This window comes from Proteus columbae (genome assembly GCF_002777965.1).
GTDB classification, from domain to species: Bacteria; Pseudomonadota; Gammaproteobacteria; order Enterobacterales; family Enterobacteriaceae; genus Proteus; species Proteus columbae.
On record NZ_NGVR01000009.1, the window covers coordinates 57,672 to 115,342 of the forward strand.

Here is a 57,671-nt window from a genome sequence, read left to right on the forward strand (position 1 = left end):
TGATGCATTAGGTAAATTAAGCTTAAACGATGCTTCATTATTCTATGAGCCAGAAAGCTCATCTGCATTAGGTTTCGGTTTCCGTTGTGGTTTCTTGGGTCTTCTTCATATGGAGATTATTCAAGAACGTTTAGAACGTGAATATGACCTCGATCTGATTACAACGGCCCCAACCGTTGTTTATGAAGTCGAAATGACGAATGGTGATATTGTATTAGTGGATAGCCCGTCTAAATTACCACCACTAAATAATATTGAGGAAATCAGAGAGCCTATCGCTGAATGCCATATGTTATTACCGCAAGAATATTTAGGTAACGTAATTACTTTATGTATCGAAAAACGCGGTGTTCAAACCAATATGGTCTATCATGGTAATCAGGTTTCATTGACTTATGAAATTCCGATGGCTGAAGTGGTATTAGATTTCTTTGATCGCTTAAAATCAACATCACGCGGTTATGCTTCTTTAGACTATAACTTTATTCGCTTCCAAGGCTCTAACATGGTACGTGTAGATGTCTTGATTAACGGTGATCGTGTTGATGCTTTAGCATTGATTACACATAATGATAATGCACCTTATCGTGGCCGTGAGTTGGTGGAAAAAATGAAAGAATTTATTCCACGCCAACAGTTTGATATCGCTATCCAAGCGGCAATTGGTAACCATATTATTGCTCGTTCAACTGTTAAGCAGTTACGTAAAAACGTATTAGCCAAATGTTATGGTGGTGACGTTAGCCGTAAGAAGAAACTGTTACAGAAACAGAAAGATGGTAAAAAACGTATGAAGCAAATTGGTAACGTAGAGCTACCACAAGAAGCGTTTTTAGCCATTCTTCATGTTGGTAAAGATAAATAATTTAAGGAGAAAACATGGCTAACACGTTTGCCTTGATCCTAACGCTGGCAACGCTAATAACGGGAGTTTTTTGGGGAATTGAACGCTTTAAGCTCAAGCCAGCTCGAAAAGCAAAACTAAAGCGTCTTCAAGAGATGACGCAAGGGACCGAGGATCAGCAAGAGTTAGCAAAATCAATTAATAAACCAAGCTGGGCAGAGACATTAGGCTCTTTATTCCCAGTTTTGATTATTGTTTTGGTTCTGCGTTCATTTGTGTATGAGCCGTTTCAAATACCTTCTCGCTCCATGATGCCAACCTTGTTGGTTGGCGATTTTATCTTGGTTGAAAAGTTTGCTTATGGATTAAAAGATCCAATTACACAAACCACGTTAATTAATACAGGGAAGCCCAAACGAGGTGATATCGCCGTATTTAAGTATCCTCGTGATCCTTCTACTGACTTTATTAAACGTGTTATTGGATTACCGGGCGATAAAATTGTTTATGATATGATGTCGAAAAAACTTCATATCTATCCAAATTGTGATAAAGCCATTTGTAATGAAGAAATATCAGTAAATTATGGTACTGCTTACCCAAGTGAATGGACGTTGTTATTACAAAATGTACCGGGTGGTCAGCGTATTAATGGTATGAAATCTATTCCAATTGAGGAGCCTATTTCAACAGCAACTCAATTACGTGAAGAAGAAAGAGTAGAAACTATTGATAAAGTCTCTCACCGTATTATGACAATACCTGGTGATATGACGATGCCAGAGTTTATTCAACCCGGATTACCTGTCGGTACGTGGATTGTTCCTGAAGGTCATTACTTTATGATGGGTGATAATCGAGACGGTAGTTCTGATAGTCGCTTCTGGGGCTTTGTTCCAGAGAAAAACTTAGTAGGTAAAGCGACAACAATCTGGATGAGCTTTGAAAAAGTAGAGAATGAATGGCCAACAGGCGTTCGTTTTAGCCGTATCGGTGGCATTAAATAATTTTTAACAAAATAGCGACAGCATTCCTTCTTATCTAAGTGTAGAATATGTCGCTTCTTTAAATATGATTGGCTCCTGTTATTGGCAGGAGCCAGTGCAAACGCAACAGTTCTGTTATCCAACCCGATAATTTCTCGTTGTCTTAAACAGATTTGTTGCGTGTGCTTCAAATTAAGTTATGGAAATTGATCGCACATGAATACTTTATTAGTAAACCAGTTACAAAAAAAACTGGGCTATACTTTTACGCAAAATGAATTATTACTACAGGCTTTAACGCATCGTAGTGCCAGCAGTAAACATAATGAACGTTTAGAATTTTTAGGTGATTCAATTCTAAGCTATGTAATTGCTAACGCACTTTATCATCGCTTTCCTCGTGTTGATGAAGGTGATATGAGCCGAATGAGAGCAACACTTGTTCGTGGAAATACACTCGCTGAATTAGCGCGTGAATTTGAACTAGGCGAATGTTTACGTTTAGGTCCTGGGGAATTAAAAAGCGGCGGCTTTCGTCGCGAATCAATTTTAGCAGATACGGTGGAAGCTTTAATTGGTGCGATTTTCCTCGATAGTGATATTCAAAATATCGAAAAAATTATTTTAAACTGGTATGAGAATCGTTTGGCTGAAATCAGTCCGGGCGATAAGCAAAAAGATCCTAAAACTCGTTTGCAAGAGTATCTGCAAGGCCGTCATTTACCATTACCTTCTTATATTGTGGTACAGGTTCGTGGCGAAGCCCATGATCAAGAGTTTACGATCCATTGTCAGATAAGCGGTATCGAACAACCTGTCAAAGGGATGGGTACAAGCCGTCGTAAAGCTGAACAGGCCGCTGCTGAACAGGCATTAATACAACTGGAGCTTGAATGAGCGAAGAACAAACCTATTGCGGATTTATTGCGATAGTCGGTCGCCCAAATGTGGGAAAATCAACACTACTGAACCAATTACTGGGGCAGAAAGTTTCTATTACATCACGTAAACCGCAAACTACGCGTCACCGTATCATGGGTATTGATACAGATGGTGCTTACCAAGCGATTTATGTGGATACACCGGGCTTGCATATCGAAGAAAAGCGAGCCATCAACAGACTGATGAACCGTGCAGCAAGCAGTTCAATTGGTGATGTTGAATTGGTTATTTTCGTTGTGGAAGGTACCAACTGGACGCCTGACGACGAAATGGTGTTAAATAAATTAAAATCATTACGTTGCCCTGTTTTATTAGCAATTAATAAAGTAGATAACGTGACTGATAAAACCAAGCTACTTCCACACATTGGCTTTTTAAGCCAACAAATGGATTTTCTTGATGTTGTACCAATCAGTGCTGAAAAAGACATGAATATCGATACGATAGCAAAAATCGTACGTAAATGTTTACCTGAAGCGACTCATCATTTCCCAGAAGATTATATTACTGATCGCTCTCAGCGTTTTATGGCATCAGAAATTATTCGTGAAAAATTGATGCGCTTTTTAGGTGAAGAATTACCTTATTCTGTCACTGTTGAAATTGAACAATTCGTTACCAATGAGCGTGGAGGTTATGACATCCACGGATTAATTCTGGTTGAGCGTGAAGGCCAGAAGAAAATGGTTATTGGTAATAAAGGTGCGAAAATCAAGAAAATTGGTACTGAAGCCCGTATGGATATGGAAGACTTATTTGAAAACAAAGTTCACTTAGAACTTTGGGTGAAAGTCAAAGCGGGCTGGGCTGATGATGAACGTGCTTTACGTAGCCTTGGCTATGTGGACGATTTAAAGTAGGTAGCTGAAGTGGATGGCTGGCAACGTGCATTCGTTATCCATGCTCGACCTTACAGTGAAACGAGTTTATTACTCGATTTTTTCACTGAAAATGAAGGGCGAGTACGCATATTGTCAAAAGGTGCGCGAGGCCGTCGTTCACCCTTAAAAGGGGCACTTCAACCTTTTACTCCTTTGCTCATTCGTTGGAGTGGGCGAGGAGAAGTTAAAACACTTCGTGATGCTGAACCCATTTCTTTAGCACTACCACTGACAGGCTCTGTACTATACAGTGGCTTGTATCTTAATGAGTTATTATCTCGCGTTTTAGAAAATGGTACGTCTTATAGTGTACTTTTTTTTGAATACCTCTCCTGTTTGCAAATTCTTGCTGCCAGCGATACCACACCTGAAGCCGCACTAAGACGCTTTGAACTCGCGTTATTAACACAACTTGGGTACGGTTTAGATTTTCTGCATTGTGCAGGAAGTGGAGAGCCTGTTTCAGATTCGATGACTTATCGTTATCGAGAAGAAAAAGGTTTTATTGCGAGTTTAGTGGTTGATCATAATAGTTTTACGGGATTTGAATTAAAATCCTTAGCCAGTCGCGAATTTCCTACTATTGAAACATTAAAAGCGGCGAAAAGGTTTACTCGAATGGCATTGAAACCCTATTTAGGTGGAAAACCATTAAAAAGTAGAGAACTTTTTAGACAATTTGCCATTAAAAAATCTCCAAAGAAAAGAGCATTGATGGCAGAACAGTAATATTGTCTTTTTCTTCTCTATGGAATGTGTAAACTAAGGTAATGCAACGTTATTTTTCAGGAGAAGAGCATGTCTGATATTCTACTTGGCGTTAATATTGACCATATCGCCACCCTTCGTAATGCCCGTGGCACAACGTATCCCGATCCTGTCCAAGCGGCTTTTATTGCAGAACAAGCTGGTGCTGATGGCATTACTATCCATTTACGTGAAGATAGACGTCATATCACTGATCGCGATTTAATGCTGATAAGTCAAACGGTTCAGACAAGATTAAATCTGGAAATGGCAGTCACTGAAGAGATGATTGAGATAGCTTGTCAAACTCAGCCTGATTTTTGCTGTTTAGTACCTGAAAAACGCCAAGAAGTGACAACAGAAGGTGGTTTAGACGTTGTTGGCAATGAAGCAAAAGTTGCTGATGCAATAAAACGATTATCTTTAGCGGGTATCAAAGTTTCTTTGTTTATTGACCCTGACCATGAGCAAATAAACGCAGCTGACCGTGTTGGTGCGCCTTTTATTGAGATCCACACAGGTGCTTATGCTGATGCTGAAGATGTAATGGCTCAAGAAAAAGAGTTCGTACGTATTCGTGATGCAGTGACTTATGCCGCATCTAAAGGCTTAAAAGTGAATGCGGGACATGGCTTGCATTACCATAACGTGCAACGTATTGCCGCATTACCTGAACTTTATGAACTGAATATTGGTCATGCGATTATTGGTAGAGCAGTATTTAGTGGCTTAGCACCAGCAGTTGAAGAAATGAAACGCTTAATGCGAGAAGCGCGTCGCTAATGGCTATTGTTGGCTTAGGTATGGATATCGTCGAGATATCACGTATCGAAGATATTATAGGGCGTTCTGGTGAACGCCTTGCTCGTCGCATTCTTACCGATACAGAATGGGAAATCTATCAATCCCATAAACAGCCAATACGTTTTTTAGCTAAGCGGTTTGCAGTAAAAGAGGCTGCGGCAAAAGCATTAGGAACAGGCATTCGTTTAGGATTGGCTTTTAATCATTTTGAAGTGCGTAATGATGAATTAGGCAAACCTACGCTGCACTTTTTAGCGGTTGCCAAAGAGATGGCAGAGAAAGCGGGGATAAACTCTATTCACGTAACACTTGCTGATGAGCAGCGTTATGCTTGTGCGACAGTTATTTTAGAAAAATAACTCTCTTAGATTTATCACCCACAAAATCATTGATTAAGGTTTAGATTTTATCTGCATGGTGGATCAACACAAATTTTTCCCATAATTCATCTTGAGATTCAGTATGAGTAGGATCAGTGATGATCGTGTTAGTAATCGGACAAACCGATTGGCAAGTTGGTTTATCGTAATGTCCTACACATTCAGTGCAAAGATCAGGATTAATTTCATAAATTTCATCCCCCATTGAAATAGCATCATTTGGACACTCTGGTTCACACATATCGCAGTTGATGCATTTCTTCGTAATTAGTAAAGCCATATCAGTCACTTAATATATAAATTATTAAATTTCAGTAACTTATATCTTGCACTTATATGTTACATGTATAATTATTACTAATACAATTTAGTCATTGTATTTATTCTTATCTTAAATTTCTGCATTGTTAATGATTTTATTTTACCTATTTAATAGGTGTATATTTTGCAGAGTAAAAAACCTCGCAAGAGTAACATTTATCTTATGAGTCGTAAAATATCAGATAGACTATAAAAAAATATTTTTTATTATGGGCATATTTTGTGGTATCCCGCACACCTAACACTCTGTTATTGATGTTAAATAATGCAATAACATAAAGGGGTATTCTATGCCAACACTGTTTAATATGTGGACGTTTGCACTTCTATCCTTGGGTTTAGTGCTAACTCCGGGCCCTAATATGATTTACCTGATTTCACGCTCAATCTCTCAAGGGAAAAAAGCCGGATTTATTTCACTAATCGGTGTAGCTGTTGGCTATATTTTTTATATGTTATTGGCTGCATTTGGTATTACAGCTATTTTTATGGCGGTGCCTTATGCTTACGATACATTAAAAATTTGTGGAGCTATTTACCTTTTTTATATCGCTTGGCAATCTATTAAACCCGGTGGGCGTTCTATCTTTCATCCTAAAAAATTACTTTCAGGTAATACGACAAAGCTCTTTGTTATGGGGTTTATCACTAATCTGCTTAATCCTAAAATTGCATTAATGTATTTATCACTGTTACCTCAATTTATTAGTATTCAAAATGGCAGCGTTTTAAATCAATCATTAGTGTTAGGTAGTATTCAAATTATTATTAGCATCGCAGTAAATGCATTGATTGTTATTGCCGCTGGCTCTATTGCAGGGTTCTTTATGCAAAGGCCTCGTTGGGCACTCGTTCAACGTTGGTTTATGGCAACAATCTTAGGGGCTTTAGCTATCAAATTAGCTACAGAAGCGCGCGTAAACTAAAGTTTCATCTTGCTATCTTGGTCATAAACAATTCAAGATAATCTCTTTAGTTATCAATATAAAACAGAGTACAATGTCCCGCTATATGATAATGAAGAGATATCCTTGTGAATAAAATTAAAGATGATATTTATTGGATGCATAAAGCGATTGAGCAAGCGCAAAAAGCACAAGAAATCGGTGAAATACCGGTGGGCGCAGTATTAGTCGTTGATAATAAAATCATTGCTAAAGGATGGAATCATTCAATTATCGATAACGACCCTACTGCACATGCAGAGATTATGGCATTACGCAAAGGGGGAAAACATTTACAAAATTATCGTCTACTCGATGCAACTCTTTATATTACCCTAGAGCCTTGTGTGATGTGTGCAGGAGCGATTGTGCATAGTCGAGTAAAACGTGTGGTTTATGGCGCTTCAGATTTAAAAACAGGTGCAGCCGGCTCATTTATTGATATTTTACAGCATCCCGGAATGAATCATAAAGTTGAGATAACATCGGGTGTATTAGGTGAAGAGTGTTCACAGCTGTTAAGCCAATTCTTTAAAATGAGAAGGGCTGAAAAGAAACAACTTAAAAAGCAGAAAACCAGTCCAGTCATAATTAATACTGAACCAGCAATAAAAGAATAATTCCTGCTTACTGATAATTAAGGGTATACGTTGCTTGTGCTTGGAATGGGCCAGTTAGCAATGTTTGATTTTTCAGTGCAGAGGGTGATGCCTCAACATATGTCATAAAATTAAACTGAATACGTTTATTATTAAGAAGTCGAGTTGAGCTCGGCTTTTTTAATTGAATAACATTGCGTTGAACATCTGTAAATACAATTCCAATACTTTTAGGATCTTCAGATCCTGTGCCGACAACAGCTAGGTGATTGGGCATTGTAGGATGCTCTTTCCCATCTAGTGTGATAGTGACGCTTTTATAAATATCCTGACTGCAATTTTCTAAACTAATACTAAAAGTAACTGGTTCACTTTTTTGAAAAGTATAGAGATCTTTTGCTGATATCTGCTTGAAATCGATTACTTTATTTTCATCACCAGCAACAATGGTACAACCATGTGCAACCACAACACCTTTAAATTCCATATCGCCCCCAATAAGCTCTGTCACTGCAAAGGCTGAAGGTGAAAGTAATAATAAAAGAGAAATAGCAGATTTTGTTATTGGGTTTTCCATTACATAAACTCCGCAACTAATGTGGCATGTGCTGAAAATTCACCTTCTGTAATTTTGCTACCTGTTTTTGCAATGGGTGCTGCTGTAACTTCCCAGTTTCCTTTAAAATTATTCAGTTTTCCGACAGAAAAATATTGATTAGGTGGCACAATCGTTCCTGATTTGTCTCTTAAAACAATACCTAGATTTGTTCTATCAACAGATCCTGTTGTGCCAAGATAATTAGGGTTAAAACTAGCGATACCTGAGCTTCCAGTTTGAATTTTAAACATAATTCGACTGTTAGGATTAGTAAAGCTACCACCTTCACACTTGATTGGAATATTGCGCGTGATCTTGTAGTTTTGACCATTTAAATAGTCTGAAGTATTACCGACATTGCCAAAATCAAAGGTAATTGGAGAGCCATTATTAAATGTACATCTATCTTCCGTGGTTAATATTCCGGAACTAATCACTAATTTTGAAATTGGCTCAGGACCATATTCTTGATATAAGCCATTACCTACGCGTGCATACATTTGCGCGACAGAGTACCCAGTTAAGGATACACCATTCACAATCGGTTTTTTGAGTCTAAAAACCAAAACACCACTTCCCCCTGAATACATATTAGGTTTAGGTGATTGAGGTACGCTACATCCTTGTTGCCAATTGACATGGTTAGGTTTTTCTATAAAAGGTACAGCAGGGAGAGAGTCAGGCCCCCAAATAGAGAACTTAATTTGTACATCGACATACTCATTGAGTTCATAAAAATTGCGCCCTACATAACGAAGATCAGAGGTCGCTTTGAAATAGGTTCTTGATTGAGGAACTAAAGGATCTTTAGGACAAAAAACGGTTGCAACATAAAGGCTATTTAAAGCAAAGTTTACGGTAGCTGTTTCACCTGCTCGATTACGAGGAAACATGGTGGTATCTAAATCTACTCTAAAAATATTAGGGCCTCCAACAGTGCGAACTTCACCATGAATATAAGCAGATGCAACAACTGGAGTACATAACATTGCGCCAGTAAAAAGTAATTTTAGCGTATTGAAATAAAAATTTGCTGTTGTTAATTTCATTTTATTCCTACCGGCGTCAAGTTAATTAATATTTGGGTTGTTGTTCTTTTGGTGCAGCTTTACAGCTATTTTGTTGGCAAACAAATTTTAATTCTGGATGCCCACCGTAGTCATTTACATACATCATGTAAAATTGATTGACGTTACTGGTTTTAACTGGAATTTCCAATGATGATTTAGGCGCAACCATTAAACCAGGGAAAGTGGTTAACTTATCGCTATCTTCACCATTCAATTTATTAGAAAGCCCAATAATAGTGATGTAGTAAGGTGTTGGATTTTCGGCAATAAATTGATTACCTTGTTTTGTAAACACTAATTGATCTTGCCAAATAATGCCCGGTTTTTCAGGAATAATAGCTGTTGGGCGGTAGAATAATTTAATACGAGACTGCATTGCCATTTGCAACACGTTAGCTTGTTTGGGTGCTGGTGGAATTTCACGCACATTTAAATAAAACAGTGATTCTCTATCTTGTGGCAAAAGACCAATTTCTGCTGTTTTGGTAATTCTGACAACGCCTTTTTGGTCACCATCAAGACGTTGTAAAGGTGGTAACGCCACTAAAGGAGAAGCGATTTTTTGTCCGTGTTCATTTTCAACCCACGATTGAGCTAAAAAAGGAATATCAGGGCTAGTATTTTTTAGGTTTACACTAGCTGAGTTTTCGTTGCCCATTAGTACAATGCGAGTTCTATCTAATGACACGCCCGCTTGAGTTGTACTCACTATGCTGAGTGCAATTAATGAGCTACAAAAAAGTGTTTTGAGTGTGTTGAATGAGTTCATACAATTATCTCTAGTAATTCATTTTATTCATTAAAATCCCCGACATAATAACAATTCACGTTTTAGTGGATCGTTAATTGCGGCTGGAATTGTAATCGTACATTGGGTTTTACCACCCCAGATCACGTTTAATGATTCATTAAGGCTAACACCGGCGATATAGACTAAACCATCTTCCATCACCATTCCCATATTTTCACCGTTTTTATTGGTGATTTCGGCACCAAATGGCGGGTGTTTTTGATCGACAGTTTGTAAGATAGCCATTAGGCGCTCACCTTGGCGAACAGGGAATTTATAGTAGCCAATAGCACCTTCAGTTAATGTGGCAGAAGTAATGGCTTTGTGTGTTTCAATATCTGAATCCATTTTATCAACATCAATACGTGCATCAACATTGTTATAACTAGATAAGTCAGTTAATACCCCAATACCAAATAAATTTGTCGTTGTGCTTTGATTATTAAATGGCACGCCTGCAACTCCATCAGTATCAACCATCATGCGAGCAGTACTTGATGTCATGCTACTGCTATGTAATGCAGCACCGTGGCGTGTTGCAGTAAATCCACCTTTAACTGTTGCACCTAGTGCAACATAATTATCTTGTTGATAGCTTGCATTAGCGTTAATTTCTGCATATTGCGAACGGTGTTGATAATAACCATCAGTATTGGCTTTATTGTCTGAGCTTAAACCTGCACGGACACGCCATAGATTATTATAATTGCTATTATCAGAATAAGAGGCCATTTGGTTCACTTTTCCGTTACTATTTTGCAAGCTATAACCAATGCTCTTGCCACTTCCTAATGGAACTGAAATATTGAAAGAAATACTGTCATCGGTATTTCCTTTATGCTGAGTACGGAATGCAGATAAGTTAGTATTAATTTGCTCTATACCCATAATAGAAAAATTACGACTTACCGTAACACCATATTGCTCTTGTGTATTTTTATCCCAATAATTTTGGTGTCGATAAGAGAGATAAAGTGTTGTCGATTTTTCAATATCATCAGCCCAAAAAGTTTTGTTACCTGTAATGGTATACATCTCTTTTTCATAACCATTGTTATTAATATCGTTGTAACGCTCATCTATATATTGAGAAAAAGATCGGAATGTTTTCTCTGAAAATCGGTAACCCGCAAAAGTAATCGTACTATGGTACTCATCGAATGTTTTAGCATAGTTCAGTTTGAATGACATGCCGTTGATATTTTCATTATCATAGGTTTTGCTATAAGACTGAGTAATATCACCTGAAAGCGTACCTAAACGCCCCATATCGTGACCTAAACCTAATGACCATGCATTGTAATCTTTAGCCGTCAACAAAACCCCACCATACAGCGACCATGTGTTGTTCATACCCCATGAAAAATCGCCTTGATAAAAAACAGGGCCTTGCATTTTATGGTTGTTGAGCGATGACTGACCCATTGATGTGTTATAACGCACAGAGCCAGGGCGAGTCATATAAGGTAGATTGGCTGTTTGTACTTGGAATTCGTTTACTTTACCGTTTTGCTCTTCGACTCTGACGTTTAATTGACCTTGTACTGTATCTTGTAAATGTTTAATAGCAAAAGGACCAGCAGGTACAGTGGTTTCATAAATTAGGCGACCGTTTTGCGTTACAGTCACTTTGGCGTTAGTGTTTGCGATGCCATGAATTTCAGGTGCATAACCTTGCAAAGAAGGAGGCAACATTCTTTCATCACTTTGTATATTTGCACCTGTAAAACGGAAACTATCAAAAATTTGAGAGTTTAAATAAGTTTCACCAAGCGTTAATTTTGCTGCTTGGTTAGGTAATGGTTTATATGCGTAAATCTGATTCCAATCAAAGCTATTATTTGATGAATATTCAGATGAATAATTTCCTTGATATTCAGCACGTAGTCGCCATTCACCAAGGTTAATTCCAGCTTGCCCATACCCTGTCAATGAGTTGTTGTTATTGCCTTTATTCGGGCGAGTCGATATACCGTTTAAGGTATAGTCAACTAATAACCCAGATACACCTGCATCCCACAATTCAGGTGGTGTCCAATCCGTATCTTCATATTTCATTAATGAACGAGGCATAACAATATCGAGAATACCGCCATCGTTTTTGATAGAGATACCTGGTAGTTGACTAATATCGAAACAATCTGGCGAGATCTCTTCGATAAATTTTTGATTTTCTTCGTTAATTGTTAATTTTTTTAGAAGAGTAGGGTCAATACAAGCGATGGAATAATTAGGCTTCACTTCAACATAATTAATGTTTTGGCGAGGGAAGTCACGACCATTTATACGGATATCTAAGTAGTACATACCCGGAATAATGTAATTAGAGGTTGCAAAACGAGATAAATCGACATTATCTCTGTCTTCGGCATCTAGCATATGAATGTTAAATTCCACAGAATCATCTTGCTCGGCTTGAGCGAAAAACGCTAAGCACAATAGCAAAATGGCACAAATGTTTTTCCATATTGTGCTGTGAAAAAAAGAAATTAACATGAATAAACGCCTAATTATTAATAAAATAAAAAGTAATTAAATAATGAATATTTATTTTATTATTTTTTATTTTATTCTTATTAAGTTGAAGTGTTTTATCAAATTTAACGCAGAGGAAGTCCCCTGCGTTAATGCAGTAATTAATTATTTAATTAATTTAAATAAATAAAACGATTACTGATAATCAACTTGGAAGTTGATAACGGCTTGGAATTCACCAGGAGTTACAGTTGCGTCTGCTGATTCAGCTTGAACGTAAGCAACGAATGGGATCTTAGAAACACCATTAACTAATTGTACTGGTGTTGTTGCTGTGTTCCATTTTACTGATTTGCTGCCAGCATCCATTAAGCCGATACCAGCGCCAGAAGCTGAGCCAGATACGAAAGATGCTAAGTCTTTATTTGTTGCATTAACAACGCTTGGTGTATAGCTAACTGTAGCTGTTTTTGCTACGGTAGTATCACAGTCTTGTAATTCGATATCTTTTTTAACGTTACCTGCTTTCTGCATATTTGCTAATGCAGAAGTTGGGATTTCACTGAAATCAACAATAACAGGACTTGAAGAAGCTGCTAATCCACAAGCTGAATTAACAATTTCACCTTTTAATTGAATTTCGCCTTTAGTTGCACCAACTTTTGGAGCAGGAGTTTCAGCAGTTGCAACAGAATTAATACCAAATACTAAAGCAGCAGCTAAAGCAATTTTACTCAGTTTCATTATAGATAATCCCTTGAAGATCGTGCGTATTATTATTTATAGAAAAATAATATTAATGTCGGAATATAAAAATTGATTTGCATTATATTTCGAGTTGTTTCGAATAATGACTGGTTTATATGATATCAATAAAGGCGCTCTATTTGATATAACGTTTTGTTGATTTCCTCAATTTTCATATTTAATCTTGCCTATTCCATATTAATAGAGTTTTATGTAGGTTTATTCTTTTTATTACTCAATTTATGGGTGAAAAAGTTTATCAGGCAGATAAATTTAATAGACAATATAATTAACATTGTTTTAACTTTACGAAAAGTAATGTTATTAACATTAGGTTAGGAAAATTAATAAAATCAATTATAGATTATCGTAATATATATAATTCAATAAGTTATATGTTAATAATGACGCATTCAGGTTAATTTTCATCACGAAAAAAGTTTCTCAAAAAATAATAATCATAAAATGAATAATAACTGATGAGATAATTCCTACGTATTTAAGTTAATTTTTTCTTATATTTCACTTATTCTGATAGTCTTAAAATGACTAATTGGATTATTTTAAATACAGTTTACTCATTGGCTGAGTGTTTTGGCTAATGAGTGTTACATTTTTTAACACATGAATTTTCCCTATTTTGGGTAAAAAATGACATGATAAAATGTAACAATTTTTAATATTAAGAAAACATTAATTTAGGGATTGCTTTAATGGTTGGAGTGATTTTTGAATAATAGAAATGAAATAAATAAGCCTCTATAAAAGAGGCTATGTTGTTTAATAGGCTGTTTTTAAGTACAAAAATTATTGATAAGCCATATCTTGAGTCAATGGCAATGATGATCTTTCTTGCTCTTCATCGTTATCATTCTCTTTATCTTTAGATAATATTTTATTTTTGCTCTCTTTGGCTTGAAGGTAGCCAACAAGGCTAAGTTGATATCGTCGAATATTTTCAACATAGCGATAGGCCTCATGGCCTCTAGCATAGCCATAAGGGAGGTCTGCATAATATTTCTTTTGGCTAAGTAGAGGTAATCTTGATTTTACATCTAGCCAACTGTCAGGATCGGCATTTTGTTGCTCAGTAAGCCTTCTGGCATCAAGCATATGACCAAATCCCATATTATATGCTGCTAATGCAAACCAAATTCTTTCATCTTCAGGAATAGAATCTGGTAAGCGCGAGAGGAGATGCTTAAGATATTGCGCTCCTCCTCGAACACTCTCTTCGGGATCAAGCCTATCAGTAACACCCATACTCGATGCAGTAGGGCGAGTTAACATCATCAATCCCCTAACTCCAGTCGGTGATGTGGCATGAGGATCCCAATGTGATTCTTGCCATGCCATAGCTGCCAATAATCGCCAATCGAAAGTATCTGCATACTTTTCAAAAAGTGGTTGATAGTTTGGCAAAATAGAATCTATCGCCGTAATAAAAGAGATAGTGTCGAAGTAATCAAATGTACCTACATGACCAAAATACTTTTCTTCAAGTCTTGCTAACACATCTTCTTGAGATAATTGATTAAAGTAATCGAGCATCGCTGCATATAAGCTATTATCTTCACCATCTGGCAGATACCATGTTAGCGGACGGCTTTCAGTGACTTCAAACCCTACGGCAACATTAGGATGAATGCGTTGTTGTACTGCAACACTGATAGAATCGGCTAACACATAGGTTATTTTGCCTTCTGATAATGCTTCTAGCAGTTGTGAGGTTGTCTGATTATCTGATTCTTCCCATTCAAGCTCGGGATATTGCGTCTCTTTTAATGTTCGCAATAAACTTGCATGAGCAGAGCCAGCAGTGACAACAAGACGCCCATCTAACGTATCAAAGCTACGTGGCCTTAATGTCCCTTTACGATAAATAAGCTGTTGAGAAACTGAAAAGTAAGCAGGGCCACTGCGTGTCGTATCTAATCTCTCTTTATTATAAAGTAATCCGGCGGCGATAAAGTCAGCTTTATTATTCTCCAGATCATCAAACATTTGGTTGATATTTGTCCGCATATTAACGACAAGTTTCACGCCTAGGTAATCTGCAAAGCGTTTCACTAATTCATAATCGAAACCTACGGGGTCCTTTTTATCGTTCATCGTTATCAATGGTGAAGGTATCGTACTAATTCTTAACTCACCACGAGATAAAATCTTATTTATCTGCGCTTTTTGCCTATCTGGCCATGTAATATTCAACGCGATAATAGCCGCTGAAAAGAGCGCTATGATAACGATAACGAAATAGTTTATCCTTATATTATTCAATAGGTTGGTTCTCGTTAACGTTGTTTATTGTTGTGTGTAAAATCGTCATTTTAACATGGATAAATTTCCAGTAATCGAGCATTTTGCTTAACATATTGGCAAGACGCAACTTGATTACACCAATTAATCATTAAAACACTCTAAGTTAAATGCCGTTATTTTGTTCACGCAAACGGTTTCGTCTGAGCGGTTATTCTATTATACTAGGCGCGTTTCCCCTGAATGATTGGTCAGGTTGGCTGCTAAAAGAGAGAACTCAATACTATGGAAATCCTGCGTGGCTCCCCCGCTTTATCGGCATTTCGTATTAATAAATTACTCACTCTATGTCAGGAAAATGATCTTCCTGTACAAGGTATATACGCGGAATTTGTCCATTTCGCGAAAGTGGAAGGGCAGTTATCTGAAGATGATCAAATTAAATTACGTCAACTACTGCATTATGGGCCTTCATTAACAGAACATGAGCCTGTTGGGGAAATGCGAGTTGTTACGCCTCGCCCGGGAACAATTTCACCTTGGTCTTCTAAAGCGACAGATATTGCACATAACTGTGGTTTAGCCAAGGTTGTCCGAATTGAACGTGGTATCGCCTACTTTATTGAGTGCGGTACGATGACAGACACTCAGTGGCAACAACTTTATGGTTTTATTCATGATCGAATGATGGAAACCATCTTCCTAAATTATCAAGATGTAAATGCACTTTTTGCTGAGCAAACTCCAGCACCACTGAAAACTATTGATGTTCTTGCAAAAGGCAAAGATGCACTAGTAAAAGCGAATATCGAAATGGGATTAGCGCTGGCAGACGATGAAGTTGACTACTTAGTCGATGCTTTTAAGCGCTTACAACGTAATCCAACAGATGTTGAGCTTTATATGTTTGCACAAGCTAACTCTGAACACTGTCGTCACAAAATATTTAATGCTGATTGGATAATAGATGGTAAAGCTCAAGATAAATCATTATTTAAAATGATTAAAAATACGTTTGAGCAAACGCCTGATTATGTCATGTCAGCTTACAAAGATAATGCGGCAGTAATGGAAGGCTCTGTGGCGGGGCGTTTTTATCCTGATGCAGAAAAAGGGCATTATCACTATCATCAAGAACCTGTACATATCTTGATGAAAGTAGAAACACATAACCACCCAACGGCAATTTCACCTTGGCCGGGTGCCGCAACGGGCTCAGGCGGTGAAATTCGAGATGAAGGCGCAACTGGACGTGGTGCAAAACCTAAAGCGGGTCTAGTTGGATTTTCGGTTTCTAACTTACGTATTCCCGGATTTGAACAGCCTTGGGAAGAAGATTTTGGCAAACCAGAGCGTATTGTTAATGCATTAGACATCATGACTGAAGGTCCACTAGGTGGTGCGGCATTTAATAATGAGTTCGGTCGTCCAGCATTATTAGGTTATTTCAGAACCTATGAAGAACAAGTAAATAGCCACAATGGTGTTGAAATTCGCGGTTACCATAAACCAATCATGTTAGCTGGCGGGATTGGTAATATTCGTGAAGATCACGTACAAAAAGGTGAAATCACAGTGGGTGCCAAGTTGATTGTACTTGGTGGACCATCTATGAACATCGGTCTTGGTGGTGGTGCGGCTTCTTCTATGACATCTGGTCAATCAGATGCAGATTTAGATTTTGCCTCTGTTCAGCGTGATAACCCAGAAATGGAACGCCGTTGCCAAGAGGTTATCGACCGTTGTTGGCAATTAGGTGACGATAACCCGATCTTATTTATTCATGACGTTGGTGCAGGTGGTCTTTCTAATGCAATGCCTGAATTAGTCAATGATGGTGGCCGTGGTGGTCGTTTTGAATTACGTGATGTTCTTAATGATGAACCGGGTATGAGCCCACTTGAGATCTGGTGTAATGAATCTCAAGAGCGTTATGTATTGGCGGTATCACCTGAAAAAATGCCTCTTTTTGATGCGTTATGTCAGCGTGAAAGAGCACCTTATGCTGTGATTGGTGAAGCAACGCAAGAGCGTGAGTTAGTGCTCAATGATACACATTTTGATAATAAGCCGATTGATATGCCATTAGACATATTATTAGGTAAAGCGCCTAAAATGTTGCGTGATGTAAAATCACTTAAAACAGAAGGTGAGTATCTCTCTCGTAAAGATATCGATTTAAAAGATGCGGTTTATCGTGTTCTTCATTTACCTGCCGTTGCTGAAAAAACCTTTTTAATTACCATTGGTGACCGTACGGTAACAGGTATGGTTGCGCGTGATCAAATGGTTGGGCCTTGGCAAATTCCTGTTGCCAATTGCGCCGTTACCACTGCAACATTAGATAGCTATTATGGCGAAGCAATGTCTATTGGTGAACGAGCACCTATCGCACTGTTAGATTTTGCTGCATCTGCACGTATGGCTGTCGGTGAAGCGCTAACAAATATGGCGGGTTGTGATGTAGAAGCGCTTAATCGCATTAAGCTTTCGGCTAACTGGATGTCAGCAGCAGGTCATCCTGGTGAAGATGCGGGTTTATATGATGCAGTGAAAGCCATTGGTGAAGAGTTATGCCCAGAGTTAGGCATTACTATTCCTGTGGGTAAAGATTCGATGTCAATGAAGACACGTTGGCAAGATAAAGAGGGGAAAACCAAAGAGGTGACTTCTCCATTATCTTTAGTTATTACGGCATTCTCTCGTGTTGAAGATGTGCGTAAAACAGTGACTCCTGAATTATCAACACAAGCAGGAAACCGCTTGTATTTGATTGATTTAGGAAATGGTCATAACGCATTGGGCGCGACGGCACTAGCACAAGTTTATCGTCAATTAGGTCAAAAAGCGGCAGATCTTCGTGATGTTGAACAGTTAAAGCTGTTCTTCAATGTGATGCAAAAATTGGTCAGTGATGACAAATTGCTGGCCTATCACGATCGCTCTGATGGTGGATTATTTGTCACGCTTGCAGAAATGGCATTTACAGGTCATTGTGGCTTACACGTTGATATCAGTGCTTATGATGAAGATATTTTAGCCGGACTCTTTAATGAAGAGCTCGGTGGTGTGATCCAAATTCGTGCTGAACATCAAGAGGCTGTCGAAGCATTATTTGCTGAATATGATTTATCAGATTGTTTACACTATTTAGGTCAAGCAACAGAAAATGACGCCATTATTATCCAAAGTCGTGAAACGGAAGTTTACAATGAAAAACGCAGCACATTGCGTCTTTGGTGGGCAGAAACAACATGGCAAATGCAACGCTTACGTGATAATCCAGAGTGTGCGGATGAAGAGCATCAAGCAAAACAAGATCTCAACGATCCGGGATTAAATGTGAAGTTAACCTTTGATCCAAATGAAGATATCGCTGCACCTTATATTGCAACAGGAAGTCGTCCTCGTATTGCGGTATTAAGAGAGCAAGGTGTTAACTCTCATGTTGAAATGGCGGCAGCTTTTGACAGAGCGGGTTTTGATGCTATCGACGTTCATATGAGTGACTTGCATTCATCACGACGTTCACTCAGCGATTTTGATGTGCTGGTGGCTTGTGGTGGATTCTCTTATGGTGACGTATTAGGCGCGGGTGAAGGTTGGGCGAAGTCTATTTTATTTAATTCTCGCTTACGCGATGAATTTGCTCAATTCTTCGAACGTCAAGATACCTTATCCCTTGGGGTCTGTAATGGTTGCCAAATGATGTCAACATTATCAGAACTTATTCCGGGTGCAGATTTGTGGCCTCGTTTTGTTCGCAACCGTTCTGAGCGTTTTGAAGCGCGCTTTAGTTTAGTGAAAGTGACAGAAAGCCCATCGTTATTGCTGCAAGGTATGGTGGGTTCACAAATGCCTATCGCAGTTTCTCATGGTGAAGGTTTTGCTGAATTCCGTAATGCTGAACAATTAGCACAACTAGAAGCTCAAAATTTAGTAGGATTACGTTTTGTGGATCACTACGGTGCTCCTACAGAACAATATCCATTAAATCCTAATGGCTCTGTAAAAGGGATCACTGCTGTCACTACAAAAGATGGTCGCTCAACCATTATGATGCCTCACCCAGAACGAGTGTTTAGAACAGTTAGTAACTCTTGGCATCCAGATAATTGGGGTGAAGACAGCCCTTGGATGCGTTTATTCCGCAATGCAAGAAAACAATTTGATTAATCAAATGTAATATTATCTTAGAGATAAAGACATAAAGCCTCTACATTGTTAGAGGCTTTATTTTATTGATAATAAAGGAATTATTTTTTATTGTGTAAAAACAGCGACATTAACTATTTTGCATGTCTCTTTTTGGCGACACTTAATCTATTGAAATATAAGTAATTATTAAATTTAGGGTAACTCTGTCTGGATATGGAGACAGCTTGGTTGTTTTATAACTAGATAAAAAAGAGTTATAAATAAAATATCAGAGAGGTGTTTTTATTTTTTGTTTATTTTCAGTTTGTTAAGTGATTGTTTTAAAAGTTGGCACGCCTTGTGCATTATATAAATCAGTTGCTCATTCAACTTTTTATGTCGGTCCACAATATGGGTGGGAACATACCACATAAGCCAGGAATGACGCCAGAGTAAGGTGCCTACCGTCCAACATCATGATACTCGTCTTCGGACTTTATCAAACACAGGGCGACACGTGGAGTGAGGCACCACCTTCATTCTCTTTTAGAGAAAAAAGAGATGAAATATTGACGAGCGGAATATCTCAATAAGATATTCCGCTCTCCCACTTCTAGAGCCTGTCGCATTTCCTCGTTTGTATTTGTTCTCTTACCTGATTTTCCCAATGTCGGACTTTTTTCTTGTTATCAAGTCATGTAGCATCGCATTACTCTAATAGGTGTTGAGATGATTTCATTGAAAAAGTGGCGTATTTTCCCTCGTTCTTTAAGACAGCTCGTGATAATGGCATTTTGGATGGTGCTATTACCTTTACTTGTGCTTGCTTATCAGGCTTATCAAAGTCTTGATCAATTAAGTAATCAGGCTGCAATTACTAATAAAAATGCACTTGCAGATACTGAACGCAGTGAAGTGATGCGAAATCTAGCGATTGAAATGGAAGGAAACTATCGTCGATATTGTGTTTTAAGAGATAAAACCGATGATGATATGTATCAGCAGCGCTACCAGCAATACACCAAACTCTTCTCAACATTGCAGCAAACTATCATTCCTCTTTCGGCATCTAAAGAAGCTAATGTACTTAATACTTCTCTTGAAAAACTAAAATTGATCCAATGTGAAAGCAGTGAACCCACAAAAGAGATGCAACAAGCTTTAGAGCAGTTTTCTTATGCCAATAACCGTATTGTTGTATTAACCAAAGAGATTATTTTTAGTCGTGGTGAACAACTCCAAATGGCAATCGCTGAGAAAGGGCGCTATTTCGGTTGGCAAAGTCTTATCGTTTTTGTTTTTAGCTTGATCCTCATTGCATTATTTACTCGAATGATTATTGGTCCTGTTAAAGGGATTGAAAAGATGATCAATCGATTAGGTGAAGGTCGAACACTCAATAATAATTTAGATACTTTCCAAGGACCACGAGAACTACGTTCATTAGCACAACGTATTATTTGGTTAAGTGAGCGTTTAGCATGGCTTGAATCACAACGACATGAATTTTTGCGTCATATCTCTCATGAGTTAAAAACACCATTAGCTAGTATGCGAGAAGGTACGGAATTATTGGCTGATGAAGTTGCGGGTCCTTTAACTCTTGATCAAAAAGAAGTTGTTTCAATTCTCGATAATAGTAGTAAGCAGTTACAGTTGTTAATTGAACAACTGCTTGATTACAATCGTAAACTTTCTGAAGTTCCTCAACAAATTGAAGAAATTAACTTGACTGATTTAGTAAATGATGTGGTATTAGCCCACAGTTTACCCGCGAGAGCAAAAGATATTAAAACGATAATTTCACTTAATCTAACCACATGTCGAGCAGAAGCGACGCTATTATCACGAGTTATCGACAATCTCTACTCGAATGCGGTGCACTATGGTGCTGAATCAGGTAATATCTGGATCTCTAGTTATCAAGTTGAACAGAAAATAGTTATTGATATAGCCAATAAAGGAACACCAATTCCTGAGTCTGAACAAAAAATGATTTTTGAACCCTTTTTTCAAGGATCTTTGCTACGCAAAGGGGCTGTAAAAGGAAGTGGTTTAGGTTTAAGCATTGCTCATGACTGTATCAAAAGAATGGAAGGTGAGTTAAGTGTTGTTCCTTCTGACTATGCTGATGTCTGTTTTCGTATTGAATTACCGCTACTTTCTGAGATTAAATAATGCAAATCAGGTCACAAAAACAAGCATCTCCTCATCATGAGTATAAAAAAATAAATAAGAAGATGCTTGGTATTGAATTGTTATCTATGGCCCCTGCATCAACTAGAAAAATCGCATTAAATTGGAAGCAGTGTTTCTTGTTTATTATGTTTCCTCTGGTTCTTTCAGGGTGTACACCAAAGTCGCTCACTGAGACACAAGAGCCTGAGCCAGAAATCCCCGTTGTTAAACAAAAAACGATTGATTATCGTTGGGCTGAATGTAAAACATTAAGCTCATTTTATGATGAAGGCATCAATAACGCGCTTTATTGGTTACGTGCCATTGAGTGTACAAACCGCATAATGACGACAGAAGCACAACGCCAAGCCAGCCGTGTTGTCGTCACTGGTTGGGATGATGCATTTTATAAAAGTATTTTATTAGAGCGTGCTGGAATGACGATTGCCGATCGTCGAACACAATTAGTGTTATTAGAAAGCTATAAATTACAATTTCCGAGTTCTATGCGAGTTCTATTATCAACATGGATTGAGAACCAAACACTTATTCTCTCTTTAGCAGAAGAAAAGAATCGTTATCGCCGTTTAACCACAGAGACAGATAATAGAATTGATATGCTAAGAAAAGAGAATAATGCATTACAGCATGAACTAAGTGTCACCCTGAAAAAGCTTGAAAGCCTAACCCAGATTGAACGGCAGTTATCGAATAGAAAACAGAGTGGCTCTGTTGATTCGCTATCGCAAAATGAAGATTTAGCCGAAAGCGCAACAGCAACATCTACGGAAACAGAAAAAGTGAATGCAGAGAAACCTGCTGCTGAAAAACCAGCGGTTGAAAAAACGACTGAAAAACCCGTTTCGACGCAATCGATAACAGAAAAGCCAAAGGGTGAGGAAAAACAACCTCCTGCAACAGCGGTTAAACCAGAGCCTTCAAAACCAGAATCTACGAAAGCTGAGGCGGTAAAACAAGACCCTGTCAAAACTGATACTGATACACAAAGCTCAACACCGACTGAAGCAGGTTCTAAATAAGGAGAATGTGCATGGCTGGCCATAAATCAGCAAATCTTTTACTTGTCGATGACGATCCTGGGTTATTAAAGTTACTTGGTATGCGATTAACAAGTGAAGGTTTTCATATCTTCACCGCTGAAAGTGGACAAGAAGCACTAAAACTTCTCTTAAAAGAAAAAATAGACCTTGTTATTAGTGATCTCCGAATGGATGAAATGGATGGTATGGCGCTGTTTGCTGAAATACAACGCCAGCAACCGGGCATGCCGGTTATCATTCTTACGGCTCATGGCTCTATTCCTGATGCAGTGGCCGCAACGCAGCAAGGCGTATTTAGCTTTTTAACCAAACCTGTTGATAGAGACGCACTTTATAAAGCGATTGATGAAGCACTTGAGCTTGTGACTATTGTGTCAGATGAAGAGTGGTCAAAAGATATCGTGACACGTAGCCCGCAAATGCTACGTTTATTAGAGCAAGCAAAGCTAGTCGCCCAATCCGATGTCAGTGTACTTATTAATGGTCAAAGTGGTACGGGTAAAGAAGTCCTTGCTCAAGCAATTCATCGCGCAAGCCCTAGAGCGAAAAAACCTTTTATTGCCATTAACTGTGGTGCTTTACCTGAGCAACTTTTAGAGTCTGAATTATTTGGTCATGCGAAAGGCGCTTTTACAGGAGCGGTGAGTAGCCGTGAAGGTCTATTTCAGGCAGCAGAAGGTGGCACATTATTTTTAGATGAAATTGGCGATATGCCAATGGCATTGCAAGTTAAGTTATTACGTGTTTTACAAGAGCGAAAAGTTCGCCCATTAGGCAGTAATCGCGATATTGATATTGATGTACGAATTCTTTCTGCAACGCATCGTGATTTACCTAAAGCGATGGAACGTAATGAATTTCGTGAAGATCTGTTCTATCGTTTAAATGTGGTTAACTTACGTATTCCGACATTAAGTGAGAGAGCTGAAGACATTCCTATTCTTGCTAATCACTTATTAAGAGAGTCGGCTAAACGCCATAAACCTTTTGTTCGAAGCTTTTCAACTGATGCGATGAAATGCTTAATGACAGCAAGTTGGCCGGGTAATGTTCGTCAATTGGTTAACGTTATTGAGCAATGTGTTGCGTTAACAACCGCACCGGTGATCAGTGAAGCGCTTGTAACACAGGCATTACAAGGTGAAAATACGGCACTGCCCACATTTGCAGAAGCGAGAGGACATTTTGAGATGACCTATTTGAGAAAGCTTTTACAAATGACAAAAGGCAATGTGACTCAAGCTGCACGTATGGCTGGGCGCAATCGAACTGAGTTTTATAAATTGTTATCTCGTCATGAGCTAGATGCGAATGATTTTAAAGAATAACCTTTTCAGATAACGAATATATTTTTAAACTAACTTTCCTTTTATGCGGAAGATAGCGGAGAGACTAATTTTTATGAGTCGTAAACTAAAACTCACCATGGCTCAACTTAATTGGGTTGTTGGCGATATTGAAGGTAACTGCGAACGCATGTTATCTACCGTTAAAGCACAAGAAGATACCGATTTGGTTATGTTCTCTGAGTTGGCTTTATGCGGTTACTCTCCTGAAGATCTGCTATTTCGTCCTGATTTCCAACAGCGTTGTGAAACACAACTTACGCGTTTAGAACAAGCAAGTAAAAAAACGGCGATTGTTGTTGGACATCCTTGGTGGCAAAACGGCAAAATTTACAACGCACTTTCATTTTTCTATAAAGGTGAATTACAAGCGCGTTATTTCAAACAGCAATTACCTAATTATGGTGTGTTTGATGAGAAGCGTTATTTCCAACAAGGAAATGAGCGTTGTGTGGTGCCATTTAAAGGTTATCACCTAGGTTTGTTAATTTGTGAAGATATCTGGATCAATGAACCTATCGATGCATTAAAACAAGCGGGTGCTGATCTCGTTCTATCTATTAATGCATCACCTTATAACCGTGAAAAACCCCATGTTCGTACACAGCTAATTAAAGAACATTGCCAAAGAACACATCTTCCTGTGATTTACCTTAACCAAATTGGTGGTCAAGATGAGTTGGTATTTGATGGTTGTTCAAAAGTATTTGATGAACGCGGTGCTATTACGCATCGTTTAGTTGCATTTGATGAACAAACCACCATCGTTGAATTCGACGAATTGAATATTATTCCGATGGCAGATCCTGCTCCAGAACTTTCACCTTTAGCGCAAGTTTACCAAGCGTTAGTGCTTGCAACGCGTGATTACGTAATTAAAAATGGCTTTAAAGGAGCAATTCTAGGGTTATCTGGTGGTATTGACTCTGGATTAACAGTTGCTATTGCAGCTGATGCTTTAGGCAAAGAGAGTGTTCAGGCTGTTATGATGCCATTTCGTTATACTTCAGAAATGAGTATTCATGACGCGAAAGAACAAGCCGATTTATTAGGTGTTGAGTTTGATACGGTTTCTATTGAACCCATGTTTGATGCTTTTATGGCTCAGCTTGCGCCTATGTTTAAAGATACTGCCGCTGATACCACAGAAGAAAATCTACAAGCCCGTTGTCGCGCTGTTATTTTGATGGCAATGTCGAATAAACGCCGTCGTTTAGTGTTAACCACTAGCAATAAAAGTGAATCAGCAGTGGGATATTCCACACTGTATGGTGATATGGCGGGTGGTTTTGATGTGCTAAAAGATGTACCTAAAACGTTAGTTTTCGAGCTTTCTAAATATCGTAATACACTTTCCCCTGCTATTCCTCAACGCGTTATTGATAGACCACCATCAGCAGAACTTGCACCGGGACAAACAGACCAAGATAATTTACCTCCTTATGATATTCTGGATGCTATTCTTGAAGGTTATGTTGAGCAAGATAAATCTGTATCTGATTTAGTTGCAGCCGGATTTGATGAAGCAACAGTCCGTAAAGTGATAAAATTAGTCGATATTAATGAATACAAGCGACGTCAAGCCCCTGTTGGGCCACGTATTACAAGTCGTAATTTTGGTAAAGATCGCAGATACCCAATTACAAGCGGTTTTGGTCGCCACAACTGGTAATAGCAGGATAATACGATGAAAAAAATTGAAGCGATAATTAAGCCGTTTAAATTAGATGATGTAAGAGAAGCGCTCGGCGAAGTGGGTATCACGGGAATGACAGTAACAGAAGTGAAAGGCTTTGGTCGCCAAAAAGGGCATACTGAGCTTTACCGCGGTGCTGAATACATGGTCGATTTTTTACCTAAAGTGAAGATTGAAATAGTTGTCTCTGATGAAATTGTTGAAACCTGTGTAGATACAATTATGACAACGGCACAAACAGGTAAAATTGGAGATGGTAAGATTTTTGTCTTTGATGTGAGTCGCGTTATTCGTATTCGTACTGGCGAACAAGACGAAGAGGCTATTTAGTTATTAATTAAATTAAGCCAAATAATTATATTATTCATTTTTATTAAAGCCCGATATTTTTTAATCAAATATCGGGTTTTTTCTTTTTTTTTGCGCATAATTAATTTTTTAATGTTTTGCCTATAATGCTATTTATATCTTATACAAGTCTATTGATGATGCTGAGCAATTTATTTTACTATTTTTTATGAACTTTAAGGCACAAAATGTTATTCAATAACTTTTAAGGAAAGTTATTATCATCAATATTAAAAAATCATTAAGGTATGGGCAAAATAGTGTTTAATTATTTATTAAAGCGTCTCGCTTTATTTTTATGTGCAGCAGTGTTAATCGCTATCACTACGGGATTTATTTTTCTTGATATTTTGGTTCTTGATAATGGTATTTCTGAAACGTCGATAACTGAATTAGGTCAAGAAATTATTGTTGCCATTATTTGTTTATTCTTTTTTGTTAAAGCTTGCCAAAGAAGTGAACAACAGGGCGCGTTCACGCTTATTTTGGGCTTTTTCTTGTGTATTTTAATTCGCGAGTTAGACGGTGTATTTGATCAGATTGCACACGGATCTTGGGTTTGGTTTGCTCTAACGGTAACGTTTATTTGTATTGCTATTGCCATTAGAGAAGGAAAGAAAACGTTAAAAGGTTTAATTCACTTTATTACTCATCCAAGCCATGGAATGTTAGTTGCTGGTTTATTATGTGTTTTACTGTTCTCTCGTTTATTTGGCATGGGAATACTTTGGCATAAATTATTAGGTGAGGATTATAACCGCGCTGTTAAAAACATGGTGGAAGAGGGCTGTGAATTATTTGGTTATACGCTCTGTTTAATTAGTGTTATTTGGTACGGTTTTTCTGCTAAAGATCATGTTATTCCTGCCACGATTGAAAATAAATATCGATCATAAAAAGGCAGTGAAATAACCAATAAAAGCGCTGATAAATATAACTCTATCAGCGCTTTTTTATTCAATCTACATTTGGACGTTAATGAAAGTATTTTTACTGTAAATCTTGTGTAATAACAGCATGAGGACCAAAGCATTCATAATGAAGTTTTTCACTATTAATACCTAATTCAATAAGTTGCTTAGCAACAGATTGCATAAAAGGTAATGGGCCACAAAAATAGAAATGCATATCAGGAATAGTTAGCCAATCTTCAACTTGTTTTAATGTCATTAAGCCTTCGAATTGATAATCTTTATTTTGTACGTCTTCAGTACGTGGCGTGCGATACCATATCGCTTGTTGATAATGTGAAAGTTGATTGCCAGCTTGATTAACTTCATCTTTAAAAGCATGGACACCACCATGTTCAGCCGCATGTAACCAATTAATATTAGCTTGATGAGTTGAAAGCGTGTGTAACATAGACAGCATTGGTGTAAAACCCACACCTGCTGAAATTAAGGTTACTGGTGTTGTTGGTGACACATCTAAATAGAAATCGCCCCCTGGTGCGGCAACTTGTAAAGTATCACCTTCTTGAATATGGTCATGAAGAAAATTCGATAAAATACCTTTATCTTCGCGTTTTACTGCGATGCGATAGGTTTTATTATTTGAAGATTGAGTTAATGAATATTGACGTATTTCTTGGTTTTCAAGATGTTCATCACGGATATAAATACTTAAATATTGTCCTGCTTGATAAGGAGTAACAGCAAGTCCATCTTCAGGCTCTAATTCAAAACTGGTAATTACATCACTTTGTTTTATTTTATGTTTAACTTTAAAGTTTCGTAATCCTCTCCAACCTCCGTTTGTTTGTTCTTTTTGTTGATAAATTTGCTCTTCGCGATTGATAAAGACATCAGCCAATATTTGATAAGCCGCCCCCCAAGCATCTAACACTTCTTGCCCAGGACTAAACATCTCATCAATTGTTGCTAATAAATTTTCACCGACGATGGGATAGTGTTCAGGAAGAATATTTAAACTGACGTGTTTTTGTGCGATTTTTTCAACGGCAGGCAAAATGGTGGCTAAGTTTTCAATATTCGTTGCATAAGCGCATATCGCATTAAATAAGGCTTCACGTTGTGCACCACTGCTTTGATGGCTCATGGTGAAAATATCTTTTAACTCTGGATGGCGAGAAAACATTCGATCATAAAAATGGGCGGTTAATGCAGGGCCTGTTTTAGCAATGAGAGGAATTGTTGATTTAATTGTCGCGATAGTTTGTGCATCTAACATAATTGCTCCTGAAAAATTTTCAGTTTATTGTGAATTTTTATAAATTGCATTTTATATGCAACTTATCTCTTTTTGAGTATTTTGTAAATCTCCGTTTTTATTTTTTAACAAAAAATCTCAATTCTTAGAGAATGATGCGGGGTGTTTGCAAAATAAAGCGAGATGCACCTCAAAAAGAGGAATAAGCACAGGATAAAATGAGGTTGTTAAAAAGTAATAATGTGCTGTTATAGTTGGTTGGCAAACGATTGCGTATTTTTTTATTAGGGGCTATCTCAATGAAGAAAAAGAGTTTACACTGTATGCCATTCTTTCTCCCGCATGGGAGTTTGTCTTTAGTGAAGTTAGCTGAGTCAGGAGATGTGAATGTTAAAACGTGAAATGAATATTGCTGATTACGATCCAGAATTATGGAATGCAATGGAAGGTGAAGTGACTCGTCAAGAAGAGCACATCGAACTTATTGCTTCTGAAAACTATACCAGCCCTCGTGTTATGCAGGCGCAGGGATCTCAGCTGACAAATAAATATGCTGAAGGCTATCCGGGTAAACGTTACTACGGTGGTTGTGAGTATGTGGATGTTGTAGAGCAACTGGCTATCGATCGTGCAAAAGCATTATTTGGTGCAGATTACGCTAACGTACAGCCTCACTCAGGCTCTCAAGCGAATGCCGCTGTCTATATGGCATTATTAAAACCAGGTGATACTGTTTTAGGTATGAACCTAGCGCAAGGCGGTCACTTAACTCATGGTTCACCAGTTAACTTTTCTGGTAAACTGTATAACATCGTACCTTATGGTATTGATGAATCAGGTAAAATTGATTACGAAGATATCGCTATTCAGGCCAAAAAACATCAACCAAAAATGATCATCGGTGGATTCTCCGCTTATTCTGGTCTGGTTGATTGGGCTAAAATGCGTGAAATTGCAGACAGCATTGGTGCATTCTTATTTGTTGATATGGCACACGTAGCAGGTATGGTTGCAGCAGGTGTTTATCCTAACCCAGTTCCTCATGCTCATGTTGTTACAACAACCACCCACAAAACCTTAGCAGGCCCACGCGGTGGTCTTATTCTTGCTAAAGGTGGCGATGAAGAGTTTTATAAAAAGCTGAACTCTGCTGTATTCCCAGGCTCTCAAGGTGGCCCTTTAATGCATGTTATTGCAGGTAAAGCGGTTGCATTAAAAGAAGCTATGGAACCAGAATTTAAAGTTTATCAGCAACAAGTTGCTAAAAACTCGAAAGCAATGGTAGAAGTTTTCTTAGATCGCGGTTATAAAGTAGTGTCTGGCGGAACTGAAAACCACCTGTTTTTATTAGATTTAGTTGATAAAGATATTACAGGTAAAGATGCAGATGCAGCACTGGGTCGTGCAAATATCACTGTTAACAAAAACAGCGTACCAAATGATCCACGTAGCCCATTTGTAACTTCTGGTGTTCGTATCGGTTCTCCTGCGATTACGCGTCGTGGTTTTAAAGAGGCGGAAGCTCGTGAATTAGCCGGTTGGATGTGTGATGTCCTTGATAATATCAATGATGAAGCGAACATTGAGAAAGTGAAACAAAAAGTCTTGGATATCTGCGCTAAATTTCCAGTTTACGCATAAGTTTGTAACGATATAATAAAACCCGTTGTACAAGCCCGCTTCGAGAACTTGTTCTTGGCGGGTTTTTTTGCATCTTAAAAATGGGGGATTAGATGGTTATTCCATCAACATTGTGGCTTGCCTTAGATTATTTTACCTATTTCTTTTCATACGGCATCTTTTTACCTTTTTGGTCTATATGGCTAAAAGGAGAGGGTGTCGATCCGGCAATGATAGGTCTGTTATTAGGTGTAGGTTTAACCGCACGTTTTGTTGGTAGCCTAATTTTAACGCCTGCGGTAAAGGATCCGTCAAAACTTATCACTGCATTGAGATTATTTGCTTTTCTCTCATTACTTTTTACTGTTGCATTTATTATGGGTAGCCATTGGGCATGGTTATTCTTTGTGATGACAGGGTTTAACGTTTTCTTTTCACCTATGGTGCCTTTAGGGGATTCTCTAGCAGGAACGTGGCAAAAACAGTTTCCTTTTGATTATGGAAAAATCCGCGTTTGGGGTTCAATCGCTTTTATTATTAGTTCATCATTGCTGGGTGTTTTAATTGATGCTTTTGGGCATCCCATTATTCTTTATGGATTGATTGCCAGTACTTTTGCACTATTCCTAACATCTATGCTTCGCCCTAAAGTCATGCCACAGGGTAAAGTGAAAAAAGCAGAACACAGTAATGTATCCTTTATGAAACTCATTTCAGATGGGCCAGTTTGGCGTTTTCTGTTATGTGTCTCTTTACTGCAAGGTGCACACGCAGCTTATTATGGTTTTAGCGCACTTTATTGGGAAAAAGCAGGGTATGACACCGCAACAATCGGCTACCTTTGGTCATTAGGTGTGGTTTCAGAAGTGGTTGTTTTTATGCTGAGCCATCGTTTATTCCGTCGTTGGAGCGCAAGAAATCTACTCTTACTTTCTGCTTTTGCAGGGCTTTTACGTTGGGGGTTGATGGGGAGTTTTACCGCATTACCCGCGCTTATTGTTGTTCAAATCTTACATAGTGGTACGTTTACAGTGTGCCATTTAGCCGCTATGCGCTTTATTAGTGCACGTCAAGAGCATGAAATTATTCGCTTGCAAGCCGTTTATTCTGCTTTAGCAATGGGAGGAAGTATTGCGATTATGACGATAGTTTCAGGCTGGCTATATGAGAAACTGCCAAATCAAGAATCATTAATTTTCTGGTTAATGGCGGCGTTAACTATTCCTGCGATGTTTATAAGACCTCAAGTTAAACCTCAAAATAGTTAGTTTGTTCTGCATTAAAAAGTGCAATAAAAAAGACCATAATATTATGGTCTTTTTCTTTTATATTTTTATTCGTATCTACGGAATTAACGTTTTAATGCATCTGTTAATTCGCTACGAATTTCAGCGAGTAATGCTCTAACAACACGAGGGTTACCAGCAACAATATTACCTGTTTGTAGGTAGCCATGGTTACCTGTAAAGTCAGAAACAATAGCACCTGCTTCACGAGCGATTAATTCGCCACCTAAGAAATCCCAAGGTTTTAAACCAATTTCAAAGAAACCATCAACACGACCAGCGGCAACATAAGCTAAATCTAATGCTGCTGAACCAGTGCGGCGGAAATCAGCACAAGGTACAAACAGTTTGCCTAACATGTTCATGTAAGCGGCTGAATGTTGTTTGCTTTTGAATGGAAAACCGGTCGCAAGAACAGCACCGTCTAAATCGCGAGCGTTAGAGCCACGCAGACGATAACCATTTAATTGCGCGCCTTGACCACGAACAGCTGAGAATAATTCGTTACGCATAGGATCGTAAACAACAGCCACTTCAGTACGGCCTTTAATGCGTACAGCAATAGAAACAGAGAAGTGTGGAAAACGTTTAATGAAGTTAGTAGTGCCATCAAGTGGATCAATAACCCATTGTATGTCGTGATCTTCACCGAGTAACTCGCCACTTTCTTCCGTAATAATGGTGTGTTTTGGATAAGATTTACGGATGATTTCAATGATTGCTTGTTCTGCGTCACGGTCAACATTAGTGACAAAATCATTGGTACCTTTCTGATTAGTCTCTACAGATTCAGGATTTTCGTAATTTTTGGCGATTAAATTACCAGCCTTACGTGCGGCACGTATGGCAATATTCAGCATCGGATGCATGGTTATCTTCCACAAGATGTTAAAGAACGGGGATAAAAAACGTGCCAGAGTATAACAGGCATTCGTGTTTCTGGCTACAATTGTGATAAAATAGATGGATCACAAAGCAATTAACAAGAAATCAATGTTAGAAAATATTCGCATCATCCTTGTAGAAACCTCGCATACAGGCAATATGGGCTCTACAGCTCGAGCTATGAAAACCATGGGATTAACCAATCTTTATTTTGTTAATCCAAAAGAAAAACCAGATTCACATTCTATTGCCCTATCAGCAGGTGCAAGTGATGTTATTGGCAATGCACATATTGTTAATAGTATCGATGAAGCGATTGAAGGTTGTGGTTTAGTTATTGGGACAAGCGCACGTAGTCGCACACTTTCTTGGCCAATGCTGGCTCCTCGTGAGTGTGGCGAACGTTGTGTGAAAGAAGCGGCACATAAACCTGTGGCTGTTATTTTTGGGCGTGAGCGTACAGGTTTAACCAATGAAGAATTACAAAAATGTGATTTTCATCTGTATGTTCCGACTAATCCAGAATATGGTTCTTTAAATTTAGCGATGGCTGTTCAGCTTGTTAGTTATGAAATTCGTATGGCAGCACTTGCTCAAGAAGAAAAACAAGAGGAAAATAGCCCACCAGAGATTGATTATCCACCCGCAGATGATATAGAACGTTTTTACGTTCATTTAGAACAGGTGCTTAATGAATCTGGCTTTATTCGTCCTAAACATCCGGGACAAGTGATGAGCCGTTTACGCCGTCTATTTACGCGTGCGCGCCCAGAAACACAAGAGCTTCATATCTTACGTGGTATCCTGACATCAGTTGAGAAATGGGCTAAGAAATAGAGGGCAAAGTTGATTAACTTAAGTCAACTTTTGGCTGAGTATAATACTTGACTAAAACACTCGGATAAATAGTTGACTAAATTACTCGGGAATGACACAATTTGATTATTGTTCACCACGGAGTATTTGTTATGAGACTGACATCAAAAGGGCGTTACGCAGTTACTGCAATGCTTGATGTTGCATTGCATTCACAGCAAGGTCCTGTCCCCCTCGCCGATATTTCAGAGCGTCAAGGGATTTCCCTTTCTTATCTTGAGCAGCTTTTCTCACGTTTGCGCAAAAATGAATTAGTCGCAAGTGTTCGTGGTCCTGGTGGCGGCTATTTATTAGGTCGTGATGCAGGGCAAATTTTTGTTGCTCAAGTTATTTCTGCGGTTGATGAATCTGTCGATGCTACCCGTTGTCAGGGTAACAAAGAAGGTTGTCAAGGTGGCGATCGTTGCCTGACTCATACTTTGTGGCGTGATTTAAGTGATCGTATAACCAGTTTCCTAAGCAGTATCAGCCTTGAAGAGTTAGTAAATAACGAAGAGGTTATGGATGTCGCCGATCGTCAAGACAATGAAAAACGCCATGCTATCAATGGTCGTTTACAAGAAACCATTGTCAATATGCGAGTTTAACGGCGATCTCTAGGTAGGCAAAAACAAAATTATTAAAGAAGATCCGTCGTCTTTGGAGTTAGTGAGCAATGAAATTACCCATTTATCTAGATTATTCAGCAACCACTCCTGTTGATCCACGAGTTGCTGAAAAAATGATGCAATGCCTGACTATTGATGGCATTTTTGGTAACCCAGCCTCTCGTTCACACCGTTTTGGTTGGCAAGCAGAAGAAGCTATTGATATTGCACGTAATCAGATTGCTGATTTAATCGGTGCAGATCCTCGTGAAATTGTATTCACATCAGGCGCAACTGAAGCTGATAACCTCGCACTAAAAGGTGTTGCTAACTTTTACCAGAAAAAAGGTAAGCACATCATCACTTCAAAAACCGAACATAAAGCCATTTTAGACACTTGTCGTCAACTTGAGCGTGAAGGTTTTGAAGTTACTTATTTAGCACCAAAAAGTGATGGTCTGATTGACCTGAAAGAGCTTGAAGAAGCGATGCGTGAAGATACTATTTTAGTTTCTATCATGCATGTAAATAACGAAATTGGTGTTGTTCAAGATATTGCTGCTATCGGTGAATTATGCCGTAGCAAAGGTATTGTTTACCACGTAGATGCAACACAAAGCGTGGGTAAATTACCGATTGATCTCTCTAAGTTAAAAGTTGATTTACTTTCTCTTTCTGCGCATAAAGTTTACGGCCCTATGGGTATTGGTGCGCTTTATGTTCGTCGTAAACCACGCATTCGTTTAGAAGCACAAATGCATGGTGGCGGACACGAGCGTGGTATGCGTTCAGGTACATTAGCCGTTCACCAAATAGTAGGTATGGGCGAAGCTTACCGTATTTTGAAAGAAGAAATGGCTGATGAAACTAAACGCTTAAACGAATTACGTTTACGTTTATGGAATGGCATTAAAGATATCGAAGAAGTTTATATCAACGGTTCTTTAGAACATACTGCGCCAAATATTCTTAATGTGAGCTTTAACTATGTTGAAGGCGAATCATTAATGATGGCACTGAAAGATCTTGCTGTATCTTCAGGCTCTGCCTGTACTTCAGCAAGTTTAGAACCTTCTTATGTACTGCGTGCTTTAGGTTTAACTGATGAACTTGCACACAGTTCTATTCGCTTCTCGCTGGGTCGTTTTACCACAGAAGAAGAGATAGATTATGCAATTGAACAAATCCACAGTGCAATTGGTCGCTTACGTGATCTTTCTCCACTTTGGGATATGCATAAACAAGGTGTTGATATCAACAGTATCGAATGGTCTCACCATTAATCAGACGTTTTCAGGAGTTAAATCATGGCTTATAGCGATAAAGTAATTGATCATTATGAAAACCCTCGTAATGTGGGATCATTTGATAATAATGACCCTACAGTAGGGAGTGGTATGGTTGGCGCACCAGCTTGTGGTGACGTTATGAAACTGCAAATCAAAGTTGATGATAATGGCGTAATTGAAGATGCGCGTTTTAAAACTTATGGTTGTGGTTCAGCGATTGCATCAAGTTCACTGGTAACAGAATGGATGAAAGGCAAAACATTAGATGAAGCCGAATCTATTAAGAACACAGCAATTGCAGAAGAATTAGAATTACCACCAGTGAAAATTCACTGCTCAATTCTTGCAGAAGATGCAATAAAAGCAGCGATTGCAGACTATAAAAGCAAACGCCAAGGCAAGTAATTGTCTTTTATAATAAAAAAATAAAATATTGGCGGATGCTGAAACTTTTTTCAGTATCCGCTTTCGTTCTTTATGAGTGAGGTGTGCCATGTCAATTTCCCTTACAGAATCCGCCGCTAATCGTGTTCGCTCTTTCCTCTCTAACCGCGGAAAAGGTGAAGGTTTACGTCTAGGCGTAAGAACATCAGGTTGTTCTGGAATGGCTTATATTCTTGAGTTTGCTGATGTTATCAATGACGAAGATACTGTTTTTGAAGACAAAGGTGTGAAAGTTATCGTTGATGGTAAAAGCATGGTCTATTTAGATGGAACAGAGCTTGATTTCGTCAAAGAAGGATTAAACGAAGGCTTCAAATTTAACAACCCCAATGTATCGAATGAATGTGGTTGTGGTGAGAGCTTCACTGTGTGATTTGTGTTAAAACACAGTATTAACGTTAATTAATCCAAGAGTAGATGTATGGACTATTTCACACTATTAGGCATGCCTAATCGCTTTGATATTGATAAACAACAACTTGCTACACGTTATCAAGATATGCAGCGTCAATATCATCCAGATCGTTTTGCAGGTCAGTCTGAAAAAGAACAGGCTCAAGCAATCTCACTTGCTTCAACCATCAATCAGGCTTATCAGACCTTAAAAAATCCACTCTCAAGAGCTGAATACATGCTCTCATTGCACGGTATCGATATTGCTAATGAGCAACAAACGATGCACGATACTGCTTTTTTAATGGAGCAACTCACATTACGTGAAGAGCTGGATAACATCGAACACAGTGCTGAAGCCGAAAGTTTGTTAGCTGATTTTTCTGCACGTTTAGAAAAAATGTACACAGTACGCCATGATGAAATGGTCAAAACGCTAGATAATCAAACTTGGGATATTGCTGCAGATAATGTGAGAAAATTGCGTTTTCTCGCAAAATTAAAAGAGCAAGTAGAGCAACTCGAAGAACGTCTGTTTGATGGTTTTTAAGGGAAACTGTTATGTCATTATTACAAATTAGTGAGCCGGGTCAAACACCTGCGCCGCATCAACGCCGACTTGCAGCAGGTATTGATTTAGGAACGACACACTCATTAGTTGCCACTGTACGTAGTGGGCAAGCCGAAGCGCTTTCTGACAGCGAAGGTCGCTATTTATTGCCATCTGTTGTGCAGTATCAAGTTGATGATATCAATGTTGGTTGGAATGCTAAAAAAGAAGCAGAAAAAGATCCTGCTAACACGATAAGCTCAATAAAAAGAATGGTGGGTCGCTCACTGAGTGATGTGATAAGCCGTTATCCTAATTTACCTTACCATTTTCATGAAAATGACAATGGTTTACCGTTGATCAAAACGGCTGCAGGTATTGTTGATCCTATTCAAGTCTCTTCTGACATCTTAAAAACATTGGCTGAACGTGCAACCCAATCATTAGGTGGAGAACTTGATGGTGTTGTTGTTACCGTACCAGCTTATTTTGACGATGCTCAACGTCAAGGCACAAAAGAAGCGGCTCGCCGTGCTGGTTTGCATGTTTTACGTTTATTAAACGAACCAACTGCGGCAGCTATTGCTTACGGCCTAGATTCAGGAAAAGAAGGCACCATTGTTGTTTATGACTTAGGTGGTGGCACTTTTGATATCTCTGTTCTGCGTTTAACTAAAGGCGTTTTTGAAGTCTTAGCAACTGGCGGTGATACCGCGTTAGGTGGCGATGATTTTGATATGATGCTGGCAGACTGGATAAGAGAACGTGCTGGTTTTGGGCATCAAAAAGATGCTGTATTACAACGTCAATTACTCGATGTTGCATCAGAAACCAAAATTGCATTGAGTGATAACGACGTTGTGGATATCAGCATTAATGGATGGAAAGGTGAGATCACGCGTGCTGAGTTTGAATCATTAATTCAATCATTAGTGAAGCGTACACTATTATCTGTTCGCCGTGCATTAAAAGACGCGGATGTTGAAATAGATGAAGTTTTAGAAGTGGTTATGGTTGGCGGTTCAACACGAGTACCATTAGTTCGTCAAATGGTTGGTGATTATTTTAAACGTGAACCTTTAACCTCTATCGATCCAGATAAAGTGGTTGCCATTGGTGCTTCAATCCAAGCTGATATTTTGGTGGGTAATAAACCGGATAGCGAAATGCTATTGCTAGATGTTATTCCACTTTCTCTTGGCCTTGAAACAATGGGAGGATTAGTTGAAAAAGTGATCCCACGCAATACCACTATTCCTGTTGCCAGAGCGCAAGAATTTACCACATTCAAAGATGGTCAAACGGCAATGAGTGTTCACGTTGTTCAAGGTGAACGTGAAATGGTCAGTGATTGTCGTTCTTTAGCACGTTTCACATTACGTGGAATTCCACCAATGGCTGCGGGTGGCGCACATATTCGTGTCACATTCCAAGTGGATGCTGATGGCTTACTCAGTGTTAGTGCGATGGAAAAATCAACGGGTGTTGAAGCCTCTGTACAAGTTAAGCCTTCTTATGGTCTTAGTGATACTGAAATCGCTAAGATGATCCAATCTTCGATGGAAAATGCCCAAGAAGATTTACAAGCTCGTCGTTTAGCCGAGCAAAAAGTCGAAGCAGCTCGGGTGTTAGAAAGTTTAACTGCAGCATTAGAAGAAGATGCTCATCTGTTAAATGAAGATGAGAAAATGGCTATCGACAAAGTTGTAGATACCTTAATAGAGAGCGTTGAAGGAACAGATCCTGTTGCTATTGAAAACGCGATTAAACTACTGGATAAGCAAACTCAGGATTTTGCAGCGCGTCGTATGGATTCATCTATTCGACAAGCGTTGGCAGGTCATTCTGTGGATGAGATATAACTATGCCTAAAATTGTATTTTTACCCCATAACACACTGTGCCCTGAAGGTGCTGTTGTTGACGCAACAGAAGGTGAGTCTATTCTAGATGTTGCATTACGCAACGGCATTGAGATTGAACATGCTTGTGAAATGTCTTGTGCATGTACAACTTGTCACTGTGTAGTGCGTGAAGGTTTTGATTCACTAGAAGAGAGCTCTGAGCTTGAAGACGACATGTTAGATAAAGCATGGGGTTTAGAGCCAGAAAGCCGCTTAAGCTGTCAAGCAAAAGTGACTGACGAAGATTTAGTTGTTGAGATCCCTAAATATTCGATTAATCACGCAAGAGAGCATTAATTTTAGGAGCCGAGCATGAAATGGAGTGACACGCGTGAAATAGGGGAAGCGTTATTTGATCTTTACCCTGGCACTGATCCTAAAACGGTACGCTTTACTGATATGCATCAGTGGATTTGTGATTTAGAAGATTTTGATGATGATCCACAGAAATCCAATGAAAAAATTCTTGAGGCTATTTTACTTGTTTGGCTTGATGAATTTGAATAATTGATGACATTGTAAATTTAAAAGACTGGCTTATTGCTGGTCTTTTTGCATTATGACCTTTCACTCTTTACTTTATCAGCGATTTTAAAATAACCATAAATAGGGAAGTATGGATATTTTATTGTGCGATCTTCTTCGAGGAATATCATGTAAATACGTAAGATCACTGGATGATAATGGTGATCTCTTTGTTTTTGCAGTAAATTGATCACGCTAAACGGTAAATATCTGGTAGTCTGAATAGGTTAACTGCCACCAGTAATAATAAGTGAGACAATAAATGAATAAACAAATTATGCCTATCATGCTGTCAAATGAACCTGCTGCTGCATGTTGGGGTGAAAAAGCACTAATTAGCACTAGCGAAGCCGGCATGACAATCCACTTAACGGAAGAAAACCGTTTAGGCGCTATTCAGCGTGGTGGACGTAAAGTTGATGGTCAAGGTATTCGTAATGTTGCACTTGTTGGCGAAGGCTGGGATTTAGAACGTAGCTGGGCTTTCTGGTTAGGTTTTAGAGCACCTAAAGGCGCTCGTTCAATCGAATGGCCACAATTAAAGGATGCAGATAAACACGAACTAGAATCACGTATTCGCATCGTTGATTGGGTTAGAGATACCATCAATACACCAGCTGAAGAATTAGGGCCTGAACAACTGGCACAACGCACAGTTGATCTGTTCTGTGGTCTTGATAAAGAAGATATTAGCTATAAGATCACCAAAGGTGTTGATCTGCGCGATCAAAACTATGCGGGTATCTATACAGTAGGACGAGGCTCTTCTCGTGATCCTGTCTATTTAGCATTAGATTTCAACCCAACAAAAGATAGCAATGCCCCTGTGTTTGCTTGTTTAGTCGGCAAAGGTATTACTTTTGACTCTGGTGGTTATAGCATTAAACCTTCATCATCCATGAATTCAATGAAAGCCGATATGGGTGGTGCAGCAACGTTAGCAGGTGCTTTAGCATTAGCGGTTACTCGTGGTTTAAATAAACGCGTAAAACTACTGCTCTGTATCGCAGATAACATGGTCAGCGGTAATGCTTTTAAATTAGGTGATATTATTCGTTACCGTAATGGCAAATCAGTTGAAATCATGAATACAGATGCTGAAGGCCGTTTAGTTTTAGCTGATGGTTTAATTGATGCAAGTAATATTGCACCAGAGCTGATTATCGATGCAGCAACATTAACTGGCGCAGCTAAAGTTGCAGTAGGTAATGACTACCACTCTGTATTGAGCTTTGATGATAAATTAGCTACAGAGCTACTGACTAGCGCTGAACAAGAAAATGAATTGTTCTGGCGTCTACCATTAGCGGATTTCCATCGTAGTCAATTACCTTCTAGCTTCGCTGATTTAAATAATATCGCGGCACCTTCGCATACTGCGGGCGCAAGTACTGCGGCTGCATTCTTATCGCATTTTGTCACCGACTACAAAAAAGGTTGGGTGCATATCGACTGTTCAGCAACGTACAGAAAATCTTCTGTAGAACAATGGGCGGCAGGTGCTACGGGTTATGGCGTGCGTTCTATCGCGAATCTGTTATTAGCAAAAGCAAAATAATAAACGTTATTTGATTTGGAGTTTGTAATGGGTGTATCTGAACAATTTGAGACACAAGAAATTGTTTCTGTTGAAGGTTCTTCTTTAAAGTTAAGCGTTCTAGAGCCGCAACCTGAAAAATTAACAACCGCACTTAGCGAGTTTTTTGGTGAACATAAACCAATCCGCCGTGCCTTTATTGTTAATGCTCAGGAGCAAGATAATGAAGAGTCATTTTATCTTATTGGTTTAGAAATAACGGGTGAAGAAGATGTCATTGCGCAGATACTCCCTCAAGCAGCTGAATCGGCTTTTGAATATTTAGAAGAAGGGCAATCTCTTGATTTTTGCTTTGTGAATAAAGATGAAAAAGGCGTGAGTCATTTTATGATCCACCATGTATCACCTTTTTATCAACGCAAACTTGGGGGATTCTTAAGAAAAGGGATCCCGATAGTTAATTTGGATAGCTAATTCAGCCCTCTAAATTTAGGCGATATCTCATCAGATATCGCTTTTTTTTATCTTATAATAGAAAATTGACTAAATTAGCAAATCGTTTGCCTTTTTATATAACGCTTTGTTTTAGATGGGCTTTGTTTTTAAAGTAAAAATAAGGCGACTTTGTGTTGTATTTTATTTCGTCTTACGCGGTAAAAAATAGCTTATCGAGTTATTTTTTACCTTATTAGAATGAAGAAATACATATATTATCTCTGCCTGTATAAAACATCGCATTATTCAGGGGTTGAATTAAAGGAAATGGATATGAACCAAAACCAATTTAGACAATATACAGAAAAGAGAGGCTATCGTTGGAGCTCTCTTGCTGTTGTATTGGCATCAGCATTGGCTCTTACAGGCTGTGATGATAAAGCGGATGAAAACACATCATCTGCTGACAAGACGCAAAATACACAAGTGACAGAGCAAAAAGATACCGCTCAAGGCACATCAGGTGCAGCAACTCAAACAAGTGAAAAGCCAGCAGTTACAACAAAAACGAATAACGAAACTGCATTAAAAAGCAAAGAAGTCCGTGATGAGTTGGCTATGCGTTTTGCCGGAAAAGAAGTCACCGTATTAGATGCATCAGAATTACAGCGTGATGGTGCGAGCACAATGGTTGTGACTTTCTCTGTGCCACTTGATCCTGACCAAAAATTTGATGATGTTATTCATCTTGTTGATACCAAAAAAGGGAAATTAGAAGGTGCGTGGGAGTTATCGGATAACTTAATGGAACTGCGTTTCCGTCATTTACCCCCATCAACTGAACTTAATTTAACCATTGATGAAAAAATAAAAGGTATTAATGAACGTACATTAACGACACCTTTTAGCCAGAAATTAACGACAGAAGAAATTTTCCCATCTGTTGGCTTTACCAGTAAAGGATCGTTACTGCCACTTGAAGCGGCTGAAGGTCTACCCATTATTGCGTTAAATGTGGGGCAAGTTGACGTAAACTTTTTCCGCGTTAAAGATGAGCAATTAGCTCAATTTTTAACGCAATGGGAAAGCCGTTCCAATATTAACTATTGGGAATCAGATGAGTTTTTATCTCAAGCTGATCTGGTCTATACCGGTCGCTTTGAATTAAACACAGAAAAAAATACCCGTGAAAACGTATTGTTACCGCTAAAATCAATAGATGCCCTGAAAAAAGAGGGTGCCTACATTGCGGTTATGCAACAGGCGGGTAAATACTCTTATACAGTGCCTGCAACGGTATTTACATTTAGTGATATCGGACTGTCGATGCACAGCTATCTTGATACGTTAGATATCTTTGCCCAATCACTGAAAAATGGTTCTGCATTAGATAAAGTAGAAATTCGCCTATTAGATGAAAAAGGTGGACTGATTTCTAAAGCGCAGACAGATAGCCAAGGGCATGCGACACTTGAGAAAAGTGATAAAGCACGTTTATTAATGGCTATTCGTGATGGGCAAACCAGTATGATTGATTTGCGTAAACCTGCGCTTGATCTTTCAGAATTTGATATTGGTGGTCCGCAAGGTTATAGCAAACAATTTTTTGCTTTTGGTCCGCGTGATCTCTATCGTCCCGGTGAAACATTGATCGTTAACGCATTGCTACGTGACGGTGATGGTAATCCTATTAAAGAGCAACCAGTTAAAGTCGATCTGCTTAAAACAGACGGGCAAGTGTCTCGTAGTTTTGTTTGGCAACCTGAAAATGGGCTTTACCAATTAAAATTAGTTATTCCTGCGGATGAAAATACTGGTACACGTACCTTACGTTTTGATGTAGGCGATGGTACTCCTCGTTTCTATGAGTTTCAGGTCGAAGATTTTATGCCAGAACGTATGGCATTAGAAATCACCGGTAAGAAAGGCATTTTATTAAGTGGTAATGACGCTTATTTTGACATTAAGGGGCGCTATCTTTATGGCGCACCAGCTGCTGATAATCGCTTACAAGGGCAAGTTTTCTTAAAAGCCTCTCGTGAAGCTGTCAGTAAATTACCTGGATATGAATTTGGTGCTGTAAAAGATGAAAACTTCAGCCGTCTACTGGATGAGTTTGAACTTAATTTAGACTCTGATGGTGAAGGTGAGTTAAGTGTTGATAGTGAACGCTACGCTGAGTTGAAATCACCTATCAATATCATTTTACAAGCAAGCTTACTTGAAGCGGGTGGACGCCCTGTTACTCGTCGTTATCAACAAGCAGTTTGGCCAGCTACTCATCTTGCTGGTATTCGTCCTGTATTCCCTAAAAAAGAAGTCTACGATTACCGTACAGACAAGTATAAATCAGGTTATAGCGTTGATGAAAACTCAATGGCTGAATTTGAAATTGTTTATACAGACCAAGACGGTAAAAAACTACCTGCTAATGATCTGAAAGTGAAGTTTATCTATGAACGCCACGATTATTACTGGCGTTGGTCTAGTTCGAATGGTTGGGAATCTGGCTATAACGAAAAAGATCTGCAAATGGATGAGCAAACAATCAAGATTGCGGAAGATGGCACTGCAAAAGTGGCATTCCCTGTTGAGTGGGGTTCTTATCGTATTGAAGTTGTCGATCCTAAAACAGAATTAGTCAGTAGCCTACGTTTCTGGGCGGGTTATTCTTGGATGGATAATACTGGTGGAACAGGCGCGGTAAGACCAGACCAAGTTAAATTGAAACTGGATAAAGATGGTTATTTACCGGGCGAAAAAGTCAAATTAAACATTGTTGCGCCTCATCCGGGTAAAGGTTATGTATTACTGGAATCAAGTAATGGGCCTTTATGGTGGCAGGAAATTGATGTACCAGAAAAAGGGCTTGATGTTGAAGTGCCTATTAATAAAGAGTGGGCAAGACATGATCTCTATCTGACTTCTGTTGTTGTAAGACCGGGAGATACTTCAAAACAAGCGACAGTAAAACGTGCTGTGGGTATTTTACATTTACCATTACAGGATAAAAACCGTCGGATTGATATTTCACTTGATGCACCTGAAAAAATTCGCCCTAACCAAGATTTAAAAATTCGTATTAAAGCGAATCCAGTTGCTGGTCAGCCATTACCTGAAAATATTAATGTATTGGTTTCTGCGGTTGATACTGGTGTATTGAATATCACAGAGTATAAAACCCCTGATCCTTACGATGCTTTCTTTGGTCGTAAACGTTACAGCATCGACCAATATGATGTTTACGGACAATTAATTGAGGGGCAAGGCCGTTTAGCTAACTTGCGCTTTGGTGGTGATGGTGGTGAGGCAGCCGCATTATCTCGTGGTGGTAAAAAGCCATTAACTGATGTGCAAATCATTGCTCAACAAACGGCTCCTGTAAAATTAAATGCGCAAGGTGAGGGTGAAGTTTCTTTACCTATTCCTGAGTTTAATGGTGAAGTTCGTTTAATGGCGCAAGCTTGGACTGCGGATAAATTTGGTAGCCAAGAAGGTAAAGTTGTTATTGCTGCACCTTTAGTTACTCAGCTTTCATTACCTCGCTTTATGGCTGGTGGTGATAATGCACTTTTATCGTTAGATTTAACTAATCTGACCGATGATGCGCAATCTATTACCTTAAATTATACCGCTTCAGGTTTGGTGGGATTAGGTGGCGCTGAAAGCAAAACTGTCTCGCTAACAAAAGGCGAACGCACTCAAATTCAAATTCCAGTAAAAGCGAAACATGGTTTTGGTCAAGGTGAATTCTCACTGTCTATTTATGGTATTAAAGTACCGGGTGAAGAGATTAAACCTTACCACAATACATGGAATATTGGTGTTCGCCCTGCATTCCCAGCAGAAACTATTCATTATGCAAGTACATTGCAAGATGGTGACACTTGGCGCTTACCATCAGAAATTTTAAGTCGCTTTAATAGCTCAACGCTTGAAGGTGAGTTATTACTGACAAGCCGTCCTCCGTTACAAGTGGCGCGTTATGTTAGAGAGCTATTTGCTTATCCTTATGGTTGCTTAGAACAAACAGTTAGTGGACTTTATCCTTCACTGTATTCAACTGAAAAAGAGTTGAAACAGTTGGGAATTAAAACGCAAACTGATGCTGATAGAAAAGCAGCTATTGATAAAGGTATTGCTCATCTGCTGACGATGCAAAAATCAGAAGGCGGATTCTCTTTATGGGATCAGGGTGGACGTGAAGAATATTGGTTAACCGCTTATGCAACTGACTTCTTATTCCGTGCGTCACAACAAGGCTATTCAGTTCCAGCTGATTCATTAAAACGTGCGAATGATCGTTTATTACGTTATTTACAAGATAAAAGCTTAGTTAACTATGAATATGCGGTTAATCAAGATGCAGCACGTTTCTCAGCAAGGGCTTATGCTGCGTTAGTATTAGCTAATCAGCAAAAAGCACCTTTAGGTGAATTACGTCGTCTCTATCTTGAGCGTAATCAAGCAGGAAGTGGCTTAGCTTTAGTTCAGTTAGGTATCGCATTAAAACTGATGGGTGATAGCAGCCGCGCTGAAAGCTTAATTGCTGAAGGTGTGACAACAACGCGTAAATATAATTATGGATTGGGTGACTACGGCAGCACCATTCGTGACCAAGCATTAATTATTGCATTGTTAAGTGAAAATAACCTTGAAACACAATCTCGTGATGCAAGTGTTATGACACTATCTGATAACTTAACAAGCCGTGAATGGTTCTCAACCCAAGAAAGTAACTCGTTATACCTTGCTGGGCGCTTCTTTATTAATATGGCAGAACAGCCTTGGGAAGTTGCTGTTAATCGTCAAGTTCCTGCAATCAGTAGCGATCGTGCAGTCAATGAGACATTAACATCAGCACAATTACAAGAAGGCTTGGAGCTGAATAATCGTGGTGGTGCCGCGATTTATTCTCGTATGAATATCGTGGGATATCCGAAAGTCGCTCCTGCTCCTTATAGTAATATATTAAATATCCATCGTAGTTATTATGATTTGAAAGGAAACCGCGTTCATCCTAATCGCCTACAAAGTGGTGAAATGCTGGTGGTTAAACTGGAAATTTCTGCTGATAGAGACGTACCTGATGCATTAGTTGTTGATTTATTACCAGCGGGTCTTGAAATCGAAAACCAAAACTTAGCATCAAGTAGTGCAAGCTTAAGTGACAGTGCCGCAGACTTGCAGGAATTTATCGACGATATGGGACAAGCGAATATCAAACATCTTGAGTATCGAGATGATCGCTTTGTTGCCGCTATCTCAGTTGATAAATATCGCCCAACGACATTGCTCTATTTAGCAAGAGCTGTAACACCGGGTAATTATCAAGTACCACCACCACAAGTTGAATCTATGTATGTGCCTTATTGGCGTGCAATAGGATCAACAGAAACCAAGATTGATGTTGTTCCTTAAATCTTGTAGCCCTTTCTTCGGAAAGGGCTTTTTCCTTTGAGTGATTGAATGAAACTAGGATATAAACGGCTTATTGCTGTTATCATTATTTTTTTGCTAGCAACGCCGATTTTAGTCTGGATCGCAGATAAAATTTGGCCTCTCCCTGATCCTGAACCTCAAATTGCGACTATTGTTACAGCGCAAGATGGTACACCTCTTTGGCGCTTTGCTGATAAAGAAGGGGTATGGCGTTATCATGTTGAACTCTCTGATGTTTCTCCTGAATATTTAGAAGCTCTAATTGCTTATGAAGATCGCTGGTTTTATCAACATCCCGGTGTTAACCCGATGGCGATATTACGTGCAGCATGGCAAAATTTAAGCTCAGGAAGAATAGTGTCAGGCGGAAGTACGTTATCAATGCAAGTGGCTCGTCTTATTGATCCACACTCCCGTACTTTAGGGGGGAAAATCAAACAACTTTGGCGCACTTTACAATTAGAGTGGTATTACTCAAAAGATGAAATTCTGGAGATCTACCTCAATAGAGCTCCTTTTGGCGGTACTTTAGAAGGGATTGGTGCAGCAAGTTGGGCTTATTTAGGCAAATCTCCCGCTGATTTATCTGCGGGTGAGGCGACATTAATGGCGGTATTGCCACAAGCACCAAGCCGTTTACGACCAGATAGATACCCTGAACGCGCTCAAGTTGCCAGAGATAAAGTATTAGATAGGCTGGCAGAGTATCTAATATGGCCACAAGAAAAAGTTGATGAAATCAAAGAAGAGCAGGTTTTATTAGCACCAAGGCAAACACCGCAATTAGCACCATTGCTAGCTCGTCGTATGTATAATGAAAAGCGAGAGCCTGTTATTACTACAACCATTGATATTAATATTCAACGACAACTCGAAGATATTGCGAATCAATGGAAGTATCAATTAGCGGATAAAACATCCTTAGCCATCCTAGTTGTTGATCATACGGATATGAGTGTGAAAGGGTATGTCGGTTCTGCTGATTTTAATGACAATTCTCGCTTTGGTCATGTTGATATGATTAGTGCATGGCGCTCGCCGGGCTCAACATTAAAGCCATTTATTTATGCACTCGCATTAGATGAAGGGCTTATTCATGCAGAATCACTCTTACAAGATGTTCCTCGTCAATTTGATAATTATCGTCCTGGTAATTTTGATTCTGGTTTTAATGGTGCGGTCAGTGCCAGTGAAGCACTAAGTCGCTCTTTAAATTTGCCAGCAGTACAACTTATCGAAGTGTATGGTGCAAAGAAATTCGCAGCAAAATTGCGTCATAACCATCTTGAAATGCGCTTTCCTTATGGCTCAGAGCCAAATTTAGCGCTGATCTTAGGAGGAACAGCAACACGAATGGATGAGCTTGTTTCCGCCTTTAGTGCATTAGCGAGGCAAGGAAAAACAGCACCGTTACGTTTTAAACCGGAACAAATAATAGAAAACCGAGTGTTGATGTCACAAGGAGCGGCATGGATTGTTAGGCGCATATTAGCTGGAGAAGCCAGACCTCGCCCTGATAGTGCAATTTCACCCATTGTTCCTTTGGCTTGGAAAACAGGGACAAGTTATGGCTATCGGGATGCATGGTCTATCGGTGTGAATGCACGCTATACCATTGGTGTTTGGGTAGGCAGACCTGATGGAACTCCTGTAGCTGGGCAATTTGGTTTTGCGACGGCTGTCCCTATCATGAATCAGGTCAATAACTTATTAACAGGCTATTTCTATCAAAATAAACAAAGACCACCAACGGATTTACGTCCTAATAGTGTAACAGCTGCAACAATCTGTTGGCCGACAGGTAAGGCATTACCTAAAGAAGATAGTAACTGTAGAGTCAGTCGTCGAAGCTGGATCTTAGATAACACCATTCCGCCAACTTTATTGAATGATAGCCAAGAAGGTATTTTGGGGATCAACGAAAAAATTTGGTTAGATAATGAAGGTAAACGCACGGGGCCTAATTGTCCTAACGCAGAGTTAAAAGATATTGCTTTATGGCCGATAGCATTAGAAGCATGGTTGCCTGAAAAAGAGCGCAGAGCAAAACGACTGCCACCAATTTCTGAAACTTGCCCACCAATTAAAGAAGATATTATTCCCTTATTTATCTCGGGTATTCGTGCGGGGGATTTATTAAGGCCATTACCTGGTGAAACTAATCTCGAAATAACAGTTTCCACACAAGGTGGCAGTGGGATGCAATGGTGGTTTTTAAATGGTGAGCAAATAGGTAAAACAGAAAATGGGGAAATGTTCTCTTATTTATTAGAGAAACGAGGTAAATACCAACTTTCAGTGCTTGATCTAAGTGGTCAAACGGATATGGTTAATTTTATATTTCGTTAAACTAAAAAGATGAAATAAACGAGAACTGAGAGTTTTTTCACTAAAATAGGCTTTTTAATAAAATAAAGAGACTATTTATCAAGTGTCATTTCGGTTCTTTTTTATTCTTATTTTCAAGTTTGAACATGGAATACGTCAAAAATGTGATTAGATCGATAATTTATAACTTTTTTGCCACAGTTTTTTAAAAAAAAGGATATTCAATCTGTGCAATTCATTTTTATCCTCCTATAATCGAGCCCTATTTTTTGCAGGGAATGCGGTTTTTGATTCGTTTTTCCATGATCTGCGATAAAAGAGATAACAAAAGTTATCATTAATAAAATAATTTAGAGGTAAGACATGGCTATTCAGCGCACATTTTCTATTATCAAACCAAACGCAGTGAAAAAAAATGTTATCGGTGCTATTTATCACCGTTTTGAAAGTGCTGGTTTTAGCATCATTGGCGCTAAAATGTTGCATTTAACGCGCGAACAAGCTGAAGGGTTTTATGAAGAACACAAAGGCCGTCCTTTCTTTGACGGTTTAGTTGAATTTATGACTTCTGGCCCAATCATGGTTCAAGTGTTAGAAGGTGAAAATGCGATTCAACGTCATCGTGATCTGATGGGCGCAACTAACCCAGACAACGCATTAGCGGGTACATTACGCGCTGACTACGCTGATAGCTTTACTGAAAATGCGGTACACGGTTCAGATTCAGAAGCTTCTGCTGCGCGTGAAATTGCATACTTCTTCACTGAAAACGAAGTTTGCGCGCGCTAATTTATTAGCATCTCTACGCGAAAAACAGTACAATGCGACGCCCTGTTTGATAATTAACAGGGCGTTTTTTATTATTGTTTAATTATACAAATATATAAGTATCCCATTAGCATCAATGCTAATGCAGGCCGCATAGTGTAACAACGAGGCAATGTCATGACCCAATCTACCACTCCAGCGCCAAGCGCTTCTGTCGCTGTTTCTAAAGAAAATACTGTGAATCAAAAAACTAAAATTAATCTGTTAGATTTAAATCGTAAACAGATGCGTGAGCTTTTTGTCTCTATGGGCGAAAAACCGTTCCGTGCTGACCAAATTATGAAGTGGATGTACCACTACTGTTATGACGATTTTGATCAAATGACAGATATCAACAAGGTGTTACGCAATAAATTAAAAGAAATTGCTGAAATTAAAGCACCTGAAGTTTCTGAAGAACAACGTTCAACAGATGGCACGATTAAATGGGCAATTAAAGTTGGCGATCAACAAGTAGAAACTGTGTACATTCCAGAAGATGATCGCGCAACATTATGTGTTTCTTCGCAAGTGGGTTGTGCTTTAGAGTGTAAATTCTGTTCAACTGCACAGCAAGGTTTTAACCGTAACTTGAAAGTCTCTGAAATTATTGGGCAAGTTTGGCGTGCAGCTAAAATTATTGGCTCATTAAAAGAGACAGGCCGTCGTCCTATTACTAACGTCGTGATGATGGGAATGGGTGAGCCATTACTGAATTTAAATAATGTTATTCCAGCACTTGAAATCATGATGGATGATTTTGGTTTTGGTCTATCTAAACGTCGTGTCACTGTTTCTACATCAGGTGTTGTACCTGCATTAGATAAATTAGGTGATGCTGTTGACGTAGCTTTAGCCATTTCATTGCATGCACCAACTGATGAAATTCGTGATGAAATCGTTCCAATTAACAAGAAATACAATATTGAAATGTTTCTTGAAGGTGTTCGCCGTTATATTGCTAAATCAAACGCGAACCAAGGACGAGTGACTATTGAGTATGTCATGCTTGATCATATTAATGACAGCACAGACCAAGCTCACCAATTAGCAGAGCTTTTAAAAGACACGCCGTGTAAAATTAACTTAATTCCATGGAACCCGTTCCCAGGTGCGCCATATGGACGTAGTTCTAATAGCCGTATTGACCGTTTCTCTAAAGTATTAATGGAATATGGCTTTACGACGATTGTACGTAAAACCCGTGGCGATGATATTGATGCGGCTTGTGGACAATTAGCAGGTGATGTTATTGACCGTACAAAACGCACACTGAAAAAACGCCAACAAGGTGAACTAATTTCAGTAAAAGCAGTCTGATACAGTTGGATATCTCTTTCTTTGTGAAGTGTATTACATAATTACAATGTAGAGAGAACATGGATGAACATATTTGAGGAATAAAACGATGATAAGGATATCATCAGTAGTTATAACTATTGGCTTGATGTTATTGACACTTGGTTGTCAATCATCAGCCAATCAAGAACGTGTTGCAGTGTCTACACGTTTACAATTAGGTGATGCTTATTTAGCTGAAAGACAATATCAAATAGCGCAATATCATTTTCAAAAAGTGTTATCGGTGATGCCAAATCACCCTGACGCGAATTTAGGAATGGCGTTAACATCGCAGTTATTGGGAAATTCTATTCAAGCGTTAGATTATTACAAATTAGCGATGAACTCGAAGCCAGTAAATGTTAATGTATTAAGGCTTTATGGTAATTTCCTTTGTGAACAAAAACTATTAAACAATAATAGTGTGTTAATTGAGGATATACCGCCAGATTATTTGGTCTGTCAGCAAAGTGATAATAAAATATCAAAAAGTTCGCGGTGATACGTTAAGGTACTTTGTGCTTTTGCGATTTCATCAATGTTAAACATCCAATAGCCACAGTGCCTAGATTGCTAATGAATACTGAAAACAAAACCGAAGAAGTGAAATTAACAGCAGGTCAACTTTTACGTCAGGCACGAGAAAAAGTAGGGCTAACACAACAAACTGTTGCTGATCGACTTTGTTTGAAGTTATCAACAGTGCGCGACATTGAAACAGATTCTGTTTCTTCTGATATTGCACCCACATTTTTACGCGGATACATGCGTTCTTATGCTAAGTTAGTTGGCGTTCCTGAAAAAGATATCTTGGGTTTTATTAACCAACAAGCTCCTGTCAAACAAATTAGAATGACAACCACTCAAAATTACTCATTAGGCAAACGTCATAAAAAACGTGAAGGTTGGCTGATGAAAATCACATGGGTGATTTTGATTGTTATGGTTGCCCTTGTGGGGGTTTGGTGGTGGCAAGGTCATCAAGCTGATCAACAAGAATTAGTCTCTATGGCATCTCAAGACGTAGGGCAAAATAGTACACAAGAAACCCCCAACACGATAGATCCTCCTATAGCAACCTTAGATAATACGTCAACATCTGAAGGTGATAATTTACAAGTATCTGCGTCGCCATTAGTCGATAATCAGGCGAATAATGTTGCTACATCACCAACGACTGAAACGACGTCACCAGAACCAACAGAAGTGAGAACGGTTCCACTACCAGTATCACCTCTAACAACATCAACAACTTCTCGAGCAAATTCAACGCAAGAATCTACCTCATCGGAAGCTCCTGCTATTGCGAATCAATTGGTTCTTATGTTTGATGGTGAATGTTGGTTAGAAGTTCGTAATGCTCAAAATAAAGTCTTATTTAATGGTATTAAGAAAGCGGGTGATCGTTTGGAATTTGATGGTGAGCAACCTTATAAACTAAAAATAGGCGCACCTTCTGTTACTCGCTTACAGTTTAATGGTGAATCTGTTGATTTAAGCCGTTTTACTGGAAAAATAGCAAAAATAACAGTACCGAGCGCTTAATCTGACTACACATTTGAGCAAGCATGGAAGCATGGGAGAATTAATCAATGCATAAAGAATCACCTATTATTCGTCGCAAATCGACACGAATTTATGTGGGCAATGTACCTATTGGCGATGGTGCTCCTATCGCAGTACAGTCGATGACGAATACACGAACGACAGACGTAGATGCGACTGTTCGCCAGATAAAATCTCTGGAACGTGTAGGGGTGGATATTGTTCGTGTTTCTATACCTACAATGGATGCTGCGGAAGCATTCAAATTAATTAAGCAACAAGTCAATGTGCCTTTAGTCGCTGATATTCATTTTGACTATCGCATCGCTTTAAAAGTCGCTGAATATGGTGTTGATTGCTTACGTATCAATCCGGGTAATATTGGTAGTGAAGAACGCATTCGCCAGGTTGTTGATTGTGCTCGTCACAACAATATTCCTATTCGCATTGGCGTAAACGGCGGTTCACTTGAAAAAGATATTCAAGAGAAATACGGCGAACCTACACCAGAAGCATTGGTGGAATCAGCAATGCGCCATGTTGATATTCTTGAACGACTCAATTTCGATCAATTCAAGATAAGCGTTAAAGCTTCTGATGTTTTCCTTGCTGTTGATTCTTACCGTTTATTAGCGAAAAAAATAGATCAACCTCTACATCTTGGGATCACCGAAGCGGGTGGCGCAAGAGCGGGATCGGTTAAATCTGCGATTGGCCTTGGGATCTTATTATCAGAAGGTATCGGCGATACATTAAGGATCTCATTAGCTGCGGATCCAGTTGAAGAAGTTAAAGTTGGTTTCGATATTCTCAAATCCTTACGTATTCGTTCTCGCGGAATTAACTTTATTGCTTGTCCAACCTGTTCCCGTCAAGAATTTGATGTTATTGGAACAGTCAACGAACTAGAGCAACGTTTGGAAGATATCATCACACCTATGGATGTTTCTATTATTGGTTGTGTTGTTAATGGTCCGGGCGAAGCTGAAGTTTCAACGTTAGGTGTAACTGGCGCTAAAACACGCAGTGGTTTTTATGAAGATGGCGTGAGACAAAAAGAGCGTCTTGATAACGTTAATATGATTGATTTATTAGAAGCCAAAATTCGTGCTAAAGCATCAATGCTTGATGACAGTATGCGTATAAACATAAATCAATTGAACAAATAACGCTCAAAAAACTGGCTCATTAATCAATGAGCCAGTTTTACTATTGATTTCACATTGAATACTGATTGATTTCGCTTCTATAATCAGCCTAACAATCAATTAATAACTATTAGAGAAGAAAAGTGGCACAAAAAATCCAAGCCATTCGTGGTATGAACGACTATCTACCTGCTGACACTCGTGTATGGCAGAAAATTGAAAATACGCTAAAACAAATTTTAGCGGGTTACGGCTTTAGTGAAATCAGAACACCTATCGTAGAGCATACCCCTCTATTTCAGCGAGCAATTGGTGAAGTGACCGATGTTGTTGAAAAAGAAATGTATACTTTTACCGATCGTGGCGAAGATGCCCAAAGTCTGACATTACGCCCAGAAAATACAGCCGGTTGTGTTCGTGCAGGTATCGAGCATGGCTTGCTTTATAATCAAGAACAACGTTTATGGTATTTAGGGCCAATGTTCCGTTATGAGCGTCCTCAAAAAGGTCGTTATCGTCAATTCCACCAGTTAGGTGCAGAGGTCTTTGGTCTACAAGGCCCAGATATTGATGCGGAATTAATTATGCTAACTGCGCGCTGGTGGAAAGCGTTAGGCATTGCAGAACACGTAACATTAGAACTTAACTCTATTGGTTCATTAGAAGCGCGTGCTAAATATCGTGAAGCATTAGTTGCTTTCTTAGAGCAGCATGTAGATAAGTTAGATGAAGACTGCAAACGTCGTATGTATTCTAACCCATTACGTGTTTTAGACTCAAAAAATCCTGAAATTCAGACTTTATTGAATGATGCGCCTGAACTTTTCGATTATCTTGATGACGAATCAAGAGCGCACTTTGATGGTCTTTGTGCCTTATTGGATGCTGTCGGTATTACATATCGTGTTAATCAGCGTTTAGTTCGTGGTTTAGACTATTATAACCGTACTGTTTTTGAGTGGGTGACCAGCGCATTAGGTTCACAAGGAACAGTGTGCGCAGGTGGCCGTTATGATGGTCTTGTGAAACAACTTGGTGGACATCCAACTCCCGCAGTTGGTTTTGCTATGGGAATGGAGCGCATGATCTTATTAGTTCAAGCGGTTAACCCTGAATTTGTTGCAGATACTAATGTCGCTGATGTTTATCTCGCTTCATTTGGTGAAAAGAGCCAAAGCGCAGCACTAATGCTGGCGGAAGAAATTCGTGATCAATTACCTACATTACGTTTAATGACGAATCATGGTAATGGTAACTTTAAAAAGCAGTTAGGACGTGCTGATAAACAAGGCGCTAAAATTGCTCTGATTTTAGGCGAAGATGAAATTAATGCTGGCACTGTTGCAGTGAAAGATTTGCGTTCAGGGGAACAAACAATCGTTGCTCGCAATGACCTCGCTCAGCAATTGACTCTGTTATTAGGTTAAGGAGAGACTTGTGGAAGTTTATAGCACCGAAAACGAACAAGTTGATGCAATTAAACAGTTCTTTAAAAACTACGGTTTAACTATTGTTTTAGCCGCTGTTATTGGTTTTGGTGGTGTGTTTGGTTGGAAATATTGGCAATCACATCAAACAAATCGTCTGCAAGAAAGTGCAGGTGCTTTTGCAACAGTCAGTGAGGCACTTGCTAAGCCTACGCCTGAAAATATTGCATTAGCTGAAAAGTTTGTTACTGAAACGAATGATATTTATGGCGCTTTAGCTTCATTAGAGCTAGCCCAAATCGCTATCGATGCTAATGATTTAGTCAGTGGTGAACGTCATCTAACGAATGCTGTGGCAAAAGTAAAAAATGATGCATTTGCAGATATGCTTAATCTTCGTTTAGCTCGCGTACAATTAGCATTAGATAAAACAGATGCTGCTTTAGTTTCGTTAGAGCAAGTGAAAGGCAAAGCATGGAATGGAATGAAAAATTATATCCGTGGTGATGTCTTAGCGAAAAAAGGCGATAACACAGGTGCAACAGCCGCTTATCGTAGCGCATTAACTGATGAAAATGCGGGTGCTATTCGCTCACTGGTTGAACTTAAACTCAATAATTTATCCAATTAAAGGGATCTTCAGACATGCAACTGCGTAAAACTCTCCTGGTTGGTCTACTAGCATCTGCTTTGTTGGCAGGATGTTCTAGTGAACAGGATAATGTGACAATGTCTCCATTGCCTGAGGTGCAAAGCCAATTTACACCTAGAGCTGTTTGGGACAAATCAGTTGGAAATGGTATTGGTAAATACTATTCTCACTTGTCACCGACATGGGATAGCGCAGCTGTTTATGTCGCTGATCGCCATGGTTTAGTTAAAGCATTAGATGTAGAAACAGGTAAAGAGCTTTGGTCACAAGATCTCTCTATTAAAACCGGTTTTCTTTCATCCAATGAGTCTGCATTACTTTCTGGTGGGTTAACAGTTTCAGGTACTCGCGTTTTTGTGGGAACTGAAAAAGCGAAAGTATATGCACTGAATACTGAAGATGGTTCCATTGATTGGGAAACAGATGTTGCTGGTGAAGCCATTTCAAAACCTGTTGTTAGTGATGGCTTAGTCCTTATTCATACTAGTAATGGTATGTTGCAAGGACTCGACTTATTAAGTGGTGAGATTTCTTGGACTATTAACTTAGACACGCCATCATTATCTCTTCGTGGTGAGTCTGCACCTGCTGTTGCTTACGGTGCTGCTATTATTGGTGCAGATAATGGCCGTGTCAGTGCAGTTGTTCTTTCTCAAGGACAGTTGATTTGGCAACAAAATATTTCACAAATTAAAGGCTCTACTGAAATTAGCCGATTAAATGATGTGGATATTACACCGATTATTGATGAAAATACTGTTTATGCAATGGCGTATAACGGCAACTTAGTTAGCCTTGATATGCGTTCTGGACAAATCCTTTGGAAACGTGAGTTAGGCTCAGTCAATGATATGGTACTGTTGGGTGATAATCTTTACCTTGTTGACCAAAATGACAGAGTTTTATCTGTTCGTAAGTCTGATGGTGTGACATTATGGACACAAGAAGATTTATTGCATCGCAATTTAACTGCTCCGGCTATTTTTGATGGCTATTTAGTGGTTGGTGATGCAGAAGGTTATCTCCATTGGATTGATACCAACACAGGTAAATTTATTGCACAAAACCAAGTGAACAGTTCAGGTTTATTAAGCCGCCCTCAAGCGGTACAAGATAAACTGATGATCCAAGCTCGTGACGGTAAGCTTTATCTTTATAGTCGGTAATTAATTGCTGACAAATCTATTTATTTTACGGCTCCTTTAAAGGAGCCGTTTCGTCTTTTTAGTAATTACATGTAAAATACAATCAGATTTGTGATTGTATTTTTATGAGGCATCAAAAAATGATACCCGTTATTGCCTTAGTAGGGCGCCCTAACGTGGGTAAATCCACGTTATTTAATCGACTAACACGCACAAGAGACGCATTAGTTGCCGATTTTCCAGGCCTCACCCGTGACCGTAAATATGGTCGAGCAGAGTTAGAAGGCGAAGAATTTATTATTATTGATACCGGTGGTATTGATGGTGCTGAAGAGGGTGTTGAAACCCATATGGCATCACAGTCGCTACAGGCTATTCAAGAAGCCGATATCGTACTGTTTTTAGTTGATGCCCGTGCGGGCTTGATGCCAGCAGACCAAGGTATTGCAAAACACCTTCGTGGTGTTGAGAAAAAAACGTATTTAGTTGCGAATAAAACTGACGGTATCGATATTGATACTGCATTAGCTGATTTTTATTCTTTAGGATTAGGTGAAATCTTCCCAATCGCTGCATCTCACGGTCGTGGTGTTGCTCAATTGATTGAACAAGCACTATTACCTATTACGGGGAAAGTGGTGGAAGAAGAGCTAGAGCTGACTGAAGAAGAAGAAAATGCGGCTTATTGGGCTGCATTAGAAGCAGAACAAGAAGCGCAAGCGTTAGAAGAGGAAGAAGACGACTTCGATCCTTCTACATTACCAGTAAAATTAGCGATAGTTGGCCGTCCTAATGTCGGTAAATCAACGCTGACGAACCGTATGCTTGGTGAAGATCGTGTGGTTGTTTACGATATGCCGGGTACAACCCGTGACAGTATCTATATCCCAATGGAACGCGATGAGAAAGAATATATCATCATCGATACAGCGGGTGTTCGTAAACGTGGTAAAGTAAAAGAAACAGTAGAAAAATTCTCTGTTATCAAAACATTACAAGCCATTGAAGACTCTAACGTTGCATTGCTAGTTATTGATGCTCGTGAAGGTATTTCAGATCAGGATCTTTCATTATTAGGTTATATCCTGAATGCAGGTCGTTCATTAGTCATTGCTGTCAATAAATGGGATGGCATGACACAAGACGACCGAGAGCAAGTAAAAGCAATGCTTGATCTTAAACTG

49 protein-coding genes (2 of these 49 cut by a window edge) are annotated in these 57,671 nt (G+C 39.0%); 40 read left to right on the forward strand and 9 right to left on the reverse strand.

Features of this window, described 5'->3' with window-relative positions:
* The 7 genes from lepA to acpS all read left to right on the forward strand — a co-directional run.
* Window positions 1-865, forward strand: partial view of a translation elongation factor 4 gene (gene lepA, locus CBE70_RS04355; RefSeq protein WP_100158380.1) — the final stretch only. The gene continues 932 nt to the left of window position 1, outside the view; only the last 865 of its 1,797 coding nucleotides appear in the window; the start codon falls outside the window, past its left edge; its stop codon occupies window positions 863-865.
* A gap of 14 nt (window positions 866-879) precedes the next feature.
* Window positions 880-1,851, forward strand: coding sequence for a signal peptidase I (gene lepB / locus CBE70_RS04360; protein WP_100158381.1), 972 nt, complete (start codon window positions 880-882; stop codon window positions 1,849-1,851).
* Window positions 1,852-2,046: 195 nt separating this feature from the next.
* Entirely contained in the window at window positions 2,047-2,727 is a 681-nt protein-coding gene (gene rnc, locus CBE70_RS04365) for a ribonuclease III (RefSeq protein WP_069367822.1), read from the forward strand.
* Window positions 2,724-3,632 carry a GTPase Era gene (gene era / locus CBE70_RS04370; RefSeq protein ID WP_023581601.1) on the forward strand — a complete coding sequence of 303 codons (909 nt, stop codon included), beginning with the start codon at window positions 2,724-2,726 and terminating at the stop codon, window positions 3,630-3,632. The genes rnc and era overlap by 4 nt, the downstream gene beginning before the upstream one ends.
* 9 nt (window positions 3,633-3,641) lie before the next feature.
* Entirely contained in the window at window positions 3,642-4,382 is a 741-nt protein-coding gene (recO, locus tag CBE70_RS04375) for a DNA repair protein RecO (RefSeq protein WP_100158382.1), read from the forward strand.
* Between the two features lie 69 nt (window positions 4,383-4,451).
* Complete coding sequence (gene pdxJ / locus CBE70_RS04380; RefSeq protein ID WP_100158383.1) at window positions 4,452-5,183, forward strand: pyridoxine 5'-phosphate synthase; 732 nt, start codon at window positions 4,452-4,454, stop codon at window positions 5,181-5,183.
* Window positions 5,183-5,563, forward strand: a complete 381-nt coding sequence (gene acpS / locus CBE70_RS04385) for a holo-ACP synthase (RefSeq protein WP_069367826.1) — start codon at window positions 5,183-5,185, stop codon at window positions 5,561-5,563. The genes pdxJ and acpS overlap by 1 nt, the downstream gene beginning before the upstream one ends.
* A 40-nt stretch (window positions 5,564-5,603) precedes the next feature.
* Here the strand turns inward: acpS and CBE70_RS04390 are convergent, their stop codons facing one another.
* The gene (locus tag CBE70_RS04390; RefSeq protein WP_069367827.1) at window positions 5,604-5,864 is read right to left on the reverse strand and encodes a YfhL family 4Fe-4S dicluster ferredoxin; all 261 of its coding nucleotides are present in this window, start codon (window positions 5,862-5,864) and stop codon (window positions 5,604-5,606) included.
* A gap of 331 nt (window positions 5,865-6,195) precedes the next feature.
* Here CBE70_RS04390 and CBE70_RS04395 point away from each other — a divergent pair, with 331 nt between their 5' ends.
* Window positions 6,196-6,831, forward strand: a complete 636-nt coding sequence (locus tag CBE70_RS04395; RefSeq protein ID WP_023581605.1) for a LysE family translocator — start codon at window positions 6,196-6,198, stop codon at window positions 6,829-6,831.
* 107 nt (window positions 6,832-6,938) lie between these two features.
* On the forward strand, window positions 6,939-7,469 hold the full coding sequence (tadA, locus tag CBE70_RS04400) for a tRNA adenosine(34) deaminase TadA (RefSeq protein ID WP_100158384.1): 531 nt from the start codon (window positions 6,939-6,941) through the stop codon (window positions 7,467-7,469).
* A 7-nt stretch (window positions 7,470-7,476) separates the two neighbouring features.
* Here the strand turns inward: tadA and CBE70_RS04405 are convergent, their stop codons facing one another.
* The 6 genes from CBE70_RS04405 to mltF form a co-directional block, all read right to left on the reverse strand.
* A complete protein-coding gene (locus CBE70_RS04405) occupies window positions 7,477-8,025 on the reverse strand; it encodes a fimbrial protein (RefSeq protein ID WP_100158385.1) in 549 nt (182 codons plus the stop codon).
* On the reverse strand, window positions 8,025-9,095 hold the full coding sequence (locus CBE70_RS04410; protein ID WP_100158386.1) for a fimbrial protein: 1,071 nt from the start codon (window positions 9,093-9,095) through the stop codon (window positions 8,025-8,027). The genes CBE70_RS04405 and CBE70_RS04410 overlap by 1 nt, the downstream gene beginning before the upstream one ends.
* Before the next feature lie 25 nt (window positions 9,096-9,120).
* Window positions 9,121-9,885: a fimbrial biogenesis chaperone gene (locus CBE70_RS04415; RefSeq protein WP_100158387.1), complete on the reverse strand. Its 765-nt coding sequence runs from the start codon at window positions 9,883-9,885 to the stop codon at window positions 9,121-9,123.
* Window positions 9,886-9,915: 30 nt separating this feature from the next.
* Window positions 9,916-12,402, reverse strand: a complete 2,487-nt coding sequence (locus CBE70_RS04420; RefSeq protein WP_100158388.1) for a fimbria/pilus outer membrane usher protein — start codon at window positions 12,400-12,402, stop codon at window positions 9,916-9,918.
* Between the two features lie 174 nt (window positions 12,403-12,576).
* Window positions 12,577-13,125, reverse strand: coding sequence for a fimbrial protein (locus CBE70_RS04425; protein ID WP_075670446.1), 549 nt, complete (start codon window positions 13,123-13,125; stop codon window positions 12,577-12,579).
* Between the two features lie 810 nt (window positions 13,126-13,935).
* Window positions 13,936-15,408, reverse strand: coding sequence for a membrane-bound lytic murein transglycosylase MltF (gene mltF, locus CBE70_RS04430; protein WP_100158389.1), 1,473 nt, complete (start codon window positions 15,406-15,408; stop codon window positions 13,936-13,938).
* Window positions 15,409-15,672: 264 nt separating this feature from the next.
* Between mltF and purL the strand changes: the two genes are divergently transcribed.
* From purL to CBE70_RS04465, 7 genes are all read left to right on the forward strand, one after another.
* Window positions 15,673-19,563, forward strand: coding sequence for a phosphoribosylformylglycinamidine synthase (gene purL, locus CBE70_RS04435; RefSeq protein ID WP_100158390.1), 3,891 nt, complete (start codon window positions 15,673-15,675; stop codon window positions 19,561-19,563).
* A 690-nt stretch (window positions 19,564-20,253) separates the two neighbouring features.
* The gene (locus CBE70_RS04440) at window positions 20,254-21,702 is read left to right on the forward strand and encodes a sensor histidine kinase (RefSeq protein WP_100158391.1); all 1,449 of its coding nucleotides are present in this window, start codon (window positions 20,254-20,256) and stop codon (window positions 21,700-21,702) included.
* Entirely contained in the window at window positions 21,702-22,742 is a 1,041-nt protein-coding gene (qseG, locus tag CBE70_RS04445) for a two-component system QseEF-associated lipoprotein QseG (RefSeq protein ID WP_232797358.1), read from the forward strand. Before CBE70_RS04440 ends, qseG begins: the two co-directional genes overlap by 1 nt.
* Window positions 22,743-22,753: 11 nt before the next feature.
* Window positions 22,754-24,091, forward strand: coding sequence for a two-component system response regulator GlrR (glrR, locus tag CBE70_RS04450; RefSeq protein WP_023581612.1), 1,338 nt, complete (start codon window positions 22,754-22,756; stop codon window positions 24,089-24,091).
* A gap of 73 nt (window positions 24,092-24,164) precedes the next feature.
* On the forward strand, window positions 24,165-25,781 hold the full coding sequence (locus CBE70_RS04455) for an NAD+ synthase (protein WP_100158392.1): 1,617 nt from the start codon (window positions 24,165-24,167) through the stop codon (window positions 25,779-25,781).
* Window positions 25,782-25,796: 15 nt separating this feature from the next.
* The gene (gene glnB / locus CBE70_RS04460) at window positions 25,797-26,135 is read left to right on the forward strand and encodes a nitrogen regulatory protein P-II (protein ID WP_023581614.1); all 339 of its coding nucleotides are present in this window, start codon (window positions 25,797-25,799) and stop codon (window positions 26,133-26,135) included.
* A 266-nt stretch (window positions 26,136-26,401) separates the two neighbouring features.
* Entirely contained in the window at window positions 26,402-27,049 is a 648-nt protein-coding gene (locus CBE70_RS04465) for a hypothetical protein (RefSeq protein WP_100158393.1), read from the forward strand.
* A gap of 94 nt (window positions 27,050-27,143) precedes the next feature.
* Here CBE70_RS04465 and hmpA read toward each other — a convergent pair whose 3' ends face one another.
* Entirely contained in the window at window positions 27,144-28,343 is a 1,200-nt protein-coding gene (hmpA, locus tag CBE70_RS04470; protein ID WP_100158394.1) for an NO-inducible flavohemoprotein, read from the reverse strand.
* Between the two features lie 366 nt (window positions 28,344-28,709).
* Here hmpA and glyA point away from each other — a divergent pair, with 366 nt between their 5' ends.
* On the forward strand, window positions 28,710-29,963 hold the full coding sequence (gene glyA / locus CBE70_RS04475; RefSeq protein WP_088495048.1) for a serine hydroxymethyltransferase: 1,254 nt from the start codon (window positions 28,710-28,712) through the stop codon (window positions 29,961-29,963).
* Window positions 29,964-30,055: 92 nt separating this feature from the next.
* Window positions 30,056-31,210, forward strand: a complete 1,155-nt coding sequence (locus CBE70_RS04480; protein ID WP_100158395.1) for a 3-phenylpropionate MFS transporter — start codon at window positions 30,056-30,058, stop codon at window positions 31,208-31,210.
* An 83-nt stretch (window positions 31,211-31,293) separates the two neighbouring features.
* Here CBE70_RS04480 and suhB read toward each other — a convergent pair whose 3' ends face one another.
* Entirely contained in the window at window positions 31,294-32,097 is an 804-nt protein-coding gene (gene suhB / locus CBE70_RS04485; protein ID WP_100158396.1) for an inositol-1-monophosphatase, read from the reverse strand.
* Window positions 32,098-32,221: 124 nt separating this feature from the next.
* Here suhB and trmJ point away from each other — a divergent pair, with 124 nt between their 5' ends.
* The 22 genes from trmJ to der form a co-directional block, all read left to right on the forward strand.
* Window positions 32,222-32,950: a tRNA (cytosine(32)/uridine(32)-2'-O)-methyltransferase TrmJ gene (trmJ, locus tag CBE70_RS04490; RefSeq protein WP_100158397.1), complete on the forward strand. Its 729-nt coding sequence runs from the start codon at window positions 32,222-32,224 to the stop codon at window positions 32,948-32,950.
* Between the two features lie 131 nt (window positions 32,951-33,081).
* Window positions 33,082-33,576, forward strand: a complete 495-nt coding sequence (gene iscR, locus CBE70_RS04495; RefSeq protein WP_006533450.1) for a Fe-S cluster assembly transcriptional regulator IscR — start codon at window positions 33,082-33,084, stop codon at window positions 33,574-33,576.
* A 68-nt stretch (window positions 33,577-33,644) separates the two neighbouring features.
* On the forward strand, window positions 33,645-34,859 hold the full coding sequence (locus CBE70_RS04500; RefSeq protein ID WP_100158398.1) for an IscS subfamily cysteine desulfurase: 1,215 nt from the start codon (window positions 33,645-33,647) through the stop codon (window positions 34,857-34,859).
* Window positions 34,860-34,883: 24 nt separating this feature from the next.
* Window positions 34,884-35,270 carry a Fe-S cluster assembly scaffold IscU gene (iscU, locus tag CBE70_RS04505; protein ID WP_023581622.1) on the forward strand — a complete coding sequence of 129 codons (387 nt, stop codon included), beginning with the start codon at window positions 34,884-34,886 and terminating at the stop codon, window positions 35,268-35,270.
* Window positions 35,271-35,358: 88 nt separating this feature from the next.
* Window positions 35,359-35,682: an iron-sulfur cluster assembly protein IscA gene (iscA, locus tag CBE70_RS04510; RefSeq protein WP_100158399.1), complete on the forward strand. Its 324-nt coding sequence runs from the start codon at window positions 35,359-35,361 to the stop codon at window positions 35,680-35,682.
* A 48-nt stretch (window positions 35,683-35,730) separates the two neighbouring features.
* A complete protein-coding gene (hscB, locus tag CBE70_RS04515; RefSeq protein WP_100158400.1) occupies window positions 35,731-36,252 on the forward strand; it encodes a co-chaperone HscB in 522 nt (173 codons plus the stop codon).
* Between the two features lie 11 nt (window positions 36,253-36,263).
* On the forward strand, window positions 36,264-38,114 hold the full coding sequence (gene hscA / locus CBE70_RS04520) for a Fe-S protein assembly chaperone HscA (RefSeq protein ID WP_100158401.1): 1,851 nt from the start codon (window positions 36,264-36,266) through the stop codon (window positions 38,112-38,114).
* Window positions 38,115-38,116: 2 nt separating this feature from the next.
* Entirely contained in the window at window positions 38,117-38,452 is a 336-nt protein-coding gene (fdx, locus tag CBE70_RS04525; RefSeq protein WP_100158402.1) for an ISC system 2Fe-2S type ferredoxin, read from the forward strand.
* Window positions 38,453-38,467: 15 nt separating this feature from the next.
* Complete coding sequence (gene iscX / locus CBE70_RS04530; RefSeq protein ID WP_100158403.1) at window positions 38,468-38,662, forward strand: Fe-S cluster assembly protein IscX; 195 nt, start codon at window positions 38,468-38,470, stop codon at window positions 38,660-38,662.
* A gap of 280 nt (window positions 38,663-38,942) precedes the next feature.
* The gene (gene pepB, locus CBE70_RS04535) at window positions 38,943-40,238 is read left to right on the forward strand and encodes an aminopeptidase PepB (protein ID WP_100158404.1); all 1,296 of its coding nucleotides are present in this window, start codon (window positions 38,943-38,945) and stop codon (window positions 40,236-40,238) included.
* A 27-nt stretch (window positions 40,239-40,265) separates the two neighbouring features.
* A complete protein-coding gene (locus CBE70_RS04540) occupies window positions 40,266-40,691 on the forward strand; it encodes an enhanced serine sensitivity protein SseB C-terminal domain-containing protein (RefSeq protein ID WP_100158405.1) in 426 nt (141 codons plus the stop codon).
* 294 nt (window positions 40,692-40,985) lie between these two features.
* Window positions 40,986-46,073, forward strand: coding sequence for an alpha-2-macroglobulin family protein (locus CBE70_RS04545; RefSeq protein ID WP_456300071.1), 5,088 nt, complete (start codon window positions 40,986-40,988; stop codon window positions 46,071-46,073).
* Between the two features lie 48 nt (window positions 46,074-46,121).
* Window positions 46,122-48,443 carry a peptidoglycan glycosyltransferase PbpC gene (pbpC, locus tag CBE70_RS04550; protein ID WP_100158407.1) on the forward strand — a complete coding sequence of 774 codons (2,322 nt, stop codon included), beginning with the start codon at window positions 46,122-46,124 and terminating at the stop codon, window positions 48,441-48,443.
* 342 nt (window positions 48,444-48,785) lie between these two features.
* The gene (gene ndk / locus CBE70_RS04555; protein ID WP_023581630.1) at window positions 48,786-49,211 is read left to right on the forward strand and encodes a nucleoside-diphosphate kinase; all 426 of its coding nucleotides are present in this window, start codon (window positions 48,786-48,788) and stop codon (window positions 49,209-49,211) included.
* Window positions 49,212-49,367: 156 nt separating this feature from the next.
* A complete protein-coding gene (locus tag CBE70_RS04560) occupies window positions 49,368-50,549 on the forward strand; it encodes a bifunctional tRNA (adenosine(37)-C2)-methyltransferase TrmG/ribosomal RNA large subunit methyltransferase RlmN (protein ID WP_023581631.1) in 1,182 nt (393 codons plus the stop codon).
* An 88-nt stretch (window positions 50,550-50,637) separates the two neighbouring features.
* On the forward strand, window positions 50,638-51,072 hold the full coding sequence (locus CBE70_RS04565; protein WP_100158408.1) for a hypothetical protein: 435 nt from the start codon (window positions 50,638-50,640) through the stop codon (window positions 51,070-51,072).
* Window positions 51,073-51,146: 74 nt separating this feature from the next.
* A complete protein-coding gene (rodZ, locus tag CBE70_RS04570) occupies window positions 51,147-52,115 on the forward strand; it encodes a cytoskeleton protein RodZ (RefSeq protein ID WP_100158409.1) in 969 nt (322 codons plus the stop codon).
* Window positions 52,116-52,162: 47 nt separating this feature from the next.
* A complete protein-coding gene (ispG, locus tag CBE70_RS04575) occupies window positions 52,163-53,284 on the forward strand; it encodes a flavodoxin-dependent (E)-4-hydroxy-3-methylbut-2-enyl-diphosphate synthase (RefSeq protein WP_100158410.1) in 1,122 nt (373 codons plus the stop codon).
* Window positions 53,285-53,406: 122 nt separating this feature from the next.
* On the forward strand, window positions 53,407-54,690 hold the full coding sequence (hisS, locus tag CBE70_RS04580) for a histidine--tRNA ligase (protein WP_006533428.1): 1,284 nt from the start codon (window positions 53,407-53,409) through the stop codon (window positions 54,688-54,690).
* 10 nt (window positions 54,691-54,700) lie between these two features.
* Window positions 54,701-55,321 carry a YfgM family protein gene (locus CBE70_RS04585; protein ID WP_100158411.1) on the forward strand — a complete coding sequence of 207 codons (621 nt, stop codon included), beginning with the start codon at window positions 54,701-54,703 and terminating at the stop codon, window positions 55,319-55,321.
* A gap of 14 nt (window positions 55,322-55,335) precedes the next feature.
* A complete protein-coding gene (gene bamB, locus CBE70_RS04590; protein WP_100158412.1) occupies window positions 55,336-56,508 on the forward strand; it encodes an outer membrane protein assembly factor BamB in 1,173 nt (390 codons plus the stop codon).
* Between the two features lie 119 nt (window positions 56,509-56,627).
* Window positions 56,628-57,671: the 5' portion of a ribosome biogenesis GTPase Der gene (gene der, locus CBE70_RS04595; RefSeq protein WP_075670500.1), read on the forward strand. The gene runs 447 nt beyond the window's last position; the window shows 1,044 of its 1,491 coding nt (coding positions 1-1,044); it begins with the start codon at window positions 56,628-56,630; its stop codon lies beyond the right edge, outside the window.

What these genes read in the sequence shown, in the direction of transcription:
- lepB (WP_100158381.1), top strand. Translation starts at nt 880, where the DNA reads ATGGCTAACACGTTTGCCTTGATCCTAACGCTGGCAACGCTAATAACG.
- rnc (WP_069367822.1), top strand. Translation starts at nt 2,047, where the DNA reads ATGAATACTTTATTAGTAAACCAGTTACAAAAAAAACTGGGCTATACT.
- era (WP_023581601.1), top strand. Translation starts at nt 2,724, where the DNA reads ATGAGCGAAGAACAAACCTATTGCGGATTTATTGCGATAGTCGGTCGC.
- pdxJ (WP_100158383.1), top strand. Translation starts at nt 4,452, where the DNA reads ATGTCTGATATTCTACTTGGCGTTAATATTGACCATATCGCCACCCTT.
- acpS (WP_069367826.1), top strand. Translation starts at nt 5,183, where the DNA reads ATGGCTATTGTTGGCTTAGGTATGGATATCGTCGAGATATCACGTATC.
- CBE70_RS04390 (WP_069367827.1), bottom strand. Translation starts at nt 5,864, where the DNA reads ATGGCTTTACTAATTACGAAGAAATGCATCAACTGCGATATGTGTGAA.
- CBE70_RS04395 (WP_023581605.1), top strand. Translation starts at nt 6,196, where the DNA reads ATGCCAACACTGTTTAATATGTGGACGTTTGCACTTCTATCCTTGGGT.
- CBE70_RS04405 (WP_100158385.1), bottom strand. Translation starts at nt 8,025, where the DNA reads ATGGAAAACCCAATAACAAAATCTGCTATTTCTCTTTTATTATTACTT.
- CBE70_RS04410 (WP_100158386.1), bottom strand. Translation starts at nt 9,095, where the DNA reads ATGAAATTAACAACAGCAAATTTTTATTTCAATACGCTAAAATTACTT.
- CBE70_RS04415 (WP_100158387.1), bottom strand. Translation starts at nt 9,885, where the DNA reads ATGAACTCATTCAACACACTCAAAACACTTTTTTGTAGCTCATTAATT.
- CBE70_RS04420 (WP_100158388.1), bottom strand. Translation starts at nt 12,402, where the DNA reads ATGTTAATTTCTTTTTTTCACAGCACAATATGGAAAAACATTTGTGCC.
- CBE70_RS04425 (WP_075670446.1), bottom strand. Translation starts at nt 13,125, where the DNA reads ATGAAACTGAGTAAAATTGCTTTAGCTGCTGCTTTAGTATTTGGTATT.
- purL (WP_100158390.1), top strand. Translation starts at nt 15,673, where the DNA reads ATGGAAATCCTGCGTGGCTCCCCCGCTTTATCGGCATTTCGTATTAAT.
- CBE70_RS04440 (WP_100158391.1), top strand. Translation starts at nt 20,254, where the DNA reads ATGATTTCATTGAAAAAGTGGCGTATTTTCCCTCGTTCTTTAAGACAG.
- qseG (WP_232797358.1), top strand. Translation starts at nt 21,702, where the DNA reads ATGCAAATCAGGTCACAAAAACAAGCATCTCCTCATCATGAGTATAAA.
- glrR (WP_023581612.1), top strand. Translation starts at nt 22,754, where the DNA reads ATGGCTGGCCATAAATCAGCAAATCTTTTACTTGTCGATGACGATCCT.
- CBE70_RS04455 (WP_100158392.1), top strand. Translation starts at nt 24,165, where the DNA reads ATGAGTCGTAAACTAAAACTCACCATGGCTCAACTTAATTGGGTTGTT.
- glnB (WP_023581614.1), top strand. Translation starts at nt 25,797, where the DNA reads ATGAAAAAAATTGAAGCGATAATTAAGCCGTTTAAATTAGATGATGTA.
- CBE70_RS04465 (WP_100158393.1), top strand. Translation starts at nt 26,402, where the DNA reads ATGGGCAAAATAGTGTTTAATTATTTATTAAAGCGTCTCGCTTTATTT.
- hmpA (WP_100158394.1), bottom strand. Translation starts at nt 28,343, where the DNA reads ATGTTAGATGCACAAACTATCGCGACAATTAAATCAACAATTCCTCTC.
- glyA (WP_088495048.1), top strand. Translation starts at nt 28,710, where the DNA reads ATGTTAAAACGTGAAATGAATATTGCTGATTACGATCCAGAATTATGG.
- CBE70_RS04480 (WP_100158395.1), top strand. Translation starts at nt 30,056, where the DNA reads ATGGTTATTCCATCAACATTGTGGCTTGCCTTAGATTATTTTACCTAT.
- suhB (WP_100158396.1), bottom strand. Translation starts at nt 32,097, where the DNA reads ATGCATCCGATGCTGAATATTGCCATACGTGCCGCACGTAAGGCTGGT.
- trmJ (WP_100158397.1), top strand. Translation starts at nt 32,222, where the DNA reads ATGTTAGAAAATATTCGCATCATCCTTGTAGAAACCTCGCATACAGGC.
- iscR (WP_006533450.1), top strand. Translation starts at nt 33,082, where the DNA reads ATGAGACTGACATCAAAAGGGCGTTACGCAGTTACTGCAATGCTTGAT.
- CBE70_RS04500 (WP_100158398.1), top strand. Translation starts at nt 33,645, where the DNA reads ATGAAATTACCCATTTATCTAGATTATTCAGCAACCACTCCTGTTGAT.
- iscU (WP_023581622.1), top strand. Translation starts at nt 34,884, where the DNA reads ATGGCTTATAGCGATAAAGTAATTGATCATTATGAAAACCCTCGTAAT.
- iscA (WP_100158399.1), top strand. Translation starts at nt 35,359, where the DNA reads ATGTCAATTTCCCTTACAGAATCCGCCGCTAATCGTGTTCGCTCTTTC.
- hscB (WP_100158400.1), top strand. Translation starts at nt 35,731, where the DNA reads ATGGACTATTTCACACTATTAGGCATGCCTAATCGCTTTGATATTGAT.
- hscA (WP_100158401.1), top strand. Translation starts at nt 36,264, where the DNA reads ATGTCATTATTACAAATTAGTGAGCCGGGTCAAACACCTGCGCCGCAT.
- fdx (WP_100158402.1), top strand. Translation starts at nt 38,117, where the DNA reads ATGCCTAAAATTGTATTTTTACCCCATAACACACTGTGCCCTGAAGGT.
- iscX (WP_100158403.1), top strand. Translation starts at nt 38,468, where the DNA reads ATGAAATGGAGTGACACGCGTGAAATAGGGGAAGCGTTATTTGATCTT.
- pepB (WP_100158404.1), top strand. Translation starts at nt 38,943, where the DNA reads ATGAATAAACAAATTATGCCTATCATGCTGTCAAATGAACCTGCTGCT.
- CBE70_RS04540 (WP_100158405.1), top strand. Translation starts at nt 40,266, where the DNA reads ATGGGTGTATCTGAACAATTTGAGACACAAGAAATTGTTTCTGTTGAA.
- CBE70_RS04545 (WP_456300071.1), top strand. Translation starts at nt 40,986, where the DNA reads ATGAACCAAAACCAATTTAGACAATATACAGAAAAGAGAGGCTATCGT.
- pbpC (WP_100158407.1), top strand. Translation starts at nt 46,122, where the DNA reads ATGAAACTAGGATATAAACGGCTTATTGCTGTTATCATTATTTTTTTG.
- ndk (WP_023581630.1), top strand. Translation starts at nt 48,786, where the DNA reads ATGGCTATTCAGCGCACATTTTCTATTATCAAACCAAACGCAGTGAAA.
- CBE70_RS04560 (WP_023581631.1), top strand. Translation starts at nt 49,368, where the DNA reads ATGACCCAATCTACCACTCCAGCGCCAAGCGCTTCTGTCGCTGTTTCT.
- CBE70_RS04565 (WP_100158408.1), top strand. Translation starts at nt 50,638, where the DNA reads ATGATAAGGATATCATCAGTAGTTATAACTATTGGCTTGATGTTATTG.
- rodZ (WP_100158409.1), top strand. Translation starts at nt 51,147, where the DNA reads ATGAATACTGAAAACAAAACCGAAGAAGTGAAATTAACAGCAGGTCAA.
- ispG (WP_100158410.1), top strand. Translation starts at nt 52,163, where the DNA reads ATGCATAAAGAATCACCTATTATTCGTCGCAAATCGACACGAATTTAT.
- bamB (WP_100158412.1), top strand. Translation starts at nt 55,336, where the DNA reads ATGCAACTGCGTAAAACTCTCCTGGTTGGTCTACTAGCATCTGCTTTG.